The 45293-nt window shown below is 35.0% G+C and carries 44 protein-coding genes and 1 pseudogene; 38 read left to right on the top strand and 7 right to left on the bottom strand.

Features of this window, described 5'->3' with window-relative positions:
• The first annotated feature begins 278 nt into the window (after positions 1 to 278).
• The 12 genes from BLP68_RS21800 (at position 279) to BLP68_RS12095 (ending at position 14069) form a co-directional block, all read left to right on the top strand.
• Positions 279 to 428 carry a hypothetical protein gene (locus BLP68_RS21800; RefSeq protein ID WP_176759004.1) on the top strand — a complete coding sequence of 50 codons (150 nt, stop codon included), beginning with the start codon at positions 279 to 281 and terminating at the stop codon, positions 426 to 428.
• 264 nt (positions 429 to 692) lie between these two features.
• Positions 693 to 845: a hypothetical protein gene (locus BLP68_RS21795; protein ID WP_176759003.1), complete on the top strand. Its 153-nt coding sequence runs from the start codon at positions 693 to 695 to the stop codon at positions 843 to 845.
• Positions 846 to 951: 106 nt separating this feature from the next.
• A complete protein-coding gene (locus BLP68_RS12140) occupies positions 952 to 1392 on the top strand; it encodes a hypothetical protein (RefSeq protein WP_091543915.1) in 441 nt (146 codons plus the stop codon).
• Between the two features lie 232 nt (positions 1393 to 1624).
• The gene (locus BLP68_RS12135) at positions 1625 to 2809 is read left to right on the top strand and encodes an FRG domain-containing protein (RefSeq protein WP_176759002.1); all 1185 of its coding nucleotides are present in this window, start codon (positions 1625 to 1627) and stop codon (positions 2807 to 2809) included.
• Positions 2810 to 3147: 338 nt separating this feature from the next.
• Entirely contained in the window at positions 3148 to 4746 is a 1599-nt protein-coding gene (locus BLP68_RS12130) for a response regulator transcription factor (RefSeq protein WP_091543909.1), read from the top strand.
• Positions 4715 to 6568 (top strand): sensor histidine kinase, encoded by a 1854-nt coding sequence (locus BLP68_RS12125; RefSeq protein ID WP_091543907.1) that lies wholly within the window; start codon positions 4715 to 4717, stop codon positions 6566 to 6568. Before BLP68_RS12130 ends, BLP68_RS12125 begins: the two co-directional genes overlap by 32 nt.
• 125 nt (positions 6569 to 6693) lie before the next feature.
• Positions 6694 to 8067 carry an ABC transporter substrate-binding protein gene (locus BLP68_RS12120; RefSeq protein ID WP_091543903.1) on the top strand — a complete coding sequence of 458 codons (1374 nt, stop codon included), beginning with the start codon at positions 6694 to 6696 and terminating at the stop codon, positions 8065 to 8067.
• A 93-nt stretch (positions 8068 to 8160) separates the two neighbouring features.
• A complete protein-coding gene (locus tag BLP68_RS12115; RefSeq protein WP_176759001.1) occupies positions 8161 to 9120 on the top strand; it encodes a carbohydrate ABC transporter permease in 960 nt (319 codons plus the stop codon).
• Between the two features lies 1 nt (position 9121).
• Entirely contained in the window at positions 9122 to 9955 is an 834-nt protein-coding gene (locus BLP68_RS12110; protein ID WP_091543900.1) for a carbohydrate ABC transporter permease, read from the top strand.
• Between the two features lie 32 nt (positions 9956 to 9987).
• Positions 9988 to 11964, top strand: a complete 1977-nt coding sequence (locus BLP68_RS12105; RefSeq protein WP_176759000.1) for a glycoside hydrolase family 127 protein — start codon at positions 9988 to 9990, stop codon at positions 11962 to 11964.
• A gap of 314 nt (positions 11965 to 12278) precedes the next feature.
• A complete protein-coding gene (locus tag BLP68_RS12100) occupies positions 12279 to 12914 on the top strand; it encodes a TetR/AcrR family transcriptional regulator (RefSeq protein WP_091543897.1) in 636 nt (211 codons plus the stop codon).
• Complete coding sequence (locus tag BLP68_RS12095) at positions 12915 to 14069, top strand: alpha/beta hydrolase family protein (protein ID WP_091543895.1); 1155 nt, start codon at positions 12915 to 12917, stop codon at positions 14067 to 14069.
• A 364-nt stretch (positions 14070 to 14433) separates the two neighbouring features.
• Here the strand turns inward: BLP68_RS12095 and BLP68_RS12090 are convergent, their stop codons facing one another.
• Positions 14434 to 15654 (bottom strand): peptidoglycan recognition protein family protein, encoded by a 1221-nt coding sequence (locus BLP68_RS12090; protein WP_091543893.1) that lies wholly within the window; start codon positions 15652 to 15654, stop codon positions 14434 to 14436.
• Between the two features lie 345 nt (positions 15655 to 15999).
• Between BLP68_RS12090 and BLP68_RS12085 the strand changes: the two genes are divergently transcribed.
• The 25 genes from BLP68_RS12085 to mtnA all read left to right on the top strand — a co-directional run bounded on the left by BLP68_RS12085 (position 16000) and on the right by mtnA (position 40239).
• Positions 16000 to 17982 (top strand): BglG family transcription antiterminator, encoded by a 1983-nt coding sequence (locus BLP68_RS12085; RefSeq protein WP_176758999.1) that lies wholly within the window; start codon positions 16000 to 16002, stop codon positions 17980 to 17982.
• 13 nt (positions 17983 to 17995) lie between these two features.
• The gene (locus tag BLP68_RS12080; protein WP_091543889.1) at positions 17996 to 19132 is read left to right on the top strand and encodes an amidohydrolase/deacetylase family metallohydrolase; all 1137 of its coding nucleotides are present in this window, start codon (positions 17996 to 17998) and stop codon (positions 19130 to 19132) included.
• A gap of 13 nt (positions 19133 to 19145) precedes the next feature.
• Positions 19146 to 19541 carry a PRD domain-containing protein gene (locus tag BLP68_RS12075; RefSeq protein WP_176758998.1) on the top strand — a complete coding sequence of 132 codons (396 nt, stop codon included), beginning with the start codon at positions 19146 to 19148 and terminating at the stop codon, positions 19539 to 19541.
• Positions 19542 to 19907 (top strand): SFCGS family glycine-rich protein, encoded by a 366-nt coding sequence (locus tag BLP68_RS12070; protein ID WP_091543881.1) that lies wholly within the window; start codon positions 19542 to 19544, stop codon positions 19905 to 19907. It begins immediately after the preceding gene.
• Between the two features lie 5 nt (positions 19908 to 19912).
• Positions 19913 to 20200: a DUF4312 family protein gene (locus tag BLP68_RS12065; RefSeq protein ID WP_091543879.1), complete on the top strand. Its 288-nt coding sequence runs from the start codon at positions 19913 to 19915 to the stop codon at positions 20198 to 20200.
• Between the two features lie 14 nt (positions 20201 to 20214).
• On the top strand, positions 20215 to 20934 hold the full coding sequence (locus BLP68_RS12060) for a DUF4311 domain-containing protein (protein ID WP_091543876.1): 720 nt from the start codon (positions 20215 to 20217) through the stop codon (positions 20932 to 20934).
• Positions 20935 to 20948: 14 nt separating this feature from the next.
• Positions 20949 to 21614: a DUF4310 family protein gene (locus BLP68_RS12055; RefSeq protein WP_207647916.1), complete on the top strand. Its 666-nt coding sequence runs from the start codon at positions 20949 to 20951 to the stop codon at positions 21612 to 21614.
• A 76-nt stretch (positions 21615 to 21690) separates the two neighbouring features.
• Positions 21691 to 22800 (top strand): DgaE family pyridoxal phosphate-dependent ammonia lyase, encoded by a 1110-nt coding sequence (locus BLP68_RS12050; protein ID WP_091543875.1) that lies wholly within the window; start codon positions 21691 to 21693, stop codon positions 22798 to 22800.
• Between the two features lie 16 nt (positions 22801 to 22816).
• A complete protein-coding gene (gene dagF / locus BLP68_RS12045) occupies positions 22817 to 23566 on the top strand; it encodes a 2-dehydro-3-deoxy-phosphogluconate aldolase (RefSeq protein WP_091543872.1) in 750 nt (249 codons plus the stop codon).
• 13 nt (positions 23567 to 23579) lie between these two features.
• A complete protein-coding gene (locus BLP68_RS12040) occupies positions 23580 to 24383 on the top strand; it encodes a Cof-type HAD-IIB family hydrolase (RefSeq protein ID WP_091543870.1) in 804 nt (267 codons plus the stop codon).
• A 53-nt stretch (positions 24384 to 24436) separates the two neighbouring features.
• Positions 24437 to 24700, top strand: a complete 264-nt coding sequence (locus BLP68_RS12035) for an HPr family phosphocarrier protein (RefSeq protein WP_091543869.1) — start codon at positions 24437 to 24439, stop codon at positions 24698 to 24700.
• A gap of 201 nt (positions 24701 to 24901) precedes the next feature.
• Entirely contained in the window at positions 24902 to 26065 is a 1164-nt protein-coding gene (locus BLP68_RS12030) for an ROK family transcriptional regulator (protein ID WP_091543866.1), read from the top strand.
• Positions 26066 to 26274: 209 nt separating this feature from the next.
• On the top strand, positions 26275 to 27855 hold the full coding sequence (locus tag BLP68_RS12025; protein WP_091543863.1) for an ABC transporter substrate-binding protein: 1581 nt from the start codon (positions 26275 to 26277) through the stop codon (positions 27853 to 27855).
• A gap of 60 nt (positions 27856 to 27915) precedes the next feature.
• Positions 27916 to 28836: an ABC transporter permease gene (locus tag BLP68_RS12020; protein WP_091543860.1), complete on the top strand. Its 921-nt coding sequence runs from the start codon at positions 27916 to 27918 to the stop codon at positions 28834 to 28836.
• Between the two features lie 12 nt (positions 28837 to 28848).
• Positions 28849 to 29727: an ABC transporter permease gene (locus tag BLP68_RS12015; protein ID WP_091543858.1), complete on the top strand. Its 879-nt coding sequence runs from the start codon at positions 28849 to 28851 to the stop codon at positions 29725 to 29727.
• Positions 29728 to 29739: 12 nt separating this feature from the next.
• The gene (locus BLP68_RS12010; RefSeq protein ID WP_091543857.1) at positions 29740 to 30726 is read left to right on the top strand and encodes an ABC transporter ATP-binding protein; all 987 of its coding nucleotides are present in this window, start codon (positions 29740 to 29742) and stop codon (positions 30724 to 30726) included.
• Complete coding sequence (locus tag BLP68_RS12005) at positions 30719 to 31681, top strand: ABC transporter ATP-binding protein (RefSeq protein WP_091543854.1); 963 nt, start codon at positions 30719 to 30721, stop codon at positions 31679 to 31681. Before BLP68_RS12010 ends, BLP68_RS12005 begins: the two co-directional genes overlap by 8 nt.
• 17 nt (positions 31682 to 31698) lie before the next feature.
• Positions 31699 to 33207: a M81 family metallopeptidase gene (locus BLP68_RS12000; protein ID WP_091543852.1), complete on the top strand. Its 1509-nt coding sequence runs from the start codon at positions 31699 to 31701 to the stop codon at positions 33205 to 33207.
• Between the two features lies 1 nt (position 33208).
• Entirely contained in the window at positions 33209 to 33949 is a 741-nt protein-coding gene (locus tag BLP68_RS11995) for a copper homeostasis protein CutC (protein WP_091543850.1), read from the top strand.
• Positions 33950 to 34013: 64 nt separating this feature from the next.
• Positions 34014 to 34724 (top strand): glucosamine-6-phosphate deaminase, encoded by a 711-nt coding sequence (gene nagB, locus BLP68_RS11990; RefSeq protein WP_091543848.1) that lies wholly within the window; start codon positions 34014 to 34016, stop codon positions 34722 to 34724.
• Between the two features lie 43 nt (positions 34725 to 34767).
• Positions 34768 to 35676 (top strand): ROK family protein, encoded by a 909-nt coding sequence (locus BLP68_RS11985; RefSeq protein ID WP_091543844.1) that lies wholly within the window; start codon positions 34768 to 34770, stop codon positions 35674 to 35676.
• Between the two features lie 372 nt (positions 35677 to 36048).
• Positions 36049 to 37215: a GGDEF domain-containing protein gene (locus BLP68_RS11980; protein WP_091543842.1), complete on the top strand. Its 1167-nt coding sequence runs from the start codon at positions 36049 to 36051 to the stop codon at positions 37213 to 37215.
• A 97-nt stretch (positions 37216 to 37312) separates the two neighbouring features.
• Positions 37313 to 37963 (top strand): class II aldolase/adducin family protein, encoded by a 651-nt coding sequence (locus tag BLP68_RS11975; protein ID WP_091543839.1) that lies wholly within the window; start codon positions 37313 to 37315, stop codon positions 37961 to 37963.
• A gap of 12 nt (positions 37964 to 37975) precedes the next feature.
• The gene (gene mtnK, locus BLP68_RS11970; protein WP_207647915.1) at positions 37976 to 39193 is read left to right on the top strand and encodes an S-methyl-5-thioribose kinase; all 1218 of its coding nucleotides are present in this window, start codon (positions 37976 to 37978) and stop codon (positions 39191 to 39193) included.
• The gene (gene mtnA / locus BLP68_RS11965; protein WP_091543836.1) at positions 39190 to 40239 is read left to right on the top strand and encodes an S-methyl-5-thioribose-1-phosphate isomerase; all 1050 of its coding nucleotides are present in this window, start codon (positions 39190 to 39192) and stop codon (positions 40237 to 40239) included. Before mtnK ends, mtnA begins: the two co-directional genes overlap by 4 nt.
• A 281-nt stretch (positions 40240 to 40520) precedes the next feature.
• Here the strand turns inward: mtnA and BLP68_RS11960 are convergent, their stop codons facing one another.
• From BLP68_RS11960 to BLP68_RS11945, 4 genes are read right to left on the bottom strand one after another with little or no spacing between them, the layout of a single operon-like run.
• On the bottom strand, positions 40521 to 41798 hold the full coding sequence (locus BLP68_RS11960) for an ABC transporter permease (protein ID WP_091543833.1): 1278 nt from the start codon (positions 41796 to 41798) through the stop codon (positions 40521 to 40523).
• Positions 41791 to 42660, bottom strand: a complete 870-nt coding sequence (locus BLP68_RS11955) for an ABC transporter ATP-binding protein (protein WP_091543830.1) — start codon at positions 42658 to 42660, stop codon at positions 41791 to 41793. The genes BLP68_RS11960 and BLP68_RS11955 overlap by 8 nt, the downstream gene beginning before the upstream one ends.
• Complete coding sequence (locus tag BLP68_RS11950; RefSeq protein ID WP_091543828.1) at positions 42636 to 43373, bottom strand: hypothetical protein; 738 nt, start codon at positions 43371 to 43373, stop codon at positions 42636 to 42638. The genes BLP68_RS11955 and BLP68_RS11950 overlap by 25 nt, the downstream gene beginning before the upstream one ends.
• Positions 43366 to 43827: an RNA polymerase sigma factor gene (locus BLP68_RS11945; protein WP_091543825.1), complete on the bottom strand. Its 462-nt coding sequence runs from the start codon at positions 43825 to 43827 to the stop codon at positions 43366 to 43368. Before BLP68_RS11945 ends, BLP68_RS11950 begins: the two co-directional genes overlap by 8 nt.
• 305 nt (positions 43828 to 44132) lie before the next feature.
• On the opposite strand from BLP68_RS11945, the pseudogene BLP68_RS11940 reads away from it, so the two are divergent.
• Positions 44133 to 44441, top strand: a pseudogene (locus tag BLP68_RS11940) (transposase); the annotation flags it as partial.
• 40 nt (positions 44442 to 44481) lie between these two features.
• Here BLP68_RS11940 and BLP68_RS11935 read toward each other — a convergent pair.
• Positions 44482 to 44838 (bottom strand): DUF4181 domain-containing protein, encoded by a 357-nt coding sequence (locus BLP68_RS11935; RefSeq protein ID WP_091543823.1) that lies wholly within the window; start codon positions 44836 to 44838, stop codon positions 44482 to 44484.
• 156 nt (positions 44839 to 44994) lie between these two features.
• On the bottom strand, positions 44995 to 45293 hold a 299-nt coding region (locus BLP68_RS11930; protein WP_176758996.1), incomplete at its 5' end, for a transposase.

The following is a 45293-nucleotide window of genomic DNA, read 5'->3' as shown; positions in this document are numbered from 1 at the left end:
ATCATCTTCTAAAATTTTATTAGAAGATCCAGTAAAATAAGGATTGAAACACAAAATCACCTACCCATCCTCATGGTGTAAAGGTCATTTCATTAGATGATCTAACTTTAATTTAGGCAGACAAATACCATTTGTCGAAAAATAAGATAATTTGACAAATGATTTACAAAGGTGCTATAAATGCCTTAGCGAATTTAAATATTAGGATGGATGGTACATAAAAATATTGGTGGAGGATAAAAATGATTCTTACTATTATGTGGTTTGGATTTTAGTCAATGGTAGGATTTGCAGCAGCATCGGATGCTTTAAGACGAGGAAAATCCAGTTTTCTTGTATTTCTTTTGATAACATTAAGTGGTCCAGTAGGTTTAATAAATAGGATTCTATTTCGACCAGAAACTTTAGAGAAAACTGGTTGGGATTAGATGTTTTTGGCAAGAAATCACCAAAGCTGCTAATATAAAGGAATTGAAAAGGCATATAGCGGAAATGGAATTGGCAATGTAATTCAATCCTATGCTGAGCTGGAAGGCACTTGGTGGTCAGAGGCTATATAGATTGTGGTATCAGATCAATAAATCGTGAAAAATCATAAACACCTCATTTCGGCGTATTCAAAGGGAGATAGATATTTCATACCGAAGGGGATAAAGCATTCTAGCAAAATTCATTACAGCTAAGGAGGAAATATGGATTATATTCAATATATTTTGAGGGTAATAATGGTTATAGTAATGGTTATTGCTGTTACAAAAATCTATATGATAATAGCAGCTTATATTGGCGGAAAGTTGGGAATTGGAAAATTCTTTATATTCTTATGGGAAAGAATGAGGAGATAACAACACAAATAATATTGATAAACATATTCATAAATTATAATGGAGGAGTTAATTATTACCTAACGTTAAATTATAGGATGCAATAGCTAAAATGGAGGTGAAAATCTTGAGTAGCTACTATATAAAAAAACACTTTAAAACATCGGAAGACTATCCGAGGGAAGAAGGCATTCATTTTAGTGAAAGAGCCTTTTCCAGAGCAGAAAAACTAGCAAAAAGCCATGGGTTTTTGCTATATGAGGCAGGAGAAAGTGATACAAAAGGATTAAAGGGTGCTAAGGCCATCTATGGTTATGGAAAACCGGTGGGAGAACCATATTTAGTTTCAGAGCCTAGAAAAGCAAATGGAAAACTCTATCCTTATGCAGTTGAAGTAATAGTGGAGTTTGAATTGCCCAACCGTTTCCATGGAGTGGATTTAGAAGTACTTCGAGAGAAGTACGGGATAGAAATGAGGCCAGTGTTGGGTGGATTAATTGAAATACCAAAGGAAGTATTTGAAGAAATTAAACAACTTTTAAAACAGGACAAGCTTAACTTTATTTAGTACCTTTATCTTATTTCATAATAATCAGGTTAAGTGTGAAACAAAGGAGGAGTATTCCCTTTTAACCTGATTAGGAGTATGCTTATGGTAGACATAGAATCAAACTTAATATATTGAGGGGGCGAATGTTATTTTCTTTTTATTTTTTAACGAAATGTATACCAATCCCTTTGTAGAAAAAGCCTTTTATCTGGTATGTGGAGATAAACTGATCTCTGATGGGTATTGTGATATGAATCTTTATATATCAAGTAAAATCAGTAAAGATTATATGCTGCAAATGTTAAAAAATATCAATTCTCCATTTATAGAGCTGTATAGAAATAAATATCCCCAAAAAAAGAATGTATCTGAGAGTTTAAATATTTTTTTAAAGTCAGAAGCAATGCAGACCTACGGTAAATCTGATGATATGAAGCTAATAGAAGGACAAGCCTTAATCTATTGGATATATAAGTCTCTCAACAATGCAGAAGCTCGTATAGAAGCTACTAAGGAATTGATGCAGCTGTTGATTGAGAAATATCAACTGAATGATGAGATAAGATTTTCTAAAGGTATTGCTTACTTAAATTCACAAGTGGAACTAAACTTTATATCCTCCATTGAGAAATTTTTTCAATGTATTGAAGAAATGGCATCCTTAGGGAAAAAAATATTTTACCGGGGGCATTCTGAAGCAAACTATGTATTAGTTCCATCCCTGATGCGTAAAAAAAGCTGGCTTTTTAACGAACGAAAAATGTATAATGAGCTGCTTATCAACTCTCCAAGTAATTTCCAAAATATGAAGTCCCATCTGGAATATCTTGTGGAAATGCAGCATTATGGATTGCCAACAAGACTACTGGATATTACAACCAATCCCTTGGTGGCATTATATTTTGCCTGCTGTAATCATTTTGATTCATATGGCGAAATTGTTGTTTTTTCTGTTGGCGACTGGGCAATAAAATATCCCCAAAGTGATACCGTATCGATATTGGCAAGTCTACCTATGTTTGAATATGAAAAACAACAGGAGATGTATAAATATGCTGTTGATGAAGGCTTGACACAGGAAGAGTTTAATATAAAAATAGAACGTTTATTGCACGAGGTTAAAACTGAAAAACCAGCATTTAAGGATCAAGTAATAAAAGAGGATCTATTGCATAGTCGAATTGTGTTGCCAATCAAAAACAATAATAGGATACTGAAACAAGACGGAGCCTTTATATTATGTGGACTGTCCAATAATAATAGGCATCTAGATGTTAATGAATTACGTTACAAAGAACCTAATGGTAAGCGACAAATTTTTATTGTAGAGAATAAACAAAGGCTTCTTAATGTATTAAATGCTTTTTCGATTAATAAAGCAACTCTTTTTCCTGAAATTGATGATGTGGCTGATTATATTAAAAGCAAATATTGATTATTTTAAGTATTATATCTGGTCATTTCATTGATATTTATTATAATTAATTATATATGACATATGTTATTTAATCCCTATTCATACAGTCCAATTTGACGTAATGTTTTAAAAGTATACTTATATTCCGTAAACCGCTTACTAATAGGCGGTTTTAATTATTGTCCTTGAGTTCCATTGTAAGCTTTGGTATTCTTGAGATAGTTATACCTTAATAAATATGCAAGTTAATAACCCCATTTTAAATTTAAAAAATAAGCAAAACCTGATGAAGGGAAGTGTTTAGTCAAAGAAAAATAGAAAAGGCTTTCTTGCTAATGGGAAGTGGAGGGAAGTAAATGTATAGAGTATTGATTGTTGATGATGAACCGATACATGTAAGAGGCTTGACAAATATGATCAGAAGCCTTAGACCAGATTATTACATTTCTGATGCATCTAATGGTGAAGAAGCATTTGAACATATTAAATGCAACCATGTGGATATACTGTTTACCGATGTTAAAATGCCAATCATTGATGGACTTCAGTTGATTGAAAGTACTAAGGCATATAATAAAGAAATTAAAATAGTTATATTGAGTGCCTATGGGTATTTTGAATATGCCCAGAAGGCTATTAGGTGCGGTGCTTTTGATTATATTCTAAAACCCGTAAATGGAGAGAAAGTGGATGAGATTTTAAAGAAAGTAGATGGAAAAATTAAAGAAGAACATAAAGGCAGAAATGAGAGTACAAAATTAAGGATACAATTGAACAATGCCCTGCCCGAGTATTATGAGCATAATCTAAACAAGCTTATATTTGGGGTTATAAGTATCCATGAATTTGAAGAAATGTGTAAACAGTTTCCCTTAAGTGATAGGGGAGTAGTAATTGTCCTTCAGTTTAATAGCCATAATGAGTTTAATGAAGACCCAGGTAATATAGAGGTGAAGGGAAAAATTAAAAAAATGATTGGTGAGTCACTTAATTCTCTCGGGAAAACGATTGTTTTTTTTCTGCAGGATGAGACCTATAGGGTGGTATCAATCTTGGAAATAAACGACAAAATCGATTACTTAAAGAAAGAATGCACAGAAATTTTTAATGATCTATTAAGATCAATTAGGGAAAATTTCCAGATGGATGTGACAATTGGAGTTGGTACTGTTTACAAAAATCCATTTAATGAAGCTAAAGTCTCCTTCAAGCATGGAAAAACAGCCTTGGAGTATGGATTTTATATAGGATATGATAAAGCCATATATTATGATGAGCTTAATATTATTAGACATGAACAATTGATTCCAGATAATGAGACAGATTTAACCAATAGTGTTCTAAATATGGACAAGGCTTTAGCTATAGATATAATGGAGGATATTTTTGATATCCTCTTAAAGGACGGTTATCCAAAGCCCCAACAACTAATTAATGGTATTGCAGGACTTTTAAAGAATCAAATAAAAACAATAATGATACGATTTAAAAGTCATATATCTAAAAAGCTGGAAGCTGATATAAATATCAACCTCTTCCAATGTAATAGTCTGAAAGAATTAAAAGGCCTCACATATAGAATAATAGAGGATTTAATTGATGAACTTGCCGAAACCAAAAGCTGTAAAAACCCAATAATTATCGAAGAAATCAAAAAATACATTCACCAGCATTATATGGAGGACCTTTCCCTTGACTCAGTGGCCAAACTGTTCTATTTTAATCCCGCCTATTTAAGTAATTTGTTTAAAACCAGTACTCAAGTAAATTTCAGTCAGTATGTCAATGAAATAAGAATATGCAAAGCCAGGGAAATGTTGAAGGATGCCAATAATAAGGTATATGAAATTTCTCGAATGGTAGGTTATCGTGATGCCAAGTATTTCATTAAAATATTCAAGAAGGAGTGTGGCATGACACCAAATGAATACAGATATTTTTCAAAAAGAGAATAACCATCCAGTATTAAAAAAATTATCATCAATAAATAATTACCTGCCGAATTTAAGGTTTAGAACAAAGCTTCTTGTATCCTATATAATTATAATTGCTATACCCTTAGGTATTATGTGGTATAAAAATTATAGTATAAGTATGGAAGTCTCTACTAATCTCGCAAGGCAGAATATTTATGAAATAGTGAAACAAAGCAATGAAATAATAGATGCTCAATTATCTAAAATTGAAGAGAATAGCCTGATGATGATTTCTGAAGAAGCTATTTTCAACATTTTTAATGAGATAGATCCAAGAGATAGATACAATCTAATAGAATCCGATAAGAAAATCATTACTTATATAAACAAATACTTGCTTGAAGGAAAGAATAATTATTCCACAAGTGTTGTTACAAGCTTTTACTTATTTGGGAATAACACAATACATATACCATATGAAAAATTTTTAGATACTGAGATCTATGAAAGGGCTGTCCAGTCAAACGGTGCACTTCGATGGATTCCTACCTATGATTATGTGAAAATGTACGATTTAAATTACTATAGCCAGGTAAAGCTTGACTACAAATATCTTTTTTCAGCTGTAAGACTCCTTAATTTCTCGCATCTGAAAGGTGGACAAATGAAAAGTCTCGATAAATCTGTTGAACGGCCTGTACTTATTGTTAATTTTAAAGAAGATATTTTTAGGGAGGTTTTTGAAAACAGCTTAACTATAAATGGATCATATTACTTTATTATGGATCAGGATGGCAATATCATTTCCCATAGTGATGAAAAGTTGGTGGGTGAAAAAGAAAAGCCCATATGGATGGAGGAATTGCTTGTCAAGGGAAGTGGCTCTGATTTTGTAAATATTAATGATAAAAGAATGATTGTATGCTATGATACATCAAAAGTAACCAATTGGATAGCAGCAGTAGTTATATCTCCCGAAGCACTAATGACCTATTACGTGCCGGCAATGAAATCATATACAATTAATTTGGCCATGATGCTTTTAATAGCTTCAGTCCTATTCGCATATTTAATATCTTGGTCAATAACAAAGCCTCTGAATAAACTGTTTGAAGCTATTAAGAAGACAGGAGAAGGGGACTTCGATACAAAAATTCAGATAAAAAGCGGCAGAGAATTTGGAGCGTTAATAAGCCGGTTTAACAATATGAATGATAAGATTAAGCTTTTGATAGAAGAAAACTATAAAGCAAAAATAAGGCAAAAAGAGACTGAAATAATGGCATTAAATATACAAATGAATCCGCATTTTTTATATAACACACTAAATATTATAAACTGGAGAGCTATAGAAAATAAGCAGAGTGAAATAAGCAATATGATTATAAGCCTATCATCAATGCTCCAGTATACTTCACAGAACCAAAGCGAAATGGAGAAGTTTATTGACGATTTTCAATGGTTAAAAAATTACCTGTTTATTATGAATTATAGGTTTGAAGGTAAATTTATTGTTGATTACAATATGGAGCCTGAGATTTTTAAATATAATGTGCCAAAGCTATTTCTTCAACCCTTTGTAGAAAATGCCATTATACATGGATTCCAAAATATTAAAAGTGGCGGTATTATTAAGATTTCCGGATGGATATCTGATGATAAAAGATATTTTGTTGTTGAAGATAACGGTATTGGAATGAGCATAGAGGAAATTAATACTGCTGTAAGAAGAGATACCAATAAAATTGGAATAAACAACACAAATAGACGTATCAAATTAATTTATGGTGATCTATATGGTATTGAAATAGAGTCACAACCCCTTAAGGGAACAAAAATTAAAGTTGTTCTGCCAAAATAAGACTGATAATTCTAAATATATAAAAAATATACACCAAAACAAAAATAGTCGAATTTACCGTAAAAGTCTTATCACTTATACTTTAACTAAGCAGCTTAAAATATTTGAAATGGGGGGAACAAAACATGAAAAAGTCACAAAAATTACTGACTCTGTGTTTAATGTTGGCAATTATTTTTAGTGGTTTATTTGTAGGATGTACTGATAAGAGTACTTCGGATTCTTCAATTGATGGTAAGGAAATAGTAAATTTAAAGTTTTCATTTTGGGGAAGTCCCTTTGAGAAGCAAGCCATGGAAAAAGCACTTAAGGATTTTGAGGCTGAGTATGACTGGATTAAAGTTGAGCCGCTATACATTCCATCGGATTATACTGCAAAATTAACAGCCATGATAGCTGGAAATACTGCTCCGGATGCTGGTTATATTTCTGACTCAGTCATCCTAAGATGGGCAGAGGATGATTTGTTTTTGAATATCTTTGACTTTCTAGAAAATGATTCGGTATTAAGGAAAGAGGATATTCTTGATACTGCATTTTATAATTGGGCTCCTGATAAATGTGCAGGGCTGGCCACTGCCCAGGAGGGCTTTGCTCTTATGTACAACGTAGAGATGTTCCAGAAGGCAGGTCTTCCACCAGCACCGACAACGGTTGAAGATGCCTGGAGCTGGGATGAATTTGTGGAGGTATGTAAAAAGCTAACTATCGATGAAAATGGTAAAAATGCAACAGAGGTAGGCTTTGATCACAGGAAAATAAAGCAGTATGGGCTTCAATTTGATAATTATGCTGGTGTTTATTTGACAGTTGTGGCTTCAAATAATGGAGGCTGGCTTACAGAGGATGGTAAAGACTTTGGTCTTAACAAACCAGAAGCATTAGAAGCCCTACAGAAGCTGGCGGATTTAATCAATGTCCATCATGTTTCACCATCGCCAGTTCAGATGAAGAGTCTTCCAGATACCTCAATAGCCCTTCAAACAAATAAAATAGCCATGACTATTGGTGGAAACTGGTCGCTGTTGGATTTTGCACAACAGGACTTCCAGCTTGGTATAGGTATTATGCCTAAGCTTGATTCCTGCAAAACAATGGTTTTAAGTGGAGGTACAGCCATATTTAAAACAACAAAGCATCCTGAAGAAGCTTGGCTTCTCTATAGATATCTTGCAAATCCGGAGGTGTCCCTGGACCTGCATGCAGGTGGATTATGGATGCCTATACTAAGAGACTGGTATACAGATCCCCAGTTAATAGGCAAGTGGGCCACAGGCAATGACGCACATCCAGAGGGATATACAGATGCAATGATGAATCAGGTACTTAATAATGGAGTAGCTATGCCAGCATTTAATGTAAGGAATTATGGACAAATGCGTGCTATAGTAGACCCCGCACTTGATTTGGTATGGTTAGGTGAAGAAACAGCAGAAGAGGCAATGAAAAGGATAGAGCCTCAAATTATACCATTAATAGAGGGATATTACACAAACTAAAGCTGTATAAGCAGTCAATGCCTTAGAATTTAAAACTTGAATCTATAGGATATTGACTGCTTATCTTCTAAATTATCTATGGGGGATACTTATATGATACTTAAACACACAAAAAAAGGGGCTACTGTTGAAAAGCTTAAACATAAAATAAAGACAGGGTCTTCTATTCATAAAAGAGAAACATATTTTGGGGTACTCTTTGCATTACCAGTAATATTAGGTCTGATCATCTTTACAATAGGACCAATGATAGCAAGTCTAGTATTAAGCTTTACAAATTATAGGGGTACCAATGCTATTGAATTTATTGGATTTCATAATTACATAAGACTTTTTAACGGAGAAGATGTATTTTTCTATAAATCACTTAAGGTTACTTTTTACTATGTTATATTAAGTGTACCTTTGTCATTGCTTTCTGCCTTCTTGGTTGCATTACTCCTTAATCAAGATGTAATAAAGGGGAAGGCGTTGTTCAGAACAATCTACTATCTTCCAAGTATAATCCCAGCAGTTGCCACTTCAATGATTTGGATGTGGCTTTTTAACCCAGATCTGGGGTTAATAAATGCAGCTCTTAGTTTTCTGCGGCTGCCAACCAGTAATTGGATATATGCAGAGAAAACCGTCATTCCATCATTGGTAATAATGAGCTTATGGTCAGTAGGCAGTACAATGGTTATTTTTTTGGCAGGATTACAGTCGGTACCAAGGTCGCTATATGAGGCTGTTGTAGTAGATGGAGGAAATGTGCTTCACAAGTTCTGGTATGTTACAGTTCCAATGATGACTCCTATAATATTCTTTAATTTAATAATGGGTTGTATTGGTGCCTTTCAAGCCTTTACTGCAGCCTTTATAATAACAGAGGGAGGGCCCAATAATGCTAGTCTTTTCTACAATTATTATCTTTATAGAGAAGCCTTTCAATTTGGTCAGATGGGGCATGCCTCTGCAATAGCGTGGATTTTATTCGTTATTCTTGTTTCAATCACAGCAGTCTTTTTCAAATGGCAAAAATCATGGGTATATTACGAAAGCGGGGGACAATAGAATGAAAAGACGCATACTTATAAAAAAAATAATCCTATATACCATATTAATAATTGGTGCAGGATTTTGTCTAATGCCACTGGTTTGGTTAGTTAGGAGCTCATTCATGACAACCGGACAGATTTTTGTTACACCACCTGTCTGGATACCGAAGCCCTTCAAGCCAGAAAATTATAAATTAGCCATGACAGCCTTACCCTTCGGCAGGTATTTCTTAAATACCATAATTATAACAGCGGGTAACTTAGCCGGAGTTCTTATAAGCAGTTCAATCTGTGCCTATAGCTTTGCCAGGCTAAGATGGAGGGGAAGGAATATCGTTTTTGCAGTTTTGATGGCAAGTATGATGCTTCCAAGCGCTGTTACATTAATTCCAACCTTTATTGGTTGGAGAATGTTAGGCTTAATTGACACCTTCTTTCCTCTTATATTGCCGGCATGGTTTGGAGGAGGTGCATTCAACATATTTTTACTTCGTCAATTTTATATGGGAATACCAAAAGAGTTAGACGAAGCAGCACTGATGGATGGAGCAACTCATTTTCAAATATTCACCAGAATAATACTGCCATTATCAAAGCCTGCATTAATTGTAGTGGGGCTGTTTACATTCCTAAATACCTGGAACGATTTTTTTAACCCATTAATCTATTTGAATTCAAATAAGAACTTTACAGTAGCATTGGGGTTACAATCCTTCCAATCGATGTATGGCACCCAGTGGAATTTATTAATGGCTGCATCCACTGTCGTTGTAATACCAGTTATTATAGTATTTTTAATAGGTCAAAAATACTTCATTGAGGGTATTACTCTAACAGGAATAAAAGGTTGATAAATTTTAAAATAGTTAGGAGGATTCCCAATATGGGCGAGGTAAAGAAAATAAAGGATATATCCTTAAGGGATATTGAGATTAAGGATGGATTCTGGACAAATTATATAAACCTGGTTAAAAATGTAGTTATACCCTATCAATGGCAAGCCTTAAATGATGAAATAGAGGGGGCAGAACCCAGCCATTGTATTAAAAACTTTAAAATTGCAGCAGGAGAAGAAAAAGGAGAGTTCAATGGTCATTCCTTTCAAGACACAGATTTGTACAAGTGGATTGAAGCTGCTTCTTACATTTTGGCTGCTTATCCTGACCCAGAGTTGGAAAAAACTATTGATGAAGCAATTGATTTAATAGGGAAAGCCCAGCAGCCTGACGGTTATTTAGATACATATTATATAATTATGGAGCCTGAGAATCGTTGGACTAACGAACTGGCCAAACACGAGCTTTACTGCGCAGGACACATGATTGAAGCCGCTGTAGCCTATTATGAAGCAACTGGTAAAGAAAAACTGCTGAATATAGCCTGTCGGTTTGCTGATCATATAGATGAAGTATTTGGGAAGGAAGAAAATAAATTACCTGGATACTCAGGACATCAGGAAATAGAGCTTGCACTAATGAGACTATATAGAGCAAAGGGAAATGAGAAATATTTAAACCTCAGTAAGTACTTCATTGATGAACGTGGTCAAGAACCTAATTATTTTAACCTTGAGGCGGAAAAGAGAGCAGAAAGGATAGGAAAGGAGGCTGTTTTAAAGGAGCATTATTATATGCTGGTGCAGGATGGATACAAATATATGCAGGCCCATGTGCCTGTGCGACAGCAGAATAAGGCAGTGGGACATGCAGTAAGGGCTATGTACATGTATACTGCCATGGCTGATTTAGCAGGAGAAATAAAGGATGAGGCTCTCTTTAATGCATGTAAGATATTATGGGAAAATGTAACTGAAAGTCAATTGTATATAACAGGTGGGATTGGCTCATCCGATTATGGAGAGAAATTCACCTTTGATTATGACCTGCCTAACGACACCGCATATGCTGAAACCTGCGCATCTGTAGGATTGGTGTTTTGGAGTCAGAAAATGTTTGGAATAGATCAGGACAGTAAATACGCTGATATAATGGAAAAAGCATTATACAACGGTACCATAAGCGGAATGTCACTTGATGGTAAGAGCTTTTTCTATGTGAATCCTCTGGAGGTATGGCCAGAGGCATGTGAAAATCGACAGGATTTAATGCATGTAGAGCCTGTACGGCAGAAGTGGTTTGGCTGTGCCTGCTGCCCTCCAAACATTGCACGACTTATTGCATCAATAGGGAAATATATTTACTCACAGCAGGAGGATAAGATATATGTTCATCATTATATAGGAAGTGACGCTAAATTCAATGTTGGTAATGCAAACATTAAACTTACACAGGAATCCAACTATCCTTGGCAGGGAAATATTAAATTTCTTGTAACTGTTGAAAACCCAGTTAAGTTTACCATGGCATTAAGAATTCCTGAATGGTGCTCCAATGCAGCAGTTAAGGTAAATGGTAATATTTTGACTATGGATATTATTACAAAAAAGGGCTACGCTGAGGTAGAAGCTATATGGTGTAATGGAGACGTAATTGAGATAACCCTGCCTATGACAGTTGAAAAGCTTCAAGCCAACCCCAACCTTCGTAAAAACACAGGTAAAGTTGCCCTTCAAAGGGGTCCTATTGTATACTGCCTTGAAGAGGTGGATAATGGTGCTGATTTAGCTGATATTTCACTGCCAAGAGATTGTAGCCTACAGGCGGAATACGATAGCAATCTTTTAGATGGTGTAACTATGATTACGGGAGAGGCACTAAGAAGCCATATGTCCGATTGGAAAGGGAAATTATATAAAAGAGCAGAATACAATACAGTACCAATTAAAATAAAGGCAATTCCATATTACGCCTGGGCCAATAGAACCCCAGGAGAAATGATTGTTTGGATACGCGAATGTTAATATAAATAAAAATAACCCACTAAAAGACTCAAAATGAGTCTTTTGTGGGTTATTTTTATTTATAGTTTTATGGATTTACAGTTGTAGGGCTTTACCTAAACCTGTTACTAATTGAGTTAACATTGTCCAGGTTTGACAATCTACACCTCTGAATCTTCTTAAATTGAGGAAAGGACTAACAAACTGTTGAAAATTTTAGAAGTAGATTCTATAAGAATATGATCAACGAAGAAATAATAAATTGACAGAACAATGTTCTGTGTGCTATATTAAATGTGACAGAACGATGTTCTGTATAGAAAGGGGAGAGCATTATGGTACGTGTTAGTAAAGATCCAGCAATTCGTAAACAAGAGCTAATTGATATAGCACAAAAGCTGTTTATTGCAAAAGGTTATGAAGCAACATCTGTAAGAGAAATTTTAAATGAGGTTGGTGGTGCACCTGGTATGTTCTATCATCATTTCTCATCTAAAGAGGAAATATATAAAATAGCAATCTCCCAATATATTGATAAATACGTAAGTAGAATCAATGTTACCCTTAGGGATAAATCTATATCAATCTCATTACGAGTAAGTAAGCTTTTTGCATTAATCACTGAGACATTTGGTGAGTATCTGGTTGCATCAAAGGGATATAAAGCTTCAGAAAGTCAGTTTTCAGATGTCATGGTGTCTATGAAGGTATTGAGTTTAATAGCGAATTCAGTAGAGGAGTTATTAATAGAAGCTAGAGAAAAAGGCTTGGTAAATAATTTATTATTAAAACAAAATGAAAGACAGCTTGCTCTGTTTCTGTTATACGGAATCTATGGTGTACTGCATGATGGAAGTGAATCGGGGCTTAGTATTGAATTAATTGAGAAAAATATTACAAAAGCTATTCCCCTAATTTCAAATATAACTGGAATTTCTCTTGAAATATTGACGAATGGAGTGGATAAGTAAATGGCATATAGATTGATAAACAAGATTCCACAATTTAATTTCCAAATAAACAGAGTATTAACCTATGGTGAAATTGGGTGCAATGAAGATGAAGTAATTGAAGCAACCTCAAAAATAGAAAGCTTACAGGAATGGTATGAAGCATGGACATTCATTGCCGAAAGAGCAGAGAAGGAAAATCGATTTTTTCATGCCGCATATTATTACCGTATGGCAGAATTTTTTCTGAAAAAAACTGATCTAAAGAAACTTGATATATATAATCTGTGCATTAAGAATTATTACAAGGCCTTTGATGCATACAGGTTACAATATGAAAGATATGATGTACCATATGGTGACGGGTCTTTGAATTGTTTAAGGATTACTGCAAGTGAAGAAAAAGCAATTGTTCTTGTTTGTGGCGGCTATGATTCATTTATAGAAGAATTCGTAATAAATGTAAACAAATTAACGCAATTTGGGTATACTGTCATTTTATTTGAGGGACCAGGGCAGGGTAGATCCTTAGAACAGAAGCTTCATTTTATACATAATTGGGAGGTGCCGACAAGGGCAGTTTTAGATTATTTTAATATTAATAATTGTGCTATGATCGGAATTTCGTGGGGTGGTTATTTAGCACTTAGAAGTGCAGCCTTTGAAAAGAGAATTAGTGCAACTATTGCATATAATATAATGTATGATGGTTACGATGTTATGACCAATATTTTTCCACCACTCATTAAAAAAATAATTAATTTGCTATATAGGTTTAATCAGAAAAATGCACTGAATATGTTTACTGACAAAATTAGAAGAAAAAGTATTATTGCAGATTGGGCTTTATCACAGGGAATGTATATTACAGGGACAAACAATACCTTTGAATTTTATAAAGAAATCTCAAAACATACCCTTAAAAATATTTGTAATAAAATAGATCAAAAGGTTTTACTAACAGCTGGTGAAAAAGACCATTATATTCCTCTTACACATTTTGAGCAACTTAAGAACCAGTTGTTTAACGCTAAATTATTGACCTGTAGATTGTTTACTGAATCAGAAGGTGGAGAGCAGCATTGTCAAGTTGGAAATCATTTGCTTGCTGTTGATACAATCATAAATTGGCTAGATAATTATTTTGACCAAAATCAATCTGACAAAAATCTATGAAGTAAATAAGCAATACACTCATATATCATGCTAATCTTCTTGAATATGCAAATGATCATTTCCCCATTGCTTTATTAGACAAGTTCAGTAATTTTCCATACTTTTAACCTCGAGCTGCTATTTGGTTATTACGGTACAAACTGGGACGAGGGGATAGGCAGCTACATTCAAGTACACTGTTCCAATAGTATGGTTTCTCTAATTAACATACAATATATTGAAGCAATATTAAGATGACCCGATGAATAATTACATCGGGTTGCTTCAAGTGGATGTTTGGATACGCGAATGCTAGTATAAATAAAAATAACCCACTAAAAGACTCAGAAATGAGTCTTTTAGTGGGTTATTTTTATTTATAGTTTTATGGATTAACAGTTGTAGGGGTTTTACCCATTCCTCTTACCAATTGAGTTAACATTGTCCAGGTTTGACAACCCACTATTCCATCAACAGTTAGATTATAAGCTCTTTGGAAATTCCTAACGGCTGTTTCGGTTCCATTGCCAAATGCACCATCTAATCCACCACCAGTATACCCTAACGTATTTAATGCATCCTGCAGAACAAATACACAAGTATTTTTACTTCCATTTCTAACAAGTATATAACCTGCACTACAAGCAGATGGTCTTAATCTCTTATCAATATGCACCCATGTTGGAGCGGTGCTGGCAGGCTCTACATACTCAAATACCCCTAAAGAGCTGGCTAAGCTTCGCAGCTGTTCTCTTTCTGTATTTGAAAGGTTTTGTCCACAGTCTATGGCTACACCAGCGTAATGCTGATCTTGATAACCATGTCCCCCCTCCCATATTCGATTAAAAGCAATGGGAACATGAATGCCTCTACCCCAACCGCTTCTCAGTGTGTTCCACGCCTGTATAAATCTTTTGTGGGTCCAAATAACCGATGAGTTTGAATTACCCTTAAATTCTCTAACCGTTAGGGTACTATTTAAAACATAGGGCATAGGGCTGTTTAAGGCTAAATTACTTACTTCGAAATTACCGGTATCATCGTTGAAAACATGTACTGAAATTGACTGAGGACTAAGCTTTTGAAGAACTTTACTCCTGATTGAGCTAAGCTTAGAGTAGATACCAGCGCCAGGACAAGCAGTCGATGAAACATCCCTATGTCCCAAAATATTTGCTGTAGAAATGTTGTAGGTATAGCATAACCAGGCTAATAAATCCACTAAGGAATTCTCTTGTGCCAGTGTGAAGCTTCTAATATCATAGTTTCCATGAACACATATCCCAATAGCATTTGAGTTGTATCCAACGGCATGGGCACCTAAAACATTAAGATTTCTACCTTCTAAAATACTTCCAACTACTCCTATACCAAAATTATAGCCAATATCACACCAGCGATTGCTGTTCATGTGTATTTCTTGTATTCTTTTCATAAATCCTTTTTCATTTGTACCAAAATGGATTGCTAATGCATCATTTTGATCGCCCGAGTGGTGGACTATAATATACTGTTTAGAGTTTGATCCACTACATCCAGAAGGTGAAGCTGCATTCCACCCACTCCTAGAAATCATTGCTGGCTTTGGTTGCCAAGAATAACTCATATTGTACTCCTCATTATATATATTTTTTAGTTAAAATGCAAATTGGCCAACTCTTACACCTTATATTTAATAAAATAGCTGCTGCTATGGAAATGTAAACCAATAAATCAAGGAAGAACCCAAGGGGCATAGTAATTGACACTTGGCAGCAAGTGTATAGACCCTCCAAAAGCACATTAATATAGGTAAATTCTAGTATAGGTTGTAAATAGTATAATATTGCAACATTATACTTGAAAGGAATTGACATTTTGTTTTGTGGAGCTAGGTTATATAATAAAGTCAGTAGAGAGAGTCTTTAAAATAATATGATGCTTATTAAATTCTACAGTTAGGATGATAATAATGATTCAACTTACAAAGCGTCAAAAAAGTTTAATTCTAGATTTAATGAAAGAGCCTAATTCAGTATCTGCGAAAGTATTGGCTGGTAGGTTTAATGTAAGTGCTAGAACCATAAGATATGATCTGGATAATATTAGCTACTGGTTGAAGCAAAGAGGAATTATATTAGAAAAGAAGCAAAAGATGGGAATACAAATCACCTTAGATGATGAAGATATGAAAAAAATAAGTAAGGATATCCAGGAGACACAGCCCTATACCAGTGTCTTAACTCAACAGGATCGAAAGCACTTCATATTATTAGAATTGTTGAAGTCAGATGGTATTTCCACTTCTGAAGGGCTAAGTGAGAAACTGGGAGTAAGCAGGGCAACTACTATTAAAGACTTAAAGGAAGTAAAAAAAGAATTGAGTAAATACGGATTAATTTTAAACAGTAAGCAGGGATCAGGCTATAAAGTAGTAGGCAATGAAAATAATGTTAGACAGATTATCGGAAACATTCTATTAACATCAATGGATACTCAAAAGGTTTTGCATATGCTTAGCAGCTTTGAGAAGGAATCCATATTCTCTACTGATTATATCAATGAAGTTTCAAATACCATCAGCATTCATGATATTAAAAAAGCCATCAAAAGCAGTAAAAAAACCTACAACTTTTGGATACCGGATTATTCTTACGTCTCTCTGATTATCCACATTGCCATTGCATTGGATAGATTACTAAAAGGCTTGAATATAGACCTGCCAGTTGAAAAGATAAATATGATAAAAAAGCATAAGGAATATGTGATAGCTATGGAGATAGGAAGAGCCTTAACAGAAGCCTATCATGTAGAAATTCCAGAAGCAGAGTTAGCAAATATAACAATTCATCTTTTATCAGCCGACTTAAAAATGGAATATGTTTTCAATGAGAATCTCATCCATGAAGATGAAAAAATAGAGAGTATTATTGAAGAAATGCTTAATAACATAAAAAAGGATATAGAGGCGACGGATGAAAGCATAAAGAAATTGAAAGCAGATTTAATATCTCATCTAAAGCTTACATTGAAGAAATCCAAACTAAATATCCATACAGAGAACCCCCTCATTGGGCAGATTAAAGCTAACTATAAAGAATTATATGATCTTGCAGAAAAAATGGCTAATATCTTCACACAGCGAACAGATGTAGAGTTATCTGACAATGAAGTAGGCTATGTTACTCTCCACTTAGCTGCCCATGCAGAGATGATTAAAGGCAAAGCTAAAAAAAAGGCACTAATAGTATGTACTACAGGGAAAGGAACTGCAAAGATACTGGCTATGCGAATTAAAAATAACATACCAGATTTAGAAATAAAAGAGGTTATTTCAATATTTGAGTTGGAGGACAATAGTCATTTAATAGAAGAAATAGATTTAATCATTAGTACTGTCGATGTGGATGTATCCAACAAGCCGGTTTTTAAAGTAAGCCCAATAATCACAAATATGGAGATGAATAAAATAAGAAATTCTCTTTATCAAGATACAAAGGATATTATGGGCATTAACAATAAGATTAGTTTATCAAACATTGATGCAGAATATATCAATGGTACAGCCCATGAAAAAAGTAATTTCTCCAAGCATCTGGCATCAAATAAAGAGACTTTACATGAAAATCAAAGTCAAGTTGCATACCAGATGGCTGAGGATACTGCAATTATTCTTACGGAAGTCGCAAGTATGATTAAAGAATTAAATTTGGATGATGAAATAGAAAATATTGGCTTAAACATTTGGGGGATAATCATTCATATTATTATGGCCATCCCTAGATGGAAATATGGGCAATACAATGTAGAAGTAGATATAGAAGCATATAAGGAAAACCATACAGAGGTTTATCATACTATTAGAAAATATTTAGATAAGATAGCAAAGGATTATAATCTAATAATACCAGATGGTGAGGTTATTGCTATAATGAGGTACTTAATTAAGATGTAAAGGTGGAGATTTTATGGGCAAACAGGTTATTTTGAAGGGGGGACAACTCCTTGATATATACAATAACTATAGGTTTCATAAAAAAGAAATATTAATAGAAAATGGACTTATAAGTGAAATAGCTGATGAAATAAAGAGTAGAAAGGATAGTGAAGTAGTTCATCTGGATAATCAGATTATAGCTCCCGGATTCATTGATATTCATACTCATGTATACGGTGACAGAACATCTTTAGGAGTAGAGGCAGATACAGTAGGAGTATATAGTGGTTGTACAACCATATTTGATGCTGGAAGTGCAGGAGCAAAAAATTTCAACGATTTTAAAGAGCAGGTTATTAAGAATAGCAGAACCAGAGTGATATCCTTGATAAATATTGCTTATACAGGACTTGAGGAAGAAAGATTTGAATTAGCCGATTTTAAAAACATTAATTTAGCAGCCCTTAGGGATATAGTCAAATCCAATAAAAATCATATAAAGGGAATTAAGGCCCGAGCCAGCGCCTCTACTGTTGGAAAGCTAGGAATAAGGCCTATAGAAATAGCGAAAGAAATTTCAAGTGAGCTGGGGTTACCACTTGTTGTACACATTGGCAACCTTCCTCCAGCAATTGAAGATGTTTTAAATCTATTAAATAAAGGGGATGTAATAACCCATTGCTTTCATGGAAAAGAAAATGGTTTACTGAATGATAATAGACATTTAAGAAGAGAAACAAGTAAGGCAATTGATAGAGGTGTTCTATTTGACATTGGCCATGGTACATCCAGCTTCAACTTTAACGTTGCTGCTGATGCAATAAAACAAAATTTTTATCCTGATATCATCAGTACTGATATATATAGACAAAACTATAAAGGACCAGTATACAGTTTAGCTTTGACAATCAATAAAATGATGGCATTGGGGTTAAACATTGAAGCTTGTATAAGTAAGGTTACCACCGTGCCTGCATTAAATTTTAAATTAGATAGAATAGGAATGATCAAAAGGGGATACATGGCAGATTTTACTGTATTTAACTTAATCGATAAAGCAGTGACTCTGGAAGATTCAGATGGTAATTTGCTAAATAATAATAAATATTTACAGGTAGCCTGCACTATTAAAGGCGGAGAACTAATAAATGTTGAGGATAACAAGTAAGGGGGCTTTTTACATGGAGGTTTTAGAAATACTTAAGAATAGATTAGAGATTGAGGCTGAAGAGCTGGAAGAAATTATATCTGAAATAACAAGGATAGAAAAAAACCTTGGACAGGAGAATATTTTACTTGATGAACAGGCAAAGGTAGGATTATACTCCCATATGATCAGCTTTATCAGGAGACTTAAAAACAATGAACAGGTGATGGGAATAGGTGAAGAGATAGCTTCGCAAATAGACAAAAAACCCATACGGCTGGCTGAGGAAATAGCCCATCCTTTATTTGAAAGATACAAGGTTTTGATAGATTTATCAGAGATTCTATTAATAGCGATACATATTCAAGCTGCAATATCAGATGATGAGGAGAACAATGCAGAATATCAAACCATGAAGGGAGGGATGTAGGTGGATAATATAGTTGTAGTAATAGGAGATCGCCTTGGTAAAGGACAGAAGGTTGCAAAGGGAGTAGAGAAAGCAGGTGGTAAGGCTATATTGATTCCAGGTATGGCGGCAGATATGAAGCTGGGTGATGTGATGCATGATGCAAAGGCAGATATTGGCATAAGCTTTTGCGGAAGTGGGGGTGCAGGTGCCCTTATGGCCGCCAATAAGTATGGATATAAGGTAAAGCATCATCTTAGATCTATAGATGCAGGAATAACAGCATTAAAAGAAGGGGCTCAAGTTTTAGGATTTGGATTTTTAGATAGTGAGGATTTAGGAAGAAGAATTGTGGAAGAATATAAGAAATTAAACCAGAAAGGATAGTCATAATGGAAAACAAACAGTTAATGAAGACTATTCATAAGGAATTTATATTTGAAGCCACTGGAAAGTCAAAGGAAGAATTTTTTGGTAATGTATTCTCTATGTTAAGAAAAAAAGTATATACAGATATCGAAGGTGTTATACTGCACATGGAGCCAGTTGAGGTATATGTATTAAATGAAAAAGAAGAAACGTATACAGAAAGGTTTCTATGGTTGTTTATGCCGAGAACAAAAGGAAAGTATACAGGAAAGGTAAGGTTAGTTGTTATTATTAAATATATTGAAATGTAAAGGGGGAAGCAAAATTGCTAGCAATAATAATTAAATCCATTATTATTGGTGTGTTAGGAGGAGCTGCTGTAGCAGCTGGAGCAGCTAGAATGTTCCATGCACCTAAGGTACAATCTATGGGAGCCTTTAGAACATTAGGAGAATTAAATGCCTGTAAGGGAGATCCAGTAACACATATTTCGTTTGGGTTAGGATTTCTATTCAACGCCGCAGCCTCTGTTGTTGCAGCAGGTGCATTAACTCAAGATGTTTTCCATAGGGTAATTCCAAACTGGGCTGCAGGAGCACTCCTGTTTAGAAACAAAAACGTAGAAGAAACCCTACATGATCCGGCAAAAATGATTTTTGCAGGTGCAATAGTAGGTGCAGTGGTAGTAACCTTTTTAAATACAGTTGCATCTGTTATTCCAGAATCCATGTCCTTTATTGCTCAACAAATACTAGGCCCTGCAGCAAATCTTATGATTAACCCTGTAATGCCTATTATCTTCTGGTTGGCAGCCTTAGATGCAGGAAAAACAACTGGTATATGGGGAACAATATTAGGTGGATTAGCCCATATGATTATGGGAAATGCCGTTCCAGGAATTGTATTAGGTATATTAATTGGACAGTCAATTGAAGAGTATGGATATACACGATCTACACAGGTTATGATTACAATTGTAACAATTCTATTTATAACTATAGCCTACTTCAGAGGATTCTTTGAAAAAGTTCTAGAGCTATTCTAAAGGAGGGAAAAAAGGTGGATACAGTTAAAGTACAAGGTAATAGCTGGGAGGATAAATTGAGATATATACTTTTGCAGGCCTACAGCTTTCCTATTTTAGTTGGATTGGCATGTGCTGCGATATTTGCAGGGACTCATATGTATGTAACCCATAATGTAGGGGCCTTCAACGAAATATTTGTGGTAAGAATGTTGGATGAAGGTTTAAGCGGAGGAGATTATGCCGCGGCGGCAGGGTTTGCAGCAGGCTTCTTGATAGCAAGGGTGCTGGAGGGGCCACTTGTGGGGGTTTTAGATATTGGTGGAGCCTTGATGACTGGTGTAGGAATAGGAATTCCTGCAATGATGTTGGCCTCTGGCATCACCTTACCTATAGATAATTTTATTGTTTCCTTAATCACAGGAGCAGGTATTGGGCTAATTATTGGAGCTGTAATAATTATCATAAGAAAATTTATGCCACAGGGAATGTCTTCAGCTGGAACTAATATTATGATGGGGGCTGGTAATGCTACTGGTCAATATCTTGGGCCATTGATTATAATTTCAGCCATCAGCTTTAGTATTCCAGCAGGTGTAGGTGCTTTTGTAGGAGCAGCAATTTTTTACAAGTTTGATAAACCCGTAGCTGGGGGAGCTATTCTTGGAGCAATGGTACTTGCCAGCTTCTTTGCGGTTTAAGCTTAACTTTAATATAGAAGAATAAGAAGAGTAAAAGTATCTTTTTATTCTTCTATTTAATTAGGGAGGAATCTATATGAATATATACGAAGAATTGGGGTTGAAAAAAGTCATTAATGGAAGCGGTAAAATGACAGCTTTGGGAGGCTCTACAGTGGACCCCAGGGTTGGTGATTGTATAAAAGAGGCAGCTATGAATTTTGTCGATATAGAAGCGCTAATTAACAGGGCTGGAGAGATTATAGCAAATTATACAGGGGGTGAGGATGCCTGTATAACCTCCAGTGCATCTGCTGGAATTGCCATATCTGTAGCAGCATGCATCGCAAGAGATAATCTTACTGCAATAGAAAGACTTCCAATCAGTGAAGGATTAACTAATCAGGTTATTATGCAAAAAGGTCATGCTATAAATTATGGTGCTTCCATTCAGCAAATGATTCGGTTGGGTGGGGGAATACCCCATGAAGTAGGGCAGGCAAACAAAGTTGAAATCAATCATATCAAAGAAGCAATTACTGAGAAAACAGCTGCTTTATTTTATGTGAAATCCCACCATACAGTGCAAAAAGGCATGGTATCTATTGAAGGCATGATTAAGATTGCTAAGGCCCACAATTTGCCATTAATCATAGATGGAGCTGCTGAAGAAGATCTGCAAAGGTATATTAAATTGGGAGCCGACTTAGTAATATACAGCGGTGCAAAGGCAATAGAAGGGCCCACATCTGGATTCATCACTGGAAGGAAGGATCTAATTAACTACTGTAAGCTTCAATATAAAGGAATAGGCAGGGCAATGAAGATTGGGAAAGAAAACATAATGGGTCTGTTAAAAGCCATTGATCTATACAGCAATAAAGACAATGAAGAAAAGGCAAAGGAACATAAGCAGAATATGGAATGGCTGGTGGGAGAAATAAATAAAATTAAAGAATTAAAAGCAACCCTAACTCAAGATGAAGCCGGGAGAGATATACATAGAACAGAAATTAGGGTTGACTCTGATACACTAGGGGTAAATGCTGATTACATCATTAGTAAATTGGAAAATGGAAATCCTGCCATTTATACGAGAAACCACTATGCTAATATTGGCATAATTAACATAGATCCCAGACCATTACAAGAGGGAGAAGAAAAGCTAATACTAAAAAAGCTAAAGGAAATTATTAATTCATTATAATGAGGAGGAAAAAGCATTGGAGTCATACAAAATAAATTTTTACAAGGATAAAATAAATATTAATCTTTTGGCAAAGGACTTACAGAATGCCAGGGAAGTGGTAGAGGCAATAGATGGCTATGCAACGGTGGGTATTATATCAAAGCAGTTTAAAAGTATTGATGAGGGTGTAGAGTATGTAAAGAAATTTCAAGAGTATATGCCAGCCCTATCAATAGGTCTTGGAGACGGAGACCCAAACCAATGGCAGATGGCAGCGGAAATAGCCTCATACACAGATCCTGGCCATGTAAATCAAGTCTTTACAGCCGCCGGCTATACATTAGGCCTTTTAAAAGCTAAGGGCTGTAGTAAAACAATTGTAAATGCTCTTATTAGTCCAACTGGACAATTGGGGAAAGTAAACATTTCCACTGGAGCAATAAGTAGTAAAGAAAAGGCCGCTATTGTGGATGTTGATACAGCAATTGCAATGCTAAAGGATGTAGGAGTAGAATCAGTAAAATACTATCACATGGAGGGCGATAAGAGGCTGGCTGAGTTAAAGGCAGTAGCAGAAGCCTGCGTTAAAGTTAATATACCCATGATTGAGCCTACTGGTGGGATAACAGTGGAAAATATTAAACCCATCATAGAGACTTGCTTAAATGCAGGCTGCAGTAAAATTATGCCCCATGTGTATAGCTCTATAATTGATAAAAGCTCAGGATTAACTAGTGTTAATCAAATAAAAAGGCTTTATGATGTAATGAAGGAAATAATTTAGTTAGGGTGGTTTTGTGGAAAACATTAAGCTGGTGGCAATTGATATGGATGGCACTCTGTTAAACGATAATCTCTATATTTCTAATGTAAATAAGCTAAAAATATATGAAGCTATAAGGAAAGGTGTCCAAATAGTACTGGCTACTGGAAGAACCTTTAAAGCAGCTCAGCATTATGCTAAAGAATTAAAGCTGGATATACCAATCATTACCTATAATGGTGCACTTATAAAAGATACTATTACAGAGGAAGTAGTAGTTGAATCAAAATTAGATTTAAATATTGTAAAAAAAATTATTGCTCTAGGAGAGGAGTATAATGTTTATACAAAGGTTTATGTAGATGATGTGCTTTTAGTAGAGGTGGATAATGAAGAAGCTAAAATGTTTTCCATTAATCATAGAATTAATTATAAAGCAGTGGGGAGGCTTAGTGAAAACATTATACAGTACCCCTATATGGTTGTGTTCAAGGATTCCATAGAAAAAATAGAAATAATAAGGAGTTATATTGATAAAGAAGTTAATGGAAGTATATCCCACACCTTTTCTACTCCCCATTCTCTAGAAATTATGAAGCTTGGAGTATCAAAGAAAAACTCATTGGAATTTCTTGCAGAAAGACTAGAAATTAAGTCGGAAGAGATACTGGCCATAGGAAATAGCTTAAATGATTATGATATGTTATGCTGGGCTGGAGTAGGGGTAGCAATGAAAAACTCTGATCAATCATTATTAAAAAAATGGAATAATATTTCAAACTTTGACAATAACCAAAATGGTGTAGGATATATATTAGAGAAATATTTAGGTCTTTAAGGAAAGCTGAATAAGCCTTAAAATTACTAATAAATAATATAGGAGGAAGTATCATGCTAGAAGGTGTAATTACAATAAAGACTAAATTAGGTATCCATGCAAGACCAGCCAGTGTCCTGGTAAAGGAAGCCGCCAAATTTAATTCTGATATCTTTATTATTAAAGATGGTAATAAATTCAATGCAAAGAGTATTATGAACCTTATAGGTATGGCAGCAAAGCATGGAGATGAAATAAGCATTAGAGTATCTGGCACTGACGAAGAAGCTGCCTTTGAGGCTATTACAGCAATAATTAAAGATGGATTAGGAGAATAAAGCTTAAGAGAAGCCAAGGGGACGTTTTGTTTGCCACCAAGTAGGTGGCAAACAAAACGCCCCCTTGGCTTGGCTTTATATAGGGTTGTAAATTGATACGTAAGGTTGTATGATGAATAGGAGAACAGGTGAATCTAATTGAAATTCAAGTAAATTAGAATTATTTTATTTATTAATTTACCAAAGAATAGGAGAACCCGTATGAAAAAGTTGCCAAATAACATGATGGATATTAAGATTGACAACATTAACACAGTTTTTGATCTTATTAGAAGTTATGATGAAATTGCCCGTGTAAAATTGGCAGAGTTGACAGGCCTTACCCGAATGAGTGTTACTAGAATCGTGGGATTGCTTATGGAGCATAATTTGGTTTATGAAAAGGGTGAGATTCTTAGCGGCAGGGGGCGTCCAGCAAAGAAATTATATGTAAACGCTGAGGCGATTTATTCTCTCACAGCGTATTTAGATGTTGACGACATGAGAATTGCCGTTGTTAATCTAAAAAATCAGTTTGTTTTCAAAACCACTGTAGAGGCTAAAAGCTTTACTGCAATGGAAGATTATGTTGATGCTGTTTATCGAGAAGTTTCTAAGCTGCCTTATGCTTTGATACAAAAAATAAATACGATTGCCTTTGTGTGTCCAGGAATTATTAACCCCAATAATGGCGAGGTTGTTGTGTCGTCACAGCTTAAGTGGCGCCATGCAAAACTTGGAGAGTATGCACACTTTAAGTTTGGTAAAAAAACTATCGTGAGAAATGATGTTAAGTCAGCTCTTATAGGTGAAATTGCTGAGATACGAGATAAAGAGAGTTTAAATTTGGCATATATGGACATTGGCTTTGGGGTTGGTGTGGGTGTAATCAGTGATGGAAAGCTTTTAATGGGGGCCAATAATAATGCTGGTGAAATTGGACACATTACCATTGATTATCATGGTAGAAAATGTGAGTGCGGTCGCATTGGCTGCTTGAATACTGTACTTAACATTCAATCGATTTTAGACAGTGCTTTTCATAGAGATCAAACTATTGCGTCAATTGGCGACATCGTTAATCAGTATAGAAATCAAACGCCTTGGGCTTTAGAACTTATAGGGGATGTATGTACTTATTTATCTATTGCGTTGAACAATATCATTTATGCTTATGACCCTTGCAAGATTGTATTAGGCGGAAAATTTTTTGATCAGTTTGAAGATCTGTTGGACATTATGCTTGCATCAGAACACTTTAAGATGCACAATCATTATTGGAGCAACGTTGAGATTGAACGTAGTAAAAAGGGAGATGATTCTTATTTAATTGGCGGTGCAATTGACTCGCAAAAATGGATTTTTAATCAGATGTTTACATCGTAGCAATAAAAAACTCTTTTACAAGGCATGTAATGGAGTTTTTTCATGTTAAAGGCATCACTAAATATTACATGTTTAATAATGTGAAAATTTAGAATAAATTTGACATGAGTTTTAAAGTGTGGTAATATTATTTTGAGCATTTAGTAACATGATGTTATTAAATCGAATTTCTTTTAAATTCTGCAGTTAAAAAAAGGAGAGAGATTGTAATGAGAAAATGGATAGCTTTAATTTTAGTAATGACGGTATTGGTTCTGACAGGGTGTTCAAATGAAGACCAAATTGCACTTGATCAGAGCAACGAACCAGTTGCTAATTCACAATCTAGTGAAGGAAATGACAAAAGTATGGTAATAGCAGTAAATGCAGAAATTATTTCACTTGATCCTCACAATATTTCAGATACACTGTCTCGTTCTGCAACAAATACAATGTATGAATCTTTGCTAGAGCATAACAATAGCATGGAATTAGAAGAGTGCTTGGCAGAACGTTATGAGATCTCAGAAGATGGATTAGAGTATACATTCTATATCCGTCAGGGGATTGAATTCCATGATGGCACTGCTTTAAATGCAGAAGCTGTAAAGTATAATTTTGACCGAGTTACAGATGAGGAAAAAAACTTAAGAAGAAGAAGAAACTTTTTACAAGTAGAATCCACTGAAGTAATTGATGAGTACGTACTTAAAATTTATTTAAAAGCTCCTTTTGCTCCAATGCTAGACCGAGTGGCGTCACTTTCTATCATTAGCCCAAAAGCGCTAGAAGAATATGGTGATCGAGGCATTATCACAAATCCAGTGGGAACTGGTCCTTACGTATATAAGGAGTGGGTAACAGGTGATCGATTGGTTGTTATAAAAAATCAGAATTATTGGAGAAGTGGTCCTCAAATTGAGACTTTGACAATAAAACCTATTTTAGAAAATGGTGCTAGAATTGCGATGCTTCAAACAGGAGAAGCTGATTTTATCTATCCAATGCCAACAGAACAAGTAAACATTGTCGCCAATGATGCAAATATTGAAGTGATTGAAGGTATGTCTACAATTGCAAGATTTACATTTATAAACACTTCTAAAGATTTTTATTCAGATGTACGAGTTCGTCAAGCTATGAATTATGCTATTGATAAAGAAGCCTATACAAATGTTGTAAGATCAGGCTATTCAACGCCTCTTTCATCACATGTACCAGCTTCAATTAAATACCACGTTCCTCAACCGCTATATGAGTACAACCTTGAAAAGGCAAAACAATTAATGGCAGAAGCTGGATATCCTGATGGTTTTAAAACTCATATCTGGGCACCTAATGACACAGAAAATATGAGGGGAATGGAGTTTGTCAGTCAACAGCTTGCCCAAATTGGCATTGAAGCAGAAGTCATTCCTATGGAAGAAGGGACTTTATCTAATTCAATTTATTCAGCACAAACTCCAGAAGAGTCAACAGTGCACATGTGGTATGTTAGCTGGTCAGCTTTTGATTTTGATGGAGCTACTAATAGTCTTTTCCACAGTAGAAACATTCCGCCGACTGCACCAAATGTTTCTTATTATAGAAATCCAGTAGCAGATGAGTTAATTGATCTAGGGTCAACAGAAGTAAATTCAATTAAAAGGGCAGGAATTTATTCAGAGCTTCAAGAGATTATTTGGGAAGATGCACCTTGGTTATTCTTAGGTTCAGATGTATTGCTTTCAGCAAAAAGAACGACAACTGAAGGTATTTCTGTTGGACCAGGTGGTGCAATCAACAGTCGAGAAGCTTCTACCAGTAAATAAAACTTTAGGGTAGTTAATCCGTTTGACTACCCTATTAATTTATATAAAGTAGGTGAATGCGTGAGAGGATATATTGTTAAAAGGCTACTGAATATGATTCCTATTATGTTTGTGGTATCTATTGTTATTTTTTTGTTTATACACATGATTCCTGGTGATCCCGCAAGGTTATTAGCAGGACACCAAGCTACTTTTGAAGAAGTTGAGCTATTAAAAGAACAGATGGGGTTGAATAATTCGTATATTGTTCAATACAAAGATTTTATGGTGGGAATGTTAACAGGAAATTGGGGAAATTCCCTTAAGACAGGGCTACCTGTTGGAGATATGGTTATTCCAAGAATGAAGCCGACACTAATTTTGGCAATTTTTACAATCGTTTGGTCTGTTATTTCAGGAATCGCAATTGGCATTATCTCAGCAATTAATCGTGGGAAATGGATTGATTATGTTGTGATGATAGGGGCATCATCGGGAATATCTTTGCCGCTTTTCTGGTTAGGTCTAATGCTGATGCAAATTTTTTCTGTTCAACTGGGGTGGTTTCCCACAACCGGCATAGATGGACTCAAGAGCTATGTGCTGCCATCTATTACACTTGGGGCAGGAATCACAGCAATGATTGCAAGATATACACGTTCATCGATGATTGAAATTTTAAAAGAAAATTATATTAGAACTTCTAGAGCTAAAGGATTAAGTGAATTTATCGTTGTCAACAGGCATGCTTTAAGAAATTCATTAATCGACGTAATTACAATTGTAGGTTTGCAGTTTGGATTTTTGCTGGCAGGGTCTGTATTGGTTGAAACGGTATTTGCCATCCCTGGATTAGGAAGACTACTTATTGACTCGATTTTATTTAGAGACTATACAGTTGTTCAAACGGTATTGCTTATTTTTACATTTCAATTTCTTATAATAAACCTCATTGTAGATGTTTTATATGGTGTTTTTAATCCCAAAATTAAGTATGAATAAGGGGCGGTTTCAATGAAAGTAAATACTGAAATTAAGAAAAAACAAGAAGATTATAAATTTGAAAGCCCAATGATAGAATTAAGTAGAAAATTTTTAAAGAAAAAAGTTGCAACAGTATCATTTTTTTTCATTCTATTTTTAATTATTTTAGCTATTTTTCAACCAACGCCTTATGATATCTCACAAACAGATTACAGCAATACTCTAAGTAAACCAAGTGCAGAGCATTGGTTTGGAACAGACGAATACGGTAGAGATATTTTTAGCAGAATTGTGTATGGAACCAAATTGTCTTTGACAGTTGCAATTGTAGGCGTTACGGTAGGTGCTGTCATAGGAAGTATTTTAGGACTTATTGCAGGTTATTATAGAGGGATACCTGAAATGATAATCATGCGAACCTGTGATGTATTGTTAGCATTTCCGGGGCTTTTATTGGCTATAGGTATTGTAGCAATTATTGGACCTGGCCTTATAAATGTCGTTATTGCTATTGCAATTTACGGTATACCCAATTTTACAAGAATCATTAGAAGTAGTACATTAGCCATTAAGGAATTACTATATGTTGAGGCAAGTCAATCTATTGGGGTAAGCGACTTAAGATTGCTCTTTAAACATATTTTTCCAGGTACTGTTCCTGCATTAATTGTTTCGTATACAATGCGCCTAGGAACCGCTATTATAACTGCTGCATCATTGAGCTTTTTAGGATTTGGAGCCAGTCCATCTAATCCTGACTGGGGGGCAATGTTATCTTCAGGTAGAAATTACATTGGTATTGCGCCACATATGTTATTCTATCCAGGTTTAGCCATATTTTTAACCGTTTTGGGATTTAATCTTCTTGGCGATGGATTAAGAGATACATTAGATCCGAAATTAGATTAAGGAGAGAATACCATGTCAATAAAACTATTGGAAGTTAAAAACTTAACGACAGAATTTAAAACCGATAAGAAAAGTCTAACTGCAGTAAAAAATGTATCTTTTTATGTAAATCAGGGTGAAGTGGTTGGACTGGTAGGCGAATCTGGCAGTGGCAAATCGGTGACATCTTTATCTGTATTGAGGTTATTACCAGAAAATGGGTATATTTCTGAAGGTGAAGTATTGTTGAGCCAAAATAATATTTTAAATCTTGATCAAAAATCCATTCGCAATATTCGTGGTAGCGAAATAGCAATGATTTTTCAAGATCCTATGTCGTCATTAAATCCTGTTATAAAAGTAGGTGAACAGTTAATGGAATGTACGATGCTTCACTTAAAGCACACCAAAAAGGAAGCAAAGGCACATGCCATCGAAATGATTAAGCAAGTAGGTATTTCTGCACCTGAAGACGTCTTTAATCGCTATCCACACCAATTATCAGGGGGCATGTCTCAACGTATTATGATTGCTATGGCACTTTCGTGCAATCCTAAAGTTCTTATTGCTGATGAGCCAACAACAGCTTTAGATGTGACCATTCAAGCGCAGGTTTTGGATTTGATTACTGAAATGAAAGAGCAGAGCAACATTGGGGTTTTACTCATTACTCATGATCTAGGCGTAGTGGCGGAAATGTGCGACCGTGTAATTGTGATGTACTGTGGTAGAATTGTTGAATCTGCAGAAGTTTCTTGCTTGTTTGAAAATCCACTTCATCCTTATACACAAGGGTTAATTGCATCTGTACCTAAGATTGGAAGTGGTTCAGATATATTACCCTATATTAAAGGGCGGGTGCCAGATCTTTCTCAAATGCCAATAGGTTGTAAATTTGCGCCTCGTTGTGATGGTGCAATTGAAAAATGTTTTATTGAAGAACCTTTGCTCATACAATTAGATAATCAAAGACAATGTCGTTGCCATTTAGTGAGTGAAAGAGGTGAAAGGAATGCGTGAAACTCTAGTTGAGTTAAAAAATGTTCGAAAACAGTTCTTAGCCTCTAAAAAATTCATGGAGGAAAAGAAGTATGTAAAAGCCATTAATGGTGTGTCTTTTGAAATATATAAAGGTGAGACACTGGCTATTGTAGGAGAAAGCGGATGCGGTAAAAGCACCACCGGACGTGCAATTAATAAACTTATTGACATTGATGAAGGGGAAGTATGGTTTGATCATGAAAACATTACCAATTACTCCTCCCACATGATGAAACCAGTAAGAAGCAAAATGCAAATGGTATTTCAAGATCCATATGGTAGTCTTAATCCTCGAATGAAAATTAGGGATATTGTCAGTGAGCCTTTATTGGTGCATACAAATTTATCAAAAAAAGAACGGTATCAAAAAGCGAAAGAGTTATTAGAAATCGTTGGACTCAATGAAGGCCATTTAAGGAGATATGCCCATGAATTTTCAGGTGGACAGAGACAGAGAATTGGCATCGCAAGAGCATTAACTGTAAATCCAAAGCTAATCATAGCAGATGAGCCTGTTTCGGCACTAGATGTATCCATTCAGGCACAAGTGATTAATTTGTTCAAGGAACTACAAAGAGAGTTTCATTTAACCTATTTGTTTATTTCACACGATTTAAGCGTGGTTGAGCATATATCTGATCGAATTGGAGTAATGTATTTAGGTCACCTCGTTGAAATTACAGCTAAAGAGCAACTCTATAAAAATCCATTGCACCCATATACTCAAGCATTGCTTTCAGCAATCCCGATTGCGGATCCTGCTAAAAAGAAAAAGCGTATTATTTTAAAAGGAGATATACCAAACCCTATTGATTTACCTGTTGGTTGTCCTTTTAATACAAGATGTATGCATGTTCAAGACAAATGTTACAAAATTGTACCACAGCTACAAGAAGCAGCTTCAGGGCATAAAGTAGCTTGTCACTTAATATAAAGAGGAGGAATGCTAGTATGAAAAGAGTGCTCATAGCGGGTATGCACCATGAATCCAATTCCTTCAATCCCATTATTGCGGGAGAAAAAGATTTTAGTGTCATTTATGGTGATGATATTTTTAATTATTTAAGACCTAATGATGCAACAAGCGGTATTATCAGAACACTACAAGAAGCAGGTTATGATGTTATTCCAACAGTTTTTGCAAGAGCAGTACCAAATGGTGAAGTTGATCAGAACTTCTATTATCGGATTAAAGAAGAAATTATAAATCGTGGAAAAAAAGCACATTTAGAAGCCCCTTTGGATGCAATTACCCTTTCTATTCATGGTTCAATGCGAATATCTGGTCTAGGGGAAGCAGAAGGAGATCTTTTGGAAGCATTAAAACAAGAGTTTCCAGAGACGCCAATTTACGCTTCGCTGGACATGCATACGACAATGACAGAAAGAATGCATAATTATTGCGATGGATTTGTGGGCTACAAATGTGCACCTCATACAGATTGTACTGAAACTGGCGTACATGCAGCACGTATGACTATATTTGCTTTAGAAAATGATAAGGCTCTAAAATCAGCTTGGGTAAAAGTACCTATTATTATTGCAGGAGAACAGTCAGCCACTGCAGTAGAGCCAATGGTAAGCTTAATTAAAGCGTTAAGGGAAGTGGAAAAAAAGCAAGGGATTTTGGCTGCCTCCTATTTAATGGGGTTTCCTTGGGCTGACAATGAGGACAGTTCAATAGCGGTGTATGTAGTTTCAGAAGAGGATCAAGAGCTTGCAGATCAAGAGGCATTAGCATTAGCAGAGCTCATATGGTCAGAACGTTATAGATTTACATTTCACACAGAAACTTATTCAGTAGATGAAGCCTTAGATGTTGCTTTTGAAGGCGTAAAACAAGGGCCACTACCAATATATATTTCTGACTCTGGCGATAATCCTACTGCTGGTGCAGCGTCTGATTGTACGCAAATGTTAAAAAAATTAATGGATGATTCAAGAACAGAAGCACTAAGTATGCCAATTCTCTACGGTGGTATATATGATCCTGAAGCAACAAGAGCATGCAAAGGGAAGGTTGGAGAAAAAGTCACTTTGACTTTTGGTGCAAAATTTGATCCCATGACTTCTGATCCTATTACTGCAACGGGAACTGTCAAATCCTATTTAGAAGGATGGGGTGGACAAATCTTTCCAAAGGGAGATTTGGCATTGTTTCATGTGTCTGGTGTAGACATTGTGTTTGCTGAACAACATGTTGGTTATACTCTGCCTGATATGTTTGAGGATTTGGGAGTAGACCCTAGAAGGGTGGAAATTGTTGTTTGTAAATTGGGCTACTTGACAGAGCAGCATGAAAAAGTGGCTAAACGCAGCATTATGGCTTTAACCAAAGGAAATACAAATGAAGATTTAAAATCGATTCCCTTCAAAAAAGTAAAAAGGCCGCTTTTTCCATTGGATGATCCATTTGAATATGATTCTAAAGAAAACTTAATTAAGAAAGAAGAGAAATAGTATGATTTTAGAAGTATGTGTGGATTCTTATGAGTCACTATTAATTGCAAAGGAAGCCGGTGCCAATCGAATTGAACTTTGTAGTGCTTTAAATTTAGGTGGATTGACACCGAGTTATGGTTTAATGAAACAGGCCAGTACACAAAGAGACATTGAGATTTTTGTAATGATTCGCCCAAGATCAGGTGATTTTTTATACGATGACTTAGAATTTGAAACTATGAAAAACGATATTGTCTTAGCAAAGGAAATGGGTTTTGATGGTGTTGTCACAGGAATGCTATTGAGGAATGGAAGGATTGATTTAAAGCGTTTAGAAGAGGTTGTGACGATAGCAAACCCGTTAAAGGTAGTTTTTCATAGAGCCTTTGATGAGGCGAAGGAACCAGAAGGTGATATCCCTCGGTTAATTGAAATGGGTGTTTGTCGCATATTAACGTCAGGTCAACAGGAAAATGCTCTTTTAGGTGTAGAATATATTCGTGAGATTCAGGTGCAATATGGAGACCAAATCACCATAATGCCAGGGGCTGGCGTTAATTCAAGCAACGTGACGACAATCTATGAAAAAACAGGCTGCACACATTATCATCTTTCTGGAAAAGTGGATGTAGGAAGCGCTATGGTTTATCGTAAAAACACTGAAAAGTCTTGTATAAAGATTTGCCAAGCATCAGTAGAAAAAGCAGATCATACACGCATTGCTCAAGTAAGGTCTGTATTAAATAATTTATATGGGTAATAGCATTTTTGATCTGGGAAGAACTGTCTATTAAAGAAAATGTAAGCGTCTAGGGGTATAATTCATGAGAATAATACGTGTAAAGCATTATCAAGAAATGAGTAAAGAAGCTGCTCAAATTATAGCTGCTCAAGTTACTTTAAAACCTAATTCGGTTTTAGGTCTAGCTACTGGTTCTACGCCAATAGGAATTTATAATAATTTGATAAAATACTATAAAAATGACAATCTAGATTTTTCAAGTGTAAAGACTGTAAATTTAGATGAGTATTGTGGTTTGGGGATAATAGATGAGCAAAGCTATCATTATTATATGAAAGAAAATCTTTTCGATTATATTAATGTTGATGTAAAAAAAGCACATATCCCCAATGGACTTGCAAAATGTTATGAGAGCGAGTGTAAACGTTATGATCATATTGTTGAAGGTCTAGGTGGCATTGATTTGCAACTATTAGGAATTGGACATAATGGGCACATTGGTTTTAATGAGCCTGGGAGTGAATTTTATAAAAACACCCATTTGGTGGAATTACATGCTATGACTGTAAAAGCTAATTCTAGATTTTTTGAATCAGAAGCTCAAACGCCTAAATTTGCCATTACATTGGGAATGAAAGCAATTATGACGGCAAAAACTATTTTATTGGTTGTAGGCGATACAAGTAAAATAAATATTCTTGAAGCAGCCCTCTTTGGTCCCATTACACCAGAGGTACCAGCATCTCTGTTACAAATTCACCCTAATTTAATTGTTGTATACGTTGAAGAATAAAATTTTTAACGGTTGTAAAGCAAATAGATATTGGAGGCAATGTATGAATAAAATCATCTGTTTTGACGTCGGTGGTACATTTATAAAATATGCTATAATCGATGAGGCGGGGACAATTCATTTTAAATCCAAAAACCCCACTCCAAAGAGTAATTGCAATGAAACGATTCCCATTTTAATGGAATCTTTGGTTAGAGAAATGTCATGTCATTTTCATATCAATGGAATTGGGATTAGCACAGCTGGTAATGTAGACCCTGTAAAGGGTGAAATAATATTTGCCAGCGAAAACATTCCAGGGTATACTGGTGCGCAGCTTTCTAAGGTTCTTTTTGATAAGTTAAAATTGCCTTGTAAAGTAGAAAATGACGTTAATGCTGCTGCTTTAGGTGAAAGCTGGATGGGGGCAGGGAAACACACTTCAAATTTTGTTTGTCTTACCTTAGGAACAGGTATTGGTGGAGCCATTATCGCTGAAGGCAAACTAATAAAGGGAATAAAAAATGGTTCTGGAGAAATTGGACACATGGTAATTGTAGAAAATGGTGTTCCATGCGGCTGTGGTGGAAGTGGTTGTTATGAGCGATACGCTTCAACAAGTGCTTTGGTAGATGCTTATGAAAAAGCTGCAGGGATTGAAACAGGATCATTAGATGGGAAAATAGTTTTTAATAAAGTTTTAGCAAAAGATCCTGTAGCTATAAACGTCTATAAAACCTTCATTCAACATGTTGTTACTGGTTTAGTTAATTTAACGTATTTATTAGATCCAGGTTTGATTTTGATTGGAGGAGGAATTTCAGAAGCAGGAAATACTTTTTTTGAGGATTTAAATCGTGAATTTTCTTTGCGTGTGATGCCATCTTATAAAAACCATACCCATATAAAAAAAGCAATGCTTGGAAATGATGCTGGATTATTAGGGGCGTGTAAAATTGCTTTAAATAATTAAAAAAATTGCATAATTCCTTTAGTAAATAAAGTTATAAAGCAACAAAGTGAATTATATTAACCATCTATTATATTAAATCAATTGTTAGATAAACTATATGTCGTCGATCACTAATAGGCAATATACCTAGGAGATTGACGACAATTTGTTTTTTTCTGGGAAATCATGGTTTCAAATTTACTAGACATGGGGAGCGCATAATATCTAATATAAGTAATATGATATAGGAAAAAGCTTATCTTAAATACTTGAAGTGATCATTAAATTTAGAACCCTAAACTTATTGAAACATAATATAAAGGTTGCTATAATGAAACAATACATAATCTTAAAAGTATTCGCTTATGGTGTCATATGTGAAAGGATGAGAAAATGATTACTTCCATTGTTGTTACATTTATAGCTGTTTTATATTATTTTTATATAGATTCTTTTCCTACTACAGTACTTACAATTACACAATATGCTCCATATGTTATATATACATTTGGGATGTTTATGGCAATTCAATTTAATAGAAGTCGTATCTTTTTTATTCTGTTAACCTTAATCATAAGTCAAATTGCAGTTAATCCCCTTTGGTTCAACACGTACATTTATATAAGCATTTGTTTTTTCATACCCATGAATATATTGTTTTTTTCCTCCCTTAAAGAAAGGGGCTATTTAACTACATGGGGTCTTTTAAGGTTTGGATTTATTTTTCTCCAAGCCTGCTATTTAATTTGGATATATTTTGGTGGGTATTCTAAAATCATTACTTTTATGAGTAGCCCTATTTTTCCATGGGAAATAGGAAGTCCTGTACCCCATTATGCTTTTTTATTATTTATTGCTGCGTTGGCTATCATACTAGTAAAGCTAATTGCATACAAGACCTTCCTAGATCCATTTTTACTTGGGGTTATAATTTCAGTATTTGTATCAATTAATTTTGTAGAAAATGCATTGTTAGCATCAATTTTTTTCAGTAGTGGTGGAATTATACTTATTAGTGCTATTATTCAGCTAACCTATAATATGTCCTATTTAGATGAATTAACTGGTCTGCCGGCCAGGAGAGCTCTTCGGGAAGAAATGATGAAGTTAAGTGGTAATTATGTAATTGCCATGCTGGATATTGATTTTTTTAAGAAATTTAATGATAAGCATGGACATGATGTAGGAGATGAAGTATTGAAGATGGTGGCTGCCACAATCCAACAGGTTAAAGGTAAAGGTAAGGCATATAGGTATGGTGGGGAAGAGTTTACTATACTTTTTCCAAGTAAGAACTTAAAGGAGGCATTACCCTATCTTGAGGAAGTGAGACAAAATATTGCAAAAAGAGAATTTATAATAAGGGATAAAAATAGGCCTAAAAAGAAGCCTCAAACTGTAGTGAAAAACAGAAATCCTTTAAAAAAATTACATGTAACCATAAGTATTGGAGCATCAGAAAAAATTAAGGAATTAAAGTCTCCACAGGAGGTTTTAAAGGCTGCCGACAAAGCCCTTTATAGGGCTAAGAAAAAAGGTAGAAATTGTGTAAGCAAATAAAAAAATGGTACATATATAAGTAAGTAGTAAAATAATTAGAATTATGTAAATATTAAATAGAAATAGTAATCTATGCTAAAGAATTGAGAGTGATTAAATGCGTATAGAAAAAGAAATAATTGACGTAGGCTTAAGTATAACTAAAAGCGGCTTAGTTAAGGGAACTTGGGGTAACATTAGTAAATGCTATGAAAAAACCATGTGGATTACTCCATCAGGAATACCCTATGAAGAATTAACTGAGGATGCAATTGCAGTAATTGATTTGGAAAATGAACTTCAAATTGGGGGTAGGCTTAAGGCTTCTAGTGAAATGCCCCTCCATTTAATGATTTATAAGGCGTTTCCACAGTTTAAAGCTATAGTCCATACCCATAGTATATATGCCAGTGCATTTGCGGTAATTGGCCAAGAGGTCCCCTGCTATACAGAAGACCAAGCCCAGATTATTGGCGGAAATATACCCTTAGCCCAATATGCATTGCCTGGAACAAATCAATTGGCTTTAAATACTGTAGAGGCTTTAAAAGGTGGAGTCTACGCTGCTCTGTTAGAAAAGCATGGAATGGTTGCTGTGGGTAGATCCTTAAGGGAGGCAATGACAGTGGCTGAAATAGCTGAAAAATCAGCTCAGTTGGCTACTATAGTTAGAGGAATGAATAGCAACACAGAACCCATTTCATTAAAGGAAATAGATGAAATGAGGAAAATATATTTAGAAAGCTATAGTAAGACAATTAGAGAATAGGGGGTTTTATCATTGAGCTATTATCAAATGAATGAAAATTTATCAATTGACTATTTAATGAAGCAGGGCATATTTAGTGAAACCTCTAACCTTACTTCAAGAGAGGTAGGCGATGGCAATTTAAATTTAGTATTCATAGTTAAGGACACATTATCTGGAACCTCTGTTGTACTAAAGCAGGCACTACCTTATGTACGAGTTGTAGGAGAAGGATGGCCATTAAGTGTTGAAAGGACAATCTTTGAAGCTAATGCTCTAGAAATTCACAACAGAATAGTACCTAATCTTGTGCCTAAACTTCTTCATCGAGACGATGAGCTAGCCTTAATTGTAATGGAAGACCTCTCCCATTTAGAGCTTATGAGATATGGTATGATGAAAATGGAGAAGCACCCTAAATTCGCAGAGCATATTTCAACCTTCCTAGCCGATACGCTATTCTATACCTCAGATATGCACATGAGCTCTGAAGAAAAGAAAAGACTAGTTGCTAAGTTTATTAATGTGGAGCTCTGTAAAATAACAGAAGATCTTGTTTTTACAGATCCATACTATGATGCCGACAGAAATAACATTAACCCAAGGCTTAAACCTTATTTAGAAGAGGTATTTTGGAAGAAGACGGAGTTATGGCTTGAGACTTCAAAATTAAAATATAAGTTTTTGACAGAGGCTCAAAGCTTAATACATGGTGATCTCCATACTGGCTCAATTTTCGCAGGAGAAGAAGAAACAAAAATCTTCGATGCAGAATTTGCATTTATGGGTCCTGCAGCCTTTGACGTTGGTAAAATTATAGGTAACATTTTTATAAATTATGTATCATGGAGTGGTAAGGATGAAGATGTTGAAAAAATTCAAGATTATAGAAGCTACTTAATTGAAACTGTAAAAAGATTACATAGACTCTTTGAAAAAAAGTTTATAGAGAATTGGAAAAAGGATGCTCAAGACATATCAGCAAGGGTAGAAGGCTATAGAGACCAATTCATGAGAAACCTATTCATAGATACAATTGGATACTGTGGTGTTGTTATGATACGTAGAGTCCATGGTTTAGCCCATAATATAGATGTAGATGGTATAGAAAACTTAGAAAAACGTAGAGATGTACAGGTTAAGCTTTTAGAACTTGGAGAAATCCTTATTATGAACCGACATCAATTCAATAATATTGAAGAAGTTACAGATATGTTAAGAGAAAACATTGAAGGAGCTAAAAATTTATGAAGGAAATGATTAGGCCCATAGAATGGAAGGAAGGAAAGCTCTATATATTAAATCAGCTGAAGCTACCAATGGAGACTGAATATAATATTAAGGCAACAGTTGAAGATGTTTTCAATGCTATAAGGGATATGGAGCTTAGAGGGGCTCCTCTTATTGGAATTGCTGCTGCCTATGGTGTATATCTTTCAGTTAAAGATGAAAGCTTTGTAAGCCATGAGGATTTCATGAAATTTGTTGATGAAAAGGCACTCTATCTTTCTCAGTCTAGGCCAACAGCAGTAAACCTTTTTTGGGCTTTAGACCGGATGAAGAAAAGGGCTAAAGAATTAGAAAATCTCTTAATAGAGGATAAAAAGAAAGCACTTTTGGAGGAAGCTATTAAAATACATAAAGAGGATGAAGCAATAAATCGCAGCATAGGAGAAAATTTCCTTAAGATACTGAAGGATGGAATGACCATAATGACCCACTGTAATGCAGGAAGTTTAGCAACCTCAAGATATGGAACAGCCACCTCACCGATGTACTTGGCAAGGGAAAAGGGGTGGAGCTTTAAGGTCTTTGCCAATGAAACAAGGCCTTATTTACAGGGAGCTCGCTTAACAGCCTTTGAACTACACCATGGTGGTATCGATGTTACCTTAATCTGTGATAATATGGCGGGTTCCTTAATGGCTCAAGGCAAGGTGGATGCCATTATAACAGGAGCAGATAGGGTAGCCGCCAATGGAGATACTGCAAATAAGATTGGAACACTACAGCTGGCAGTAATGGCAAAGCACTATGGAGTACCCTTTTATGTTGCAGTACCAACACCTACAATCGACCTTTCAACTCCAACAGGGATTGAAATCCCCATAGAAGAAAGAGGCAGCCATGAAGTAACCAACTGGTTTGGTAAAGCCACAGCTCCTGAAGGAATTAAGGTCTATAACCCAGCCTTTGATGTAACTGCCCACTCACTTATTACAGCCATAGTTACTGAAAAGGGTATAGTTTACCCACCATATAATGAAAATTTAAAGAAGCTGTTTTTAAATATTTAAAATGGGAGTAAGCTTTTACTCCCATTTTATTGCAATTATATAATAATTGAGGGTATGCTATAAAGGATATAAATAATTCAAAAATAGTCAGAAGGGAGATTTGTCAATGTTTCAACTTATTGTAATTATGCTTCTTATACTAATTTTATATAATATTAAAAATGGCTTTGAAATGATTCATGATGAACTATCAAAGCCTAATAACAAAAATAATGAAGAGTAAAATCATGGTTTTCCTCTGGGACTTTCCTTTCTTGGCTTTGATATTGGCTTTTCTGTACTTATCCAACCTGATGATTCTTAAATCCACCATAGGCAAAGGGCATAACAAGTACAGTTACAATTATGCAAAATACCGAATAAAATACTGCAGGGGTAACAGTCGTTCCCCAAATGTTAAACAAGTATTGTGAAAATACTCCTGAGAAGGACATCATTTTAATTGGGAATAACTGCAATAGCCTGTAAGGTAATCTATTTATCGGAGATATAACTATAAAGGCAGGTAAAAACAAAAACATAAATGACACTATGATTACCCCGAATGATGATTTAAGAACAGCAGAAAAGACCATCGCTATCATTGAAAACATCAAACTGGCAAGTACCGTTACCAGAGAAAGAACAATACACGCTTTAAATATTGTCATAGGGTATGTGGTAAGGGGATTAATCACCTGTATGCTTACATTGCCACCATCAAACCCAAGCAATACAAGCACCGTAAATAAGAATACAAATATTGTTATTACAGAAAAAATTAAGGTGAATGATAAACCTGTAAATATTTTAGCCCAGATAACTTTGTTCTTACCATATTTTGAAGATAGAATAAGCTGGTCTGTTTTGGTTTGATATTCAATTGCAAAAACAGGTGCAACACATATTGCTACAGACAACAGTACGAATAATCCAACGGTATCAAATAAACTTAGAAACTTTTCGTATCCTACTGAATAACCTGTTTTAAAAGGAACTGATACCTTTTCCAGCATCTCTGTGTGTTTTTGGAATTCTGCCTGTGTTAAGGCAGGATCAGTAGCTATTTTATATAATGCCTGTTTCTGTATATTTGGATAGAAATTTTTTACATCCTTTAATTCAAGTGTATCAATTGGAGTAGTCATGCTGTTGAATACATAAAAACCATCGGTGGCATAGGCTTCAAAATTGCTTTCATATGCAACATTGATTATATTCACTGCATTTTCATAAGGCAAGGCATATTTTATATAAGCAGAGGATTTTAAGAACCTTCCGTAATTGTTGATGAAATAATTGTTGTCATCAGCTATCATTAAGGCGTTCTGTTGGATTGCCCTAACTATATAATCTTCGTCAATTACCCCGGCTGTACTTCGTCTAACCTCTCTATCCTTTTTCATTGCCTCAAAGGATGATATATTATTTCCATCTGAGTGCCAGTAGGACTTTCCTGTAACACTGCTTAAGGAAGCACTAGCTATTAAAATCCCAATTAATACAACAGCTGCTAGTGTGCTTTTTCTTTTAAGGATTTTTTTATATTCAAAGCCTACAAGTTGAAAAAAACTATTCATCCTTATTCACCTCACTGAAATAGTATAGATATAAATCTTCAAGAGTGGCAGTAACTCTGACAGCATCTTTACAGGGATTTTCTGAAGATATAAGTCGCAAAAATATCCCATCTACCTCCTGTCTCAAATTTATAATAGGGTATTCTTTACTTAACTCATTTGCCATTTTACGGTCAACTGTACATTGCCAGACCTTATTTTCGATCACCTGGATAATTTGCTCAAGGCTTCCATTGTGAATAAGCTGTCCATTTTTTAACACCAATATAGTTCTTGCAATATTTTCGATATCCGAAACAATATGTGTTGACAACAGTACAATCCTTTCTTCTCCAAGCTGAGAAATCAGATTACGAAAGCGAACACGTTCTTTTGGGTCAAGACCAGCTGTCGGCTCATCTAATATTAAAATCTTTGGATTGTTCAGCATTGCTTGTGCAATTCCAAGTCGTTGTTTCATGCCACCGGAAAATGTTTTGATTTTCTTTTGTGCCACATCTGAAAGAGAAACAAGTTCTAAAAATTCCTTTGATTTTTCTTTTGCCCGTTCTTTTGGCAAGCCTTTTAGTGTAGCTATATAGCATAAAAATTCAAAGGCAGTAAATTTAGGATAATATCCAAAATCCTGTGGAAGATATCCTAAAACATCACGATAATTTTCACTTGCTACATCAATACCATCAAATTTTACTTCTCCGCTTGTAGGTTTTAAAATTCCACACAGCATACGCATAAGGGTAGTTTTCCCTGCACCATTGGCCCCTAAAAGGCCATATACACCATTAGTGAGTGTTAGAGTAACCCTGTCAACTGCAATTTTATTTTGATACTGCTTCGTTAAGCGGTCAATTGTAAGTTCCAATGCAATTCCTCCAGTTTTCTTATAAAATCAATTATTTCCACTATAATACCAACCATCAAAGCAATAAATATAATTACCCAAAATCCAACAAATTTGTCTGTATAGGCAATCTGATTTGAGCCGATAATAAGAGCGTTTATTCCACTGATAAAACAGCTTATTCCACCACAAATATACGTTGTTTCTTTGATTTTAATATAGTTTAGTACAATCAGCGATGCTAAACAGGTTAAGAGAAAAGGTACAAAAATATATAAGCTTATCCGTATTGGACTATAAGCTGTTTTTCCTTGGATACCCAGTATAAGAATATTGGATAGTATAAAATTAAATGCTGCTAAAATGCTTATTCTTGCCAACATTAAATCTGCAAGATTGTATCTGCAGCTCATCTCAATTTCTGCCATATTATGAGACATTGAACGTGATATTTCTGTAATTGCCACCAATGCTATAAAAGGTAATACAGATGATGTAATCCAAATGATTTTCAAGGCATCGCCAGTGATATTTTCAAAATGCAATAGCATCAAAATCAAACCTATCAATGCTGTAGATAGAATCCATACACGTTTTTGAATATAAGATATTTGATAAATAAAAAAATCCTTATAGCTTGATTTTGGAAAATTCAACCTTTGCAAAAAGGCTTCTTTTTCCTTTGATAAGGGTATATCATATGCCTTTTTTAGTACTTTTTTTATTCTATTCAAGTAAATCCTCCTCCCTTAAAATCAATTTAAGTTGTTTAAGTGCAGCCTTCAGCTTTCTATAAACTACAAACCGTGAAAGCTGTGTTATACTGCATACTTCTGCCATAGATAATTCATTTATAACTCTAAGCATAACAATTTCTGCTAAATCCTTAGGCAACGTATCCATAGCTTGTCTAACAACGAAACTTATTTCTATAGAAGTCAATTCATCGGTTGTTGTAGTATCCTCGCCTAAAGCTTCAATCTTTGGTTTTTTTAATGTATCAATACACAAATTTTTTGCTATGGTGTATAAATAGGCCAAAGGTTTTCCGCGGTCTATGTATGAGGTTTGACTAAAATATTTAAGGAAGGTTTCCTGTGTTAAATCTTCTGCAAGCTGGCAGTTTTTTGTTTTGAAATAACAGTACTTATGAATTTTGTCATATTGGTCTTTGATGTCTAAAGACACTATAGAAACCTCCTTTCACTATGTATAACGGATAAACAGTGGGAAATGTGCGGACAAATTATCAAACTTTCCTCACCCCGCCATGGGGACGTTTTGTTTGCCATCTATTCAACAGATGCGCCATGGGGACGTTTTGGGACCAGTGAAAAAGTCCCCTGTAAACATCCAGTTTAACTTACACTATGTTTGTATATTAAGTGCAAAATATTTTTTAAATCATTGAAAACACTTGATTTTAGACAAAAAAAACCCCATTTATGGTATAATGTAAGTACGACCAAACAAAACCAAAAGGGGTTTTTTTCATGCTACGACATAAGCCAAAGCAAACATCTTTTCACTCATCATTATATAATAAAATACCAGAAAATCATATACTAAAAAGAATAGATTCAGTAGTAGATTTTAGCTTTATCAATGGATTACTAGAGAATAGCTATTGCAAGGAATTTGGACGACCTGCTAAAGAACCGGAATTAATGTGCAAGCTACTTTTTTTTGCAGCATTTATATAATTTATCAGATGAAAAGGTTAAGGAAGAAGCGAGTTTAAACCTAGCAGAACACAACGACTTGAAGAGTCAACGCTAGACGAAATCATCACAGAAATCGTCGAGGGAAAGAGGACATGCGCCATGGTCACTAGATATTTTCCTACATGAAGAATAATTCTACACTTAAGAAAATAAACAAGAGAAAAATACCTGCTAAAAAGCTTGTAATATACTCGTTAGAAGCCTTCTCAAACTTCCATTCCATAAATCCACGAAAGCCATATAGTGCAGTTAAAGCCATCAAAAAGTAGTGGGGCTTAAGCTGTCTTAAATACACAAAACCTATTAAGTATAAAACTGTTAATGACAAAATAATAATTAGTATTTCTCCCCATCTATGAAGCCTGTTTACGTGTTTATATAGACCTTCTTTAGTCTTCATATTGAGATTTTTTTTAACGATGGTTATAAATCCCCAAAATAGTAAGGTGGATACAACTAAAAATATATATAGCAATGAAATTACACCTCCAGCAAATTGGTCTAAAGCAAGTAGCTTTGTGGCTAATATTAATTATAGCACAGACTAAAGTCAATGGGACGGTTTTTCTTTGCCATTATCAGGTGGCAAACAAAACGTCCGAGATCAGTGAAAAACTGGTCCTTTTTTTCGTTAAATCGCAAGAAATTTTGACAAATGTAAAAAATAGTCTGTCATTTCTAAAGTTCCCTTAAAACTAGATATAAAAGAGGAGACTATTGCTGCTATCCTCTTGATATTTACCGCTATTGCAGCTAGCTTTGATTGTTTCGACACACTTATTAAGCCATATCCTCTTGCTCGACATAGTCCATGAAATCTTTTGAGTTCAGCATTTTTACCTTCTATAGAAGCTCTCTTTTTATATTTTTCCTTGAACTCTTCTGTTTTCTGATACTGAGATATTTCATAAAATTCCGCAGCATTTAAAC

The organism is Alkaliphilus peptidifermentans DSM 18978 (assembly GCF_900101495.1).
Classification (GTDB): Bacteria; Bacillota; Clostridia; order Peptostreptococcales; family Natronincolaceae; genus Alkaliphilus_C; species Alkaliphilus_C peptidifermentans.
This window is presented reverse-complemented; position numbering and strand designations above follow the sequence as displayed.

Excerpts from the sequence above, each read along its gene's own strand:
- BLP68_RS21800 (WP_176759004.1), top strand. The coding sequence starts at position 279 with ATGGTAGGATTTGCAGCAGCATCGGATGCTTTAAGACGAGGAAAATCC.
- BLP68_RS21795 (WP_176759003.1), top strand. The coding sequence starts at position 693 with ATGGATTATATTCAATATATTTTGAGGGTAATAATGGTTATAGTAATG.
- BLP68_RS12135 (WP_176759002.1), top strand. The coding sequence starts at position 1,625 with ATGAATCTTTATATATCAAGTAAAATCAGTAAAGATTATATGCTGCAA.
- BLP68_RS12130 (WP_091543909.1), top strand. The coding sequence starts at position 3,148 with ATGTATAGAGTATTGATTGTTGATGATGAACCGATACATGTAAGAGGC.
- BLP68_RS12125 (WP_091543907.1), top strand. The coding sequence starts at position 4,715 with ATGAATACAGATATTTTTCAAAAAGAGAATAACCATCCAGTATTAAAA.
- BLP68_RS12120 (WP_091543903.1), top strand. The coding sequence starts at position 6,694 with ATGAAAAAGTCACAAAAATTACTGACTCTGTGTTTAATGTTGGCAATT.
- BLP68_RS12115 (WP_176759001.1), top strand. The coding sequence starts at position 8,161 with ATGATACTTAAACACACAAAAAAAGGGGCTACTGTTGAAAAGCTTAAA.
- BLP68_RS12110 (WP_091543900.1), top strand. The coding sequence starts at position 9,122 with ATGAAAAGACGCATACTTATAAAAAAAATAATCCTATATACCATATTA.
- BLP68_RS12105 (WP_176759000.1), top strand. The coding sequence starts at position 9,988 with ATGGGCGAGGTAAAGAAAATAAAGGATATATCCTTAAGGGATATTGAG.
- BLP68_RS12100 (WP_091543897.1), top strand. The coding sequence starts at position 12,279 with ATGGTACGTGTTAGTAAAGATCCAGCAATTCGTAAACAAGAGCTAATT.
- BLP68_RS12095 (WP_091543895.1), top strand. The coding sequence starts at position 12,915 with ATGGCATATAGATTGATAAACAAGATTCCACAATTTAATTTCCAAATA.
- BLP68_RS12090 (WP_091543893.1), bottom strand. The coding sequence starts at position 15,654 with ATGAGTTATTCTTGGCAACCAAAGCCAGCAATGATTTCTAGGAGTGGG.
- BLP68_RS12085 (WP_176758999.1), top strand. The coding sequence starts at position 16,000 with ATGATTCAACTTACAAAGCGTCAAAAAAGTTTAATTCTAGATTTAATG.
- BLP68_RS12080 (WP_091543889.1), top strand. The coding sequence starts at position 17,996 with ATGGGCAAACAGGTTATTTTGAAGGGGGGACAACTCCTTGATATATAC.
- BLP68_RS12075 (WP_176758998.1), top strand. The coding sequence starts at position 19,146 with ATGGAGGTTTTAGAAATACTTAAGAATAGATTAGAGATTGAGGCTGAA.
- BLP68_RS12065 (WP_091543879.1), top strand. The coding sequence starts at position 19,913 with ATGGAAAACAAACAGTTAATGAAGACTATTCATAAGGAATTTATATTT.
- BLP68_RS12050 (WP_091543875.1), top strand. The coding sequence starts at position 21,691 with ATGAATATATACGAAGAATTGGGGTTGAAAAAAGTCATTAATGGAAGC.
- BLP68_RS12035 (WP_091543869.1), top strand. The coding sequence starts at position 24,437 with ATGCTAGAAGGTGTAATTACAATAAAGACTAAATTAGGTATCCATGCA.
- BLP68_RS12030 (WP_091543866.1), top strand. The coding sequence starts at position 24,902 with ATGAAAAAGTTGCCAAATAACATGATGGATATTAAGATTGACAACATT.
- BLP68_RS12025 (WP_091543863.1), top strand. The coding sequence starts at position 26,275 with ATGAGAAAATGGATAGCTTTAATTTTAGTAATGACGGTATTGGTTCTG.
- BLP68_RS12015 (WP_091543858.1), top strand. The coding sequence starts at position 28,849 with ATGAAAGTAAATACTGAAATTAAGAAAAAACAAGAAGATTATAAATTT.
- BLP68_RS12010 (WP_091543857.1), top strand. The coding sequence starts at position 29,740 with ATGTCAATAAAACTATTGGAAGTTAAAAACTTAACGACAGAATTTAAA.
- BLP68_RS12005 (WP_091543854.1), top strand. The coding sequence starts at position 30,719 with ATGCGTGAAACTCTAGTTGAGTTAAAAAATGTTCGAAAACAGTTCTTA.
- BLP68_RS12000 (WP_091543852.1), top strand. The coding sequence starts at position 31,699 with ATGAAAAGAGTGCTCATAGCGGGTATGCACCATGAATCCAATTCCTTC.
- BLP68_RS11995 (WP_091543850.1), top strand. The coding sequence starts at position 33,209 with ATGATTTTAGAAGTATGTGTGGATTCTTATGAGTCACTATTAATTGCA.
- nagB (WP_091543848.1), top strand. The coding sequence starts at position 34,014 with ATGAGAATAATACGTGTAAAGCATTATCAAGAAATGAGTAAAGAAGCT.
- BLP68_RS11985 (WP_091543844.1), top strand. The coding sequence starts at position 34,768 with ATGAATAAAATCATCTGTTTTGACGTCGGTGGTACATTTATAAAATAT.
- BLP68_RS11980 (WP_091543842.1), top strand. The coding sequence starts at position 36,049 with ATGATTACTTCCATTGTTGTTACATTTATAGCTGTTTTATATTATTTT.
- BLP68_RS11975 (WP_091543839.1), top strand. The coding sequence starts at position 37,313 with ATGCGTATAGAAAAAGAAATAATTGACGTAGGCTTAAGTATAACTAAA.
- mtnA (WP_091543836.1), top strand. The coding sequence starts at position 39,190 with ATGAAGGAAATGATTAGGCCCATAGAATGGAAGGAAGGAAAGCTCTAT.
- BLP68_RS11960 (WP_091543833.1), bottom strand. The coding sequence starts at position 41,798 with ATGAATAGTTTTTTTCAACTTGTAGGCTTTGAATATAAAAAAATCCTT.